General features: G+C 47.8%; 59 protein-coding genes (1 of these 59 running past the window's edge). 54 read left to right on the forward strand and 5 right to left on the reverse strand.

What is annotated here, in order from left to right; all coding sequences use genetic code 11:
* Nucleotides 1–132 precede the first annotated feature (132 nt).
* Nucleotides 133–1,068: a magnesium transporter CorA family protein gene (locus KNP99_RS13905; protein WP_029333146.1), complete on the reverse strand. Its 936-nt coding sequence runs from the start codon at nucleotides 1,066–1,068 to the stop codon at nucleotides 133–135.
* Between the two features lie 121 nt (nucleotides 1,069–1,189).
* Here KNP99_RS13905 and KNP99_RS13910 point away from each other — a divergent pair, with 121 nt between their 5' ends.
* Nucleotides 1,190–1,558 (forward strand): Hpt domain-containing protein, encoded by a 369-nt coding sequence (locus KNP99_RS13910; RefSeq protein ID WP_088836675.1) that lies wholly within the window; start codon nucleotides 1,190–1,192, stop codon nucleotides 1,556–1,558.
* Between the two features lie 115 nt (nucleotides 1,559–1,673).
* On the opposite strand, the gene KNP99_RS13915 is transcribed toward KNP99_RS13910, so the two are convergent.
* Nucleotides 1,674–2,552, reverse strand: a complete 879-nt coding sequence (locus KNP99_RS13915; RefSeq protein ID WP_088836676.1) for a chemotaxis protein CheV — start codon at nucleotides 2,550–2,552, stop codon at nucleotides 1,674–1,676.
* Nucleotides 2,553–2,769: 217 nt separating this feature from the next.
* Here KNP99_RS13915 and KNP99_RS13920 point away from each other — a divergent pair, with 217 nt between their 5' ends.
* The 11 genes from KNP99_RS13920 to KNP99_RS13970 all read left to right on the forward strand — a co-directional run bounded on the left by KNP99_RS13920 (nucleotide 2,770) and on the right by KNP99_RS13970 (nucleotide 12,180).
* Complete coding sequence (locus KNP99_RS13920; RefSeq protein ID WP_215193323.1) at nucleotides 2,770–4,212, forward strand: NADP-dependent glyceraldehyde-3-phosphate dehydrogenase; 1,443 nt, start codon at nucleotides 2,770–2,772, stop codon at nucleotides 4,210–4,212.
* A 180-nt stretch (nucleotides 4,213–4,392) separates the two neighbouring features.
* Nucleotides 4,393–5,367 carry an MBL fold metallo-hydrolase gene (locus KNP99_RS13925; RefSeq protein WP_215193324.1) on the forward strand — a complete coding sequence of 325 codons (975 nt, stop codon included), beginning with the start codon at nucleotides 4,393–4,395 and terminating at the stop codon, nucleotides 5,365–5,367.
* The gene (locus KNP99_RS13930) at nucleotides 5,364–6,122 is read left to right on the forward strand and encodes an SDR family NAD(P)-dependent oxidoreductase (RefSeq protein ID WP_215193325.1); all 759 of its coding nucleotides are present in this window, start codon (nucleotides 5,364–5,366) and stop codon (nucleotides 6,120–6,122) included. The genes KNP99_RS13925 and KNP99_RS13930 overlap by 4 nt, the downstream gene beginning before the upstream one ends.
* Nucleotides 6,123–6,137: 15 nt before the next feature.
* On the forward strand, nucleotides 6,138–7,334 hold the full coding sequence (locus KNP99_RS13935; RefSeq protein ID WP_214893122.1) for an ABC transporter substrate-binding protein: 1,197 nt from the start codon (nucleotides 6,138–6,140) through the stop codon (nucleotides 7,332–7,334).
* Nucleotides 7,321–8,085 carry an ABC transporter permease gene (locus tag KNP99_RS13940; RefSeq protein ID WP_215193326.1) on the forward strand — a complete coding sequence of 255 codons (765 nt, stop codon included), beginning with the start codon at nucleotides 7,321–7,323 and terminating at the stop codon, nucleotides 8,083–8,085. Before KNP99_RS13935 ends, KNP99_RS13940 begins: the two co-directional genes overlap by 14 nt.
* Nucleotides 8,082–8,816 carry an ABC transporter permease subunit gene (locus KNP99_RS13945; RefSeq protein ID WP_029333661.1) on the forward strand — a complete coding sequence of 245 codons (735 nt, stop codon included), beginning with the start codon at nucleotides 8,082–8,084 and terminating at the stop codon, nucleotides 8,814–8,816. Before KNP99_RS13940 ends, KNP99_RS13945 begins: the two co-directional genes overlap by 4 nt.
* Nucleotides 8,800–9,687 (forward strand): ABC transporter ATP-binding protein, encoded by an 888-nt coding sequence (locus tag KNP99_RS13950; protein WP_215193327.1) that lies wholly within the window; start codon nucleotides 8,800–8,802, stop codon nucleotides 9,685–9,687. Before KNP99_RS13945 ends, KNP99_RS13950 begins: the two co-directional genes overlap by 17 nt.
* Before the next feature lies 1 nt (nucleotide 9,688).
* A complete protein-coding gene (locus KNP99_RS13955) occupies nucleotides 9,689–10,270 on the forward strand; it encodes a CDP-alcohol phosphatidyltransferase family protein (protein WP_029333155.1) in 582 nt (193 codons plus the stop codon).
* Nucleotides 10,267–10,851, forward strand: coding sequence for an NUDIX hydrolase (locus KNP99_RS13960; protein ID WP_215193328.1), 585 nt, complete (start codon nucleotides 10,267–10,269; stop codon nucleotides 10,849–10,851). Before KNP99_RS13955 ends, KNP99_RS13960 begins: the two co-directional genes overlap by 4 nt.
* A 127-nt stretch (nucleotides 10,852–10,978) precedes the next feature.
* The gene (locus tag KNP99_RS13965) at nucleotides 10,979–11,515 is read left to right on the forward strand and encodes a PadR family transcriptional regulator (RefSeq protein ID WP_088836684.1); all 537 of its coding nucleotides are present in this window, start codon (nucleotides 10,979–10,981) and stop codon (nucleotides 11,513–11,515) included.
* Nucleotides 11,516–11,541: 26 nt separating this feature from the next.
* Entirely contained in the window at nucleotides 11,542–12,180 is a 639-nt protein-coding gene (locus tag KNP99_RS13970; RefSeq protein ID WP_215193329.1) for a hypothetical protein, read from the forward strand.
* A 441-nt stretch (nucleotides 12,181–12,621) separates the two neighbouring features.
* Here the strand turns inward: KNP99_RS13970 and KNP99_RS13975 are convergent, their stop codons facing one another.
* Complete coding sequence (locus KNP99_RS13975; protein ID WP_029333159.1) at nucleotides 12,622–13,278, reverse strand: type 1 glutamine amidotransferase domain-containing protein; 657 nt, start codon at nucleotides 13,276–13,278, stop codon at nucleotides 12,622–12,624.
* A 68-nt stretch (nucleotides 13,279–13,346) separates the two neighbouring features.
* A complete protein-coding gene (locus KNP99_RS13980; RefSeq protein ID WP_215193330.1) occupies nucleotides 13,347–14,201 on the reverse strand; it encodes an aldo/keto reductase in 855 nt (284 codons plus the stop codon).
* A gap of 197 nt (nucleotides 14,202–14,398) precedes the next feature.
* Here KNP99_RS13980 and KNP99_RS13985 point away from each other — a divergent pair, with 197 nt between their 5' ends.
* From KNP99_RS13985 to KNP99_RS14030, 10 genes are all read left to right on the forward strand, one after another.
* Complete coding sequence (locus tag KNP99_RS13985; RefSeq protein ID WP_088836687.1) at nucleotides 14,399–14,929, forward strand: NUDIX domain-containing protein; 531 nt, start codon at nucleotides 14,399–14,401, stop codon at nucleotides 14,927–14,929.
* A 102-nt stretch (nucleotides 14,930–15,031) separates the two neighbouring features.
* The gene (gene fur / locus KNP99_RS13990) at nucleotides 15,032–15,514 is read left to right on the forward strand and encodes a ferric iron uptake transcriptional regulator (RefSeq protein ID WP_215193331.1); all 483 of its coding nucleotides are present in this window, start codon (nucleotides 15,032–15,034) and stop codon (nucleotides 15,512–15,514) included.
* Between the two features lie 124 nt (nucleotides 15,515–15,638).
* A complete protein-coding gene (xerD, locus tag KNP99_RS13995; protein WP_215193332.1) occupies nucleotides 15,639–16,523 on the forward strand; it encodes a site-specific tyrosine recombinase XerD in 885 nt (294 codons plus the stop codon).
* A gap of 116 nt (nucleotides 16,524–16,639) precedes the next feature.
* Nucleotides 16,640–17,812: a phosphopentomutase gene (gene deoB / locus KNP99_RS14000; protein ID WP_088836690.1), complete on the forward strand. Its 1,173-nt coding sequence runs from the start codon at nucleotides 16,640–16,642 to the stop codon at nucleotides 17,810–17,812.
* 20 nt (nucleotides 17,813–17,832) lie between these two features.
* Nucleotides 17,833–18,645 (forward strand): purine-nucleoside phosphorylase, encoded by an 813-nt coding sequence (locus KNP99_RS14005; RefSeq protein WP_029333165.1) that lies wholly within the window; start codon nucleotides 17,833–17,835, stop codon nucleotides 18,643–18,645.
* Between the two features lie 26 nt (nucleotides 18,646–18,671).
* Nucleotides 18,672–19,973 (forward strand): pyrimidine-nucleoside phosphorylase, encoded by a 1,302-nt coding sequence (locus tag KNP99_RS14010; protein ID WP_088836691.1) that lies wholly within the window; start codon nucleotides 18,672–18,674, stop codon nucleotides 19,971–19,973.
* Between the two features lie 96 nt (nucleotides 19,974–20,069).
* Nucleotides 20,070–21,074, forward strand: a complete 1,005-nt coding sequence (locus tag KNP99_RS14015; RefSeq protein ID WP_214771635.1) for a S66 family peptidase — start codon at nucleotides 20,070–20,072, stop codon at nucleotides 21,072–21,074.
* A gap of 106 nt (nucleotides 21,075–21,180) precedes the next feature.
* The gene (locus tag KNP99_RS14020; RefSeq protein WP_088836693.1) at nucleotides 21,181–21,618 is read left to right on the forward strand and encodes a peptidylprolyl isomerase; all 438 of its coding nucleotides are present in this window, start codon (nucleotides 21,181–21,183) and stop codon (nucleotides 21,616–21,618) included.
* Nucleotides 21,619–21,715: 97 nt separating this feature from the next.
* The gene (locus KNP99_RS14025; RefSeq protein WP_214845770.1) at nucleotides 21,716–22,246 is read left to right on the forward strand and encodes a type 1 glutamine amidotransferase domain-containing protein; all 531 of its coding nucleotides are present in this window, start codon (nucleotides 21,716–21,718) and stop codon (nucleotides 22,244–22,246) included.
* Between the two features lie 151 nt (nucleotides 22,247–22,397).
* A complete protein-coding gene (locus KNP99_RS14030; protein WP_088836695.1) occupies nucleotides 22,398–22,745 on the forward strand; it encodes a GNAT family N-acetyltransferase in 348 nt (115 codons plus the stop codon).
* 20 nt (nucleotides 22,746–22,765) lie between these two features.
* Here KNP99_RS14030 and KNP99_RS14035 read toward each other — a convergent pair whose 3' ends face one another.
* A complete protein-coding gene (locus KNP99_RS14035) occupies nucleotides 22,766–23,239 on the reverse strand; it encodes a DUF309 domain-containing protein (RefSeq protein WP_029333171.1) in 474 nt (157 codons plus the stop codon).
* A 94-nt stretch (nucleotides 23,240–23,333) separates the two neighbouring features.
* Between KNP99_RS14035 and KNP99_RS14040 the strand changes: the two genes are divergently transcribed.
* The 32 genes from KNP99_RS14040 to mutL all read left to right on the forward strand — a co-directional run.
* Entirely contained in the window at nucleotides 23,334–24,089 is a 756-nt protein-coding gene (locus KNP99_RS14040; protein ID WP_215193333.1) for a segregation/condensation protein A, read from the forward strand.
* Nucleotides 24,079–24,651 (forward strand): SMC-Scp complex subunit ScpB, encoded by a 573-nt coding sequence (gene scpB / locus KNP99_RS14045; RefSeq protein WP_029333173.1) that lies wholly within the window; start codon nucleotides 24,079–24,081, stop codon nucleotides 24,649–24,651. The genes KNP99_RS14040 and scpB overlap by 11 nt, the downstream gene beginning before the upstream one ends.
* Nucleotides 24,651–25,412 carry a pseudouridine synthase gene (locus tag KNP99_RS14050; protein ID WP_014969990.1) on the forward strand — a complete coding sequence of 254 codons (762 nt, stop codon included), beginning with the start codon at nucleotides 24,651–24,653 and terminating at the stop codon, nucleotides 25,410–25,412. Before scpB ends, KNP99_RS14050 begins: the two co-directional genes overlap by 1 nt.
* 126 nt (nucleotides 25,413–25,538) lie before the next feature.
* Nucleotides 25,539–26,129 (forward strand): redoxin domain-containing protein, encoded by a 591-nt coding sequence (locus KNP99_RS14055; RefSeq protein ID WP_029333174.1) that lies wholly within the window; start codon nucleotides 25,539–25,541, stop codon nucleotides 26,127–26,129.
* A gap of 21 nt (nucleotides 26,130–26,150) precedes the next feature.
* Nucleotides 26,151–27,689, forward strand: a complete 1,539-nt coding sequence (resB, locus tag KNP99_RS14060) for a cytochrome c biogenesis protein ResB (protein ID WP_251131920.1) — start codon at nucleotides 26,151–26,153, stop codon at nucleotides 27,687–27,689.
* Nucleotides 27,686–28,852, forward strand: a complete 1,167-nt coding sequence (ccsB, locus tag KNP99_RS14065) for a c-type cytochrome biogenesis protein CcsB (RefSeq protein ID WP_285800502.1) — start codon at nucleotides 27,686–27,688, stop codon at nucleotides 28,850–28,852. Before resB ends, ccsB begins: the two co-directional genes overlap by 4 nt.
* 221 nt (nucleotides 28,853–29,073) lie before the next feature.
* The gene (locus KNP99_RS14070) at nucleotides 29,074–29,790 is read left to right on the forward strand and encodes a response regulator transcription factor (RefSeq protein ID WP_088836699.1); all 717 of its coding nucleotides are present in this window, start codon (nucleotides 29,074–29,076) and stop codon (nucleotides 29,788–29,790) included.
* A gap of 2 nt (nucleotides 29,791–29,792) precedes the next feature.
* Nucleotides 29,793–31,520: a sensor histidine kinase gene (locus KNP99_RS14075; RefSeq protein ID WP_088838458.1), complete on the forward strand. Its 1,728-nt coding sequence runs from the start codon at nucleotides 29,793–29,795 to the stop codon at nucleotides 31,518–31,520.
* Nucleotides 31,521–31,551: 31 nt separating this feature from the next.
* On the forward strand, nucleotides 31,552–32,100 hold the full coding sequence (locus KNP99_RS14080; protein WP_088836700.1) for a cob(I)yrinic acid a,c-diamide adenosyltransferase: 549 nt from the start codon (nucleotides 31,552–31,554) through the stop codon (nucleotides 32,098–32,100).
* Entirely contained in the window at nucleotides 32,101–33,354 is a 1,254-nt protein-coding gene (yfmF, locus tag KNP99_RS14085) for an EF-P 5-aminopentanol modification-associated protein YfmF (RefSeq protein WP_088836701.1), read from the forward strand.
* A complete protein-coding gene (yfmH, locus tag KNP99_RS14090) occupies nucleotides 33,354–34,622 on the forward strand; it encodes an EF-P 5-aminopentanol modification-associated protein YfmH (RefSeq protein ID WP_214807702.1) in 1,269 nt (422 codons plus the stop codon). The genes yfmF and yfmH overlap by 1 nt, the downstream gene beginning before the upstream one ends.
* Nucleotides 34,623–34,625: 3 nt before the next feature.
* Nucleotides 34,626–35,330 (forward strand): elongation factor P 5-aminopentanone reductase, encoded by a 705-nt coding sequence (gene ymfI / locus KNP99_RS14095; protein WP_088836703.1) that lies wholly within the window; start codon nucleotides 34,626–34,628, stop codon nucleotides 35,328–35,330.
* A 93-nt stretch (nucleotides 35,331–35,423) separates the two neighbouring features.
* Complete coding sequence (locus KNP99_RS14100; RefSeq protein WP_088836704.1) at nucleotides 35,424–36,203, forward strand: DUF3388 domain-containing protein; 780 nt, start codon at nucleotides 35,424–35,426, stop codon at nucleotides 36,201–36,203.
* Between the two features lie 31 nt (nucleotides 36,204–36,234).
* Nucleotides 36,235–37,131, forward strand: coding sequence for a helix-turn-helix domain-containing protein (locus KNP99_RS14105; protein WP_215193334.1), 897 nt, complete (start codon nucleotides 36,235–36,237; stop codon nucleotides 37,129–37,131).
* A 46-nt stretch (nucleotides 37,132–37,177) separates the two neighbouring features.
* Entirely contained in the window at nucleotides 37,178–37,756 is a 579-nt protein-coding gene (gene pgsA / locus KNP99_RS14110) for a CDP-diacylglycerol--glycerol-3-phosphate 3-phosphatidyltransferase (protein WP_088836705.1), read from the forward strand.
* Between the two features lie 70 nt (nucleotides 37,757–37,826).
* Nucleotides 37,827–39,068, forward strand: a complete 1,242-nt coding sequence (locus KNP99_RS14115; protein ID WP_215193335.1) for a competence/damage-inducible protein A — start codon at nucleotides 37,827–37,829, stop codon at nucleotides 39,066–39,068.
* Between the two features lie 103 nt (nucleotides 39,069–39,171).
* Nucleotides 39,172–40,212 carry a recombinase RecA gene (recA, locus tag KNP99_RS14120; protein ID WP_029333186.1) on the forward strand — a complete coding sequence of 347 codons (1,041 nt, stop codon included), beginning with the start codon at nucleotides 39,172–39,174 and terminating at the stop codon, nucleotides 40,210–40,212.
* 269 nt (nucleotides 40,213–40,481) lie between these two features.
* Nucleotides 40,482–42,044, forward strand: coding sequence for a ribonuclease Y (gene rny, locus KNP99_RS14125; RefSeq protein ID WP_029333187.1), 1,563 nt, complete (start codon nucleotides 40,482–40,484; stop codon nucleotides 42,042–42,044).
* A 49-nt stretch (nucleotides 42,045–42,093) separates the two neighbouring features.
* A complete protein-coding gene (locus tag KNP99_RS14130; RefSeq protein ID WP_088836707.1) occupies nucleotides 42,094–42,888 on the forward strand; it encodes a TIGR00282 family metallophosphoesterase in 795 nt (264 codons plus the stop codon).
* 29 nt (nucleotides 42,889–42,917) lie between these two features.
* Complete coding sequence (locus KNP99_RS14135; RefSeq protein WP_029333189.1) at nucleotides 42,918–43,178, forward strand: stage V sporulation protein S; 261 nt, start codon at nucleotides 42,918–42,920, stop codon at nucleotides 43,176–43,178.
* Nucleotides 43,179–43,379: 201 nt separating this feature from the next.
* A complete protein-coding gene (locus KNP99_RS14140) occupies nucleotides 43,380–45,131 on the forward strand; it encodes a 2-oxoacid:acceptor oxidoreductase subunit alpha (protein WP_088836708.1) in 1,752 nt (583 codons plus the stop codon).
* A complete protein-coding gene (locus tag KNP99_RS14145; protein ID WP_214765299.1) occupies nucleotides 45,118–45,984 on the forward strand; it encodes a 2-oxoacid:ferredoxin oxidoreductase subunit beta in 867 nt (288 codons plus the stop codon). Before KNP99_RS14140 ends, KNP99_RS14145 begins: the two co-directional genes overlap by 14 nt.
* A 97-nt stretch (nucleotides 45,985–46,081) precedes the next feature.
* Complete coding sequence (tdh, locus tag KNP99_RS14150; protein ID WP_214771647.1) at nucleotides 46,082–47,170, forward strand: L-threonine 3-dehydrogenase; 1,089 nt, start codon at nucleotides 46,082–46,084, stop codon at nucleotides 47,168–47,170.
* Nucleotides 47,170–48,342 carry a glycine C-acetyltransferase gene (locus tag KNP99_RS14155; RefSeq protein WP_214765295.1) on the forward strand — a complete coding sequence of 391 codons (1,173 nt, stop codon included), beginning with the start codon at nucleotides 47,170–47,172 and terminating at the stop codon, nucleotides 48,340–48,342. The genes tdh and KNP99_RS14155 overlap by 1 nt, the downstream gene beginning before the upstream one ends.
* 92 nt (nucleotides 48,343–48,434) lie before the next feature.
* Nucleotides 48,435–50,051, forward strand: coding sequence for an alpha/beta hydrolase (locus tag KNP99_RS14160; protein ID WP_214765293.1), 1,617 nt, complete (start codon nucleotides 48,435–48,437; stop codon nucleotides 50,049–50,051).
* Entirely contained in the window at nucleotides 50,048–51,505 is a 1,458-nt protein-coding gene (locus KNP99_RS14165; RefSeq protein WP_215193336.1) for a phytoene desaturase family protein, read from the forward strand. The genes KNP99_RS14160 and KNP99_RS14165 overlap by 4 nt, the downstream gene beginning before the upstream one ends.
* A 124-nt stretch (nucleotides 51,506–51,629) precedes the next feature.
* Nucleotides 51,630–51,917, forward strand: coding sequence for a hypothetical protein (locus tag KNP99_RS14170; RefSeq protein ID WP_029333199.1), 288 nt, complete (start codon nucleotides 51,630–51,632; stop codon nucleotides 51,915–51,917).
* Nucleotides 51,918–52,040: 123 nt separating this feature from the next.
* Nucleotides 52,041–53,312 (forward strand): DUF445 domain-containing protein, encoded by a 1,272-nt coding sequence (locus KNP99_RS14175; RefSeq protein WP_215193337.1) that lies wholly within the window; start codon nucleotides 52,041–52,043, stop codon nucleotides 53,310–53,312.
* Nucleotides 53,313–53,325: 13 nt separating this feature from the next.
* The gene (locus tag KNP99_RS14180; RefSeq protein WP_214765285.1) at nucleotides 53,326–54,147 is read left to right on the forward strand and encodes a DNA-3-methyladenine glycosylase family protein; all 822 of its coding nucleotides are present in this window, start codon (nucleotides 53,326–53,328) and stop codon (nucleotides 54,145–54,147) included.
* Nucleotides 54,148–54,259: 112 nt separating this feature from the next.
* Nucleotides 54,260–54,697 carry a YlbF/YmcA family competence regulator gene (locus tag KNP99_RS14185; protein ID WP_029333202.1) on the forward strand — a complete coding sequence of 146 codons (438 nt, stop codon included), beginning with the start codon at nucleotides 54,260–54,262 and terminating at the stop codon, nucleotides 54,695–54,697.
* A gap of 64 nt (nucleotides 54,698–54,761) precedes the next feature.
* Nucleotides 54,762–57,296 (forward strand): DNA mismatch repair protein MutS, encoded by a 2,535-nt coding sequence (gene mutS / locus KNP99_RS14190; protein ID WP_214771655.1) that lies wholly within the window; start codon nucleotides 54,762–54,764, stop codon nucleotides 57,294–57,296.
* Nucleotides 57,297–57,307: 11 nt separating this feature from the next.
* Nucleotides 57,308–57,671 carry the 5' portion of a DNA mismatch repair endonuclease MutL gene (gene mutL / locus KNP99_RS14195; protein ID WP_215193338.1) on the forward strand. It continues 1,451 nt past the right edge of the window, so the window shows 364 of its 1,815 coding nt (coding positions 1–364); its start codon is at nucleotides 57,308–57,310; its stop codon lies off the right edge, out of view.

The raw sequence follows: 57,671 nt of genomic DNA on the forward strand, positions 1-57,671 counted from the left end.
GACTCCGGCACAATACCGAAGCCATCTCATAGCAGCTTAAACAATAAAGGTGCTTTTATTAAATTGTCCAAACTATAGGGCGCAGTTCACATGCTACGTCTTCAGCATGTAAAAGCGAGTGGTTTTTTTGTGCTAGAAAAAGCGTCTCCGCCACAGAATAAAGGCAGCGAGTCCGGAGAAGAAAATCATCATCCCAAAGACAATCCAAAAGCCGATGACTTCACCTTCCCACGGCACATGGACGTTCATCCCGAACATTCCGGAAATCATTGTCGGGATTGAAATAACAATCGTGATTGAGGCTAAAAACTTCATGACGAAGTTTACATTGTTCGAGATGACGGAACCAAACGTATCCATCGTCGAACTGATGATATCTTTATAGATTTGTGCCATCTCCATTGCCTGGCGGTGCTCGACGAAAACATCTTCTAGTAAATCTTCATCGTCTTCATGTTTCTCGAGACTCGGTGTTTTAATGATGCGATCAAGAACACCATCGTTTGATTTAAGTGACGTCATGAAATAGACGAGGGATTTTTGTAAGTTCATCAGTTGAAAAATTTCTTGATTTCGCATCGAACGTTGAAGTTCATCTTCGAGTTCGTCCATTCGGCGATCGATTTGACGAAGGAAACGAAGGTAAGAAGAGCTGACTTTATAAAGAATTTGAAATACAAAGCGTGAACGATAATTCGTCCGGAATGTCCGTAATTTACCGTTCGAGAACAAGGTCAACACGTCGAGTTGTTGCGAACAGACGGTGATGAAATGCCTCGACGTCACGATGATACCGAGCGGGATCGTGTTGTAGCGTCGTCCCGATGACTCTTCTTCGATGTACGGAACATCGACAATCATCAAGAGCCCTTCATCATCTTTTTCAAAACGAGGTTTTTCCTCAACGTCCAGTGGGTCATAGATAAAATCCTCAGGAATCTTTGTGGCAGCAATGACTTGGTCGGCTTCGTCTTTTGTCGGATTGACAAGATGAATCCAAGAACCTTTCGTGAATTCTTGAATTTCGTTGACTGCCCCGGTCACATCACTTCGATAAATCGTCAACATATGTCTATCCCTCCTGCTCTTCACTTGCTTATTATAGGGACAGAAGATAGGGCGTGTAAATGATTCTCAGATTTTTTTTTACGACATTTAATGTTAAAATGAAACCAGAGGGGGGAACCAGATGCCTTTTTTTAATCAAAAGAAGTTAGAGGAATTACGTTCAATCGCCGGTGGGGACCACGTATTTTTACAAAAGATTGGTGAAACATACATTGCGCAGTTTGATCGTAAATTTCCTGAACTAGAGCAAGCGATCAATAACAATGATCCGGGACAGACAGAAAAAATCGCACATTTACTTAAAGGTGCCTCCTATTCGGTCGCGGCGGACGATTTGGCAGATGAGTTCGAACAACTTGAAAAAGAAGCAGAAACGGGTTCGCTTGAAAATGCGAATCAGGTTTTGCAAAACATTGATCAATCTATGGTGGAGTTCAGAAAAGTCTGGTTGGATGCTTTTATTGGAAAGAATTCGGACTCGATCAAGTAATTGATGAAAAAAGTAAACCGGCGTTCACGATTTCGTGGACGCTTCTTTTTTTTTTGTGAATTGAAAAATCGGAGCCCACTGGAAAGTGAGCTCCGATATAACCGTCAACAACGTCTTACAAGACGTATGAATCGACCGTTTCGATCAAACGACCGATTTCTGGTTTTGTAATTTGTGCATTGACCCCAACAGATTCACCTTTATGGCGAAGATCATCTGAAATCAAGGAAGAGAAGACGATGATTGGCAGTTCGGCATACCGGTCGTCTTCACGAAGGCGTTTCGATAAATGAAGTCCGTCCATTTTCGGCATCTCGATATCTGTGATCAACAAGTCACAATCGCTACCTGCTTCGAAGGCGTCAAATGCATCTTTTCCGTTGATGAACCATTTTAAGCCGTGATATCCTGCTTCTTCAAGCGTCTCAATGATGAGTGTCCGGAGCATTTCTGAATCTTCGGCAATCCAAATCGTTTTGTTCGATCTGTCACGCGGTTGGACGCGACGTCCTTCTTCACGTGCGAAGATGTCTTTACGAGACAGTTCGAGTGCGATTTTTTCATAATCGAGTAAGATGATCATCTTATCGCCTGTCTTGACGACGCCGTTCGTCAATCCTTCGATTCCACGTGCGAGTTCGTTCGGTGTATCAATTTGTTCCCACGAGATACGTCTGATCTCCGTGACAGAATCGACGCGAAGGACACTTTTCTCGCCATTGAACTCACAGATGATCAACCGATCTTCCGTCGCTTCGTCATGGGCTACACCGATGACAGTCGGCAAATCGATGACCGTCATGACTTCACCGCGTAGTTCGATTAATCCTTTGACGGCATCTGGTGTTCCTGGGAGTGGTGTCATCGGTAACGGAACGATGATTTCACGCACTTTCATGACGTTAATCCCAAATGTATAAGGACCACAATGGAAAATGACGATTTCTAATTCATTCGTACCCGCTTCTAACAAAATATCGTGTTGATTGTACACGTGATTTATCCCCTTTCGTTCCTGCACATTCACTTCTGCCTAGTTATCGGCACATTTCGTAAAACATTCCATATCAAATTCAATAAAAAAACTATTGTAATCGCTTTCATAATATGTTAAGCAAAATGTTTGGCATTTGTCTGACCAATTGTTTACAATAGCTATGCAGCCACACACTGAAGTGACAGAGAGAAAAAACATATGGAGGTAGAGTGGAATGAATACAACAAAAACAACGTATACATTTTTATTGGATGGACAATGGTATGAGAGTGAATCAAAAGAGACAATCGAAATCTCTTCACCATATAAAGAAGAACTCGTTGGTCGTGTACAAGCGATGACGAAACCAGAAGTCGACCGTGCGATTGCTTCAGCAAAAGCGGCACAAACGACTTGGGCGAAACAACCAGCAAACAAACGTGCTGAACTATTACATGCATGGGCAACAGAACTTGAAAAACGCGCTGACGAAATCGGCGAAGTCATCATGCGTGAAGTGGGTAAAGGACGTGCAGATGGCGTTAAAGAAGTGAAGCGGACTGCGGAAATCATTCGGTATACAGCAGAAGAAGGTCTTCGTTTTGACGGTCAAATGATGCAAGGCGATTCATTCCCAGGTGGGAGTGCCAAAAAACTTGCAGTCATCAAAAAAGCGCCACTCGGCGTCGTCCTTGCGATTTCACCATTTAACTACCCGGTCAATTTAGCGGCAGCAAAACTTGCACCGGCGTTGATGACAGGAAACGCGGTTGTCTTCAAACCGGCAACACAAGGTTCAATCAGTGGAATCTTGATGATTGAAGCACTCGTCGCAGCAGGTCTTCCGTCAGGTCTCGTTAACGTCGTGACAGGTCGGGGATCAGTCATCGGTGACTATTTAACAGCACATCCAGGAATTGATATGATTACTTTCACGGGTGGTACAGGGACGGGACGTCACTTGTCTCGCCAATCAGCGATGATCCCACTTGTACTTGAACTCGGTGGAAAAGACCCGGCACTCGTCTTAGAAGACGCGGACCTTTCATTAGCAGCGGATCACATCATCAGTGGAGCGTTCTCTTATTCTGGACAACGCTGCACAGCGATCAAACGTGTATTCGTCTTAGATCATCAAGCGGATGCGCTCGTTGACGAATTAACAACACGGATCGCGAAGTTAACGGTCGGTTCACCTGAAGACGACAGTGTCGTAGTTCCATTGATCGATACAAAATCAGCGGATTACGTGGAGGGCTTGATTACGGATGCGAAAGATCAAGGTGCAACAATCGTTACTGGTGGAAACCGGACGAACAACTTGATTGAACCAACACTAATCGACAACGTGACACGTGACATGCGTGTTGCTTGGGAAGAACCGTTCGGACCCGTCTTACCAATCATTCGTGTCAGCTCAGTCGAAGAGATGATTTCGTACTCGAACGAATCGGAATACGGTCTTCAAGCAAGTGTCTTTACGGAAAACATTGATTCAGCTTTTGCTGTAGCGGATGCCCTTGAAACAGGTTCTGTTCAAATTAATGGTCGGACTGAACGTGGCCCAGACCACTTCCCATTCATCGGCGTTAAATCATCTGGACTTGGTGTGCAGGGTGTCGGACGAAGTCTTGCTTCGATGACGCGTGATAAACTGACTGTCCTTAATTTAAAATAAAATTTGCAATAAACGAGCGACCTTTCATTCTGCGAAAGGTCGCTTTTTTTGCATCCAATTCCAGACGGTTTACGTATGCTTTAGTGAAGGGATGCAAGAGAGTGACAGACAAAGTTTGCGGCTCGGGTTCATTTTTCTCTATAATGAAGGAAACTAGTGAGAGAAATGAGGGGATTCCAAGTGAACAGCAAAGATGAAATCTTCACGCTACCGATCCCAACGCCGTTTCCAGTCGGTGATATCAATTGTTACGTCCTCAAAACGGACAATGAAAATATTTTGATTGATTGTGGACCGGATACGGCAGAAGCTTGGCACGCCATGCAAGAGGGTTTGCAGAAAATCGGCTTGTCTGTCGAAGAACTCGACAAAGTAATCGTGACGCATCACCACGCCGATCATGCCGGAATGGCTTATCGTTTTTCTGAAAAAGGAATTGCGATTTACGGGCACGCACGACTTCGTCCCTATTTAGAACAGGATACGGACTTCTTGAATAGTGGCGATGCCTTTTTGCAACGCTTAGCGATGTCGTTCGGGGTGCCAAAAGAAATACGAGCGTTGCTACCGAGTTATCTGTCGGCCCTTAAATGGCTCGGAAAAGGACAACTCGACTATGTCCTAAAAGAAGGAGATTCCATCACGGCGGCAGGTACATACCGCGTGATTGAGTTGCCGGGACACGCAAGCGACCAGATCGGGATTCTCGGTCAAGACGGAACATTGTTCGCAGCCGACCATTTACTGGCACGGATTGAGCCGAACCCGTTACTTGAACAGCCGCAAGCAGGAGATGCGTCCGATATAAAACGCCCTGTCCTTGCATATATGCGCTCGCTCGAAAAGCTTCAAGGTGAACGGATCACGATCGCCTACACCGGTCATGGCGAAACAATCCGTGACGTTCCATCCTTGATTGAAGAACGGTTGCTCCAACGTAAGGTCCGCGGTGAGCAACTTTTGAAACATCTGACAGGAGAGCAGACATTATTTGACTTAGCGCAGTTGACGTACGGCAATCGTCTAAAAAAATCGTTTCCGCTCGTCATGAGTGAGATGAAAGCACGACTCGATTATTTAGTCGCAAGCGGTCAAATTACAGTCGAAAAACGAGACGCGGTTCTTTATTATTCGAAGGCGGGAGTTAGCGGATGAATCTAATGAATAAAACGGTTGTCTTGACGGGAGCATCGAGCGGACTCGGTGAAGCGTTAGCGCGCGTGTTGAACCGGCAAGGAGCGAATTTGATTTTGATTGCCCGCCGTGCCGATCGGCTCGAACGCTTAGCAAGAGAGTTGCATGCTGACTATATCGTCTATGACTTAGAACATTCACCGGAGCATTTAGCCGAACGAATCCAGGTCGACTATGGCATGATTGATGTATTGATCAATAATGCCGGATTCGGAGAATTCAGTTTCTTGCAGGATACCTCGATTGAGACGATTGAATCGATGCACCGGATCAATGTCCTGACGCCCGTTCGGTTGACAAAAGCGTGTCTATCTTTCCTGCGTCCGAATGGAATGATTGTCAATGTCGCGAGTCAGGCAGGAAAGCTGCCGACTCCGAAATCGACCATCTACTGCATGACAAAAGCAAGCCTGCTTCAGTTCTCGAATGCATTGCGACTTGAATTACGACCAAAAGGAATTCATGTGATGACGGTTAATCCGGGACCGATCGCGACTGAATTTTTCATTCGCGCCGATCTGAGTCGCAAATATGAAAAGAATGTCGCCTCGATTTTGTTATCGAAAGAGTCGCTTGCAAAAACGGTGGTCCGAGCGATCGAGCGTCAAAAACGAGAGGTCAATGCACCGTGGTGGATGGAACTTTCAGCGAAAGCATATGCCGTTTGTCCCCGATTGATTGAATGGCTCGGTAAGTCCGGATTTGACAAAAAATGATGGGGTGGAATGAAAATGTTAAAAAAAGTAATCGGTATCGCTGTCGGTGGGTTGTTGCTTGCCGGGTGTGGCGCAACTTCTGACTTGCCGGCAAAGGACGAAGTGCTAGGTTCATCCTATAAAATGATTGAACAGGAAGCAGAGAAAACGACGGTCCGGATGTACATGTGGGGTGGAGATGACGGAATCAATGCCTATATCGACGAGTACGTCGCACCCAAGTTGAAAAAAGAGCATCAAATCACATTGAAGCGAGTGCCGATAGAAACAGCGGACATCATTCAGAAATTGCGTGCTGAAAAAACAGCCGGTAAGGACACAGGCGTGATTGATGTCGTCTGGATTAACGGCGATAATTTCCGAAATGCGAAAAAAGACGGCCTGTTATATGGTGACATCGCGCGCGTCTTACCGAACATCAAGCAAGTCGATGCCGCGGCGCAAGCTTCAGATAGTGGGACGAAGACGGAAGGGCTCGAAGCGGCCTGGGGAAAAGTCCAGTTTGCGTTCCATTATGATCAAGCCAGTGTTGCCAAACCACCGATGGACTTAAACGAGTTAAAAGACTGGGTCAAAGCAAACCCAGGAAAATTCACTTATCCGGAAGTGACGGATTTCACGGGAAATGCGTTTGTCCGTCACGTCATGTACGGGGTTGAATCAAATGAAACGTTGAAGAACCCGAAAAGCGACTTTAAAAAGACATGGGCTTATTTAAACGATTTAAAGCCGTACCTTTGGAAAGAAGGGAAAACCTATCCGAAGACGCTCGCTCAGCTCGATCAATTGTATGCGAAGGGGGATGTCGCGTTCACGATGGGCTTCAATGAACGCCGGGCCGAACAGGAAGTAGCGTCCGGGACCTTCCCTGAAGAAACGCGTCCGCTCATCTTAGAAGAAGGTTCGATTGCGTCGACCCACTTCCTATCGGTTCCGTTTAACGCACCAAATCCAAAAGGGGCGCTCGTTGCAATCAACGAATTGTTATCAGCAGATGCGCAGTTGAAGAAATATGACGCGACCTACTGGGGGGACGGGACGAGTCTTGATTTAAGTACGTTGACGTCAACAGAACAACAAGCGTTTAAGGATGTCCCGGCAGCAAAATCGACACCGACACCAGATGCATTTGAAGGAAAAGTCCGAGCGGAGCTCGACCCGGAATTCTTCGAGGTCATTCGAAAGGATTGGCCGGAACGTGTGGCGCGGTAATCCTTACCCCGCCGTCTTCTTGATTGCTGGAATGGTTCTTTATGGACTGTTCATCAGTGTATCAATGACGACAGTCGCCGATTATCGTGCATTGTTAAGCGATACTGTGTTTCTTGAAAGCATTGCGTTAAGTCTGTACGTTGCACTGAGTAGCACGTTACTTTCGTTAGGGGTCGGTTTCGGCTTAGCTCAATTTTTCTCAAGGCGAGGGGGGATAGCGGAACAAATCCTCGCACTTCCGCTGTTTATCCCGCATCTTGGTGCAGCATATCTTGCGATTCTCTACTTCAGTAATGTACCGATGATTGGTCCGCATGAGACGAATCATTTCAGTATCATCTTGACTTACGTATATAAAGAAACACCGTTCATCTTTTTTTATCTCATTCCTGTTTTTCGACGGCTTGATCACCGGTATGAGGAATTGGGGCAACTGCTTGGATTATCTAGGATTCGCCGATTTTGGCATGGAAAAGGTGTTTTTATTTTGTTTCCGGCACTTGAAGCTAGCTTCATCGTTTTTGCATTTGTTCTATTTGCCTACGAAGTGCCGGCATTGCTTGGTGTGACGTATCCGAAAATGATTGGTGTATATGTATTTGATTTATATACGCAAGGAGACCTGTCGCAACAACCAACGGCTTTTGCCATCAGTGTCGTCTTGACGACGTTGCTCTTCATGATGTTAGCCGTCTTCACGTGGTGGATTCGACCGATCACAGAGCGAATCAGTAAGGGGCGGATTGAATGAAGCAACGAATCGTTACGCTATTGATCGCTTGTCTCGTCGTTGCACCGCTGCTGGGAATCATTCCGAAATCATTTTCTCTAAATCCGCGAATCGTCGAGACGTTGACGACGACGCTCTTCATGATTGCAGCAGTGACGTTTTTGAACCACGTAATTGGTTATGCGGCAGGGAAAGCCATTGCCTTTCAGACGGGACGAATCATTCAACTGGCTGAGTTGTTGATTAGTCTGCCACTGTTTTTACCTGTATTATTGCTCTCATTCGGTCTTTATTTGACGTGGATCCGTTTAGGTTTGGCTGATCAATTCCTTGGCGTGTTACTCGTCCTTTTGTTACCGACACTTCCGTACACGGTCCGCCTTTATACGAACGGATTTCAGGCGCTCGGTGAACAACTACTCGAACAGACGGTCCTTGTTGAGGCAAACCGCTTGAAGCGATTTTTCTTTTTAGTCGGACCGTTGCTTCGTCCGACATTACAATCGGTGACATTGCTCGTCACCGTCATCACACTTAGTCAGTATGCACTCGTCGTGCTCATCGGCGGTGGCGTCGTTCGGATGCTCGCACTTGAAGTCTTCCCCCTTTACTCTGGGAATGCGGTTGATGCGGCTAAAGAAGCGACGATTTGGTTGATCGGGTTACCATTTTTGATTTATCTAGGGCAAATGTTGTTCTTTACCTTATGGATAGAAGGGGTTCGGAGGTTATTAGATGGACGTAAAAATTAATAAAGTGATGAAGCGTTTCGGTAAAACGACCGTCTTGCAAGACATCGATCTAACCATCGCCTCGGGACAATGCGTTGCGCTTGTCGGACCGAGTGGAAGCGGGAAGACGACGTTACTGCGCTTGATTGCCGGATTAGAAAAGGTCTCAGGTGGAACGATTCACTTCGGAGAGCGTGACGTTACGAAAACAGTCCCGAGTAAACGCGGAGTGACGATGCTGTTTCAACGACCACTACTGTTTCCCCATCTCACGATCGGGCAGAACATCCGCCTTGGCATGCGAGGGGATACCCGACAAGTCTCGGAGTGGCTCGACCGCGTCGGGTTACCGGGACGTGAAGCGGACTTTGTCCATCAACTGTCGGGAGGCGAGCAACAACGTGCGAGCTTAGCACGTGCCCTTGCGAGTCAACCGAACTTTTTATTATTAGACGAGCCGTTTTCAAGCCTCGATTTGCCGCGGAGGCGTGAATTACGGACGTTGATTCGTCGCCTGACGGAGCAACAAGGCGTGACGACGTTGCTTGTCACACATGATCGCGAAGAAGCGATGGCAATGGCGGACTATGTGTATGTCATGCAGGCAGGACGCATTATCGAGCAAGGGCGACCTGTTGCTTTAAGCGAGACGAGTCCGTTTTTTGGAGATGGTCTTGCCTTAGACGGGACATGGTATCCGCTGTCTGCGATCGAGTTGGTCTTAAGACCGACGAATCAAACGAATGAACGTGTTACGATTACGAAAGAATTAATCCAATATGGTGTTCGGTTCTATGAAGTCGAACGGGCAACCGGCGAGCGACTCGTCATTCAGACAAGAAGAGCGTTCGACGAAGCGACGACTGTTTATGTCGTCAGAAAGGAGGACTAATATGTTAGATACACGAGCACGAAAGATGGTGCAACCTGTGTTCGACCAAGCGGCGACCGGTTTGAAAAAGCTTGGTCTGTCGGCGAATCAAGTCACAATCATTTCCGGCATCATCGGAGGGGCAACGGGATTCTTCGTCTACAATGACATGATGGGAATTGCGATTCTCTTATTGTGGATTTCTGGAATGCTTGATGTCGTCGATGGGACGATGGCACGTCGCGAAAAACCGACAGCGATTGGAACGATCCTTGATCTTGTACTAGATCGAATCGTCGAGTTGTCCGTGCTGATCGGGATTGCGCTTCGTTTTCCGGAAACACAAATCGTCATGCTCTTTTTAATTGCGTCCTTTGTCATCGGTATGACGATGTTTCTCGCGATTGGGGCAGTCAGTGAAAATTATGGCATCAAGTCCTTCCAATACCAGCCGGGTCTCGTTGAACGGACAGAGGGGTTCTTGTTTTTAACGGCAATGCTGTTATTCCCAAGTGCAATCATCTGGATTGCGATCGTCTTCTTGATTGCAGAGCTGTATACGGTAGGCGAGCGCTTCTATCAAGCCTCTAAGGTGCTGGGATGAGTGAACAGGAGTTAATCATGGTCACGGATCAGGCCGGGCATCCATTATTCACGGCGTCACGAAACCGGGTACATGCTGAAGGGTTATGGCATGAGACGTTCCACTGCTTCGTCGTGAATCGAGAGCAACGAATCGTTCTTCTTCAAGAACGGGCAACTGGAAAAAAGGATTTTCCAAATTGTCTCGACATTACAGCGGCAGGACATTTACTTGCCGGTGAAACCGTTGCTGATGGTGTTCGTGAACTCGAAGAAGAGCTCGGACTCGTCCGGACGATGGATCAGTTGGAGCACGTTGGTATTTTTCTAGAAGAACTGACGTTGCCGGGATTCATTGATCGCGAGCGGACTCAGGTCTTTTTGACGGAATCGAACCAAGCCATTTTTGACTATCATTTACAAGCGACTGAAGTCAAACGGCTGGTCGCTTTTTCATTCGACGCATTTGCTACGTTAGGTGACGAAACGACAACGGAAGTCGTCAGCATCGAGGGTGAACGTTTCGGGCGGAACCGCTTCGTCCCGCACCCGCCGGAGTACTGGGCGATGGTCGAACGAAGCATTGAACAATCTAGCATGTGACAGGAGGAACTGTAGATGAGACAGCGATCTACAGTTTTTTCTTGCTTAAAAAAGTACAAAGTGGCGTAATGCGACGTAATTTGAGATAATTAACAATATATATTATTGATGAAAGAAGGTGCAGCCAGTGGGATTACGATTCGCACTGCTCGGACTGCTAACCCAGGGAGAAGCGACAGGCTATGATTTAAGTACGACGTTCAAAAAACAGATGACGCATTTTTGGACAGCACACCATACGCAAATTTATCGAGAATTATTAAAAATGGAAGAAGCATCACTCGTGACGAGTGTTCATATCGTCCAGGAGGATCTTCCAGATAAAAAAGTCTATTCGATTACAGATAAAGGCCAAACAGAGCTCGTCGCCTGGCTGCGGGCACCGAGTGAATTTAAGCCAAAAATGAAAGATGAGAACTTAATGCGCGTGTCGTTGTTACACCTCTTGCCGCTCGAGGAAGCGATTGCTTACCTTGAAGAATCAAAACGGCATCATCAATTTGCGGTCGACATGATGCAAGTGTGGCGAAAAGATCATTTAGAGAACGGGGCGACACTCGGGGAGACATTGACGAGTGAATACGGTCTACGGATGATGCTGAATTACCTCGATTGGTGTGACTGGGCAATCGAAGAAATCAAAAGAAGTCAAACGAGTGTTTGATTGTGATGGGATAGGGAGTAGAGAACGTGAGTGTATTTAAAGATTATCAAGACTGGCTGGACGAAGAGACGGATGACATCATCAAACGACATGCAACATATGCCGCCGCTGAATTGAAATTAGGTGGAGAAGTCGGAGACTACTATGTTGATGCGGGGCTAATCGATCAATTCGTCATGCGACATGTCTCGTGGTTGTCGATCAGTGAAATCGAAGACATTCTGACAGAGTCTGAAAACAGCGACCGTGTGGAACTTCTCGAACCAACAGATCACGAAGAAGATATGCAACGTCAGCAAGCAGAACACGTGTTACGAATGGATGTAAAAGAAATGTTGGCGTCAAAAACACGCCCCTTCGTCGACGAACGATTACAGGCGCTCACTCAACAGATTCGTCCGCTTCAAGACCGTCAGGCAGAAGCGCAGGCGGCATTCGATGAAATCGAACGGACGATTGAGACAGGAACAGCACCAAAAATCATTCCGAAGCGTTGGTATCGACGGGAACGTGTGGTTGAACAGTCGTTTACCGATGAAGAGCGTACGAACCTTGAGGAGCAGCTTGAAGCACGACAGCAGCAGCTCGTTATTGAAGACCGCACGGTTGCGGCAGCCGAACGTGAAATACTGATGCTTCAGCGGGCGCTTAACGAAGGGAAATGACCCGAAGTGAAAACAGCACCTCCACCTTTGTTCAGGGGGGGTGCTGTTTTGCATGTAGACAACGTCACGTAGGGGGATAAAAGCGTCTCCCTAGCACGCAAAGACGCATTTTTTTCCGTAGAAGTCGACGAAAAGGGACGTCTTTCAGGTGGACCGTCTTGAATCGTTTCCAAAACGACAGAGTATCTTCACTGATCTTAAAGAAAGCTAAAAAAATCTCGCTTTCTAATCTAATCGCTTCCTAGTGTAAAGCAAACAGGAGCGACCCTGCAGCTTTGCTGTAGCGGCGCGATGTTTGCCACAGGAAGACGATTAGAAAGGAAAGAGAGAGCAAAAAAGATGGGAAATCACATTCAAGTGATCTTCCATCTAAGTTTGTCTACACGCGAAAAAAGCACTTCCACTGATGTTCAGTGGAAGTGCTTAGCATCAACTAAAATTTTAGACAGTCGCGAGTTTAGCGACGATCAATTTAGCGACAGCTTCACTTGAAGCTGGGTTTTGACCTGTGATGACGTTGCCATCGATGACTGCGAATTCTTTACCTGCGTCTGAAGTCAAGAACGTTGCACCTTCATTACGCAACGTTGTTTCGAGTAAGAATGGAACTTTCTCTTCAAGACCTGTTGATTTTTCTTCTTCATCTGTAAAGCCGTTGATTTGACGACCTTCGACGAATGGTTTGCCATCAATCATGACGTGAGCGAAAGCGGCAGGTCCGTGACAAACAGATGCGACGATTCCGTCTTTCTTGACCATTGCTTCGATTGCACCGGCAACTTGTGGATTGTTCGGGAAGTCAACGACCGCACCGTGTCCACCCGGGAAATAAACAGCGTCAAACGATGAAGGATCGACTGTTGAGAGTGAAGCTGTATCTTTTAGTGCTTTACGTGCGTCTTGGAACTTCGGCAGAATTTCTTTGACGAGTGATGCTTTATCGATTGGGACGTCGCCACCTTTAACAGAAACAACAGTGACGTCATGTCCTGCTTCGTTGAATAAGTTGAACGGTGCGGCAAACTCTTCGAACCAAAGTCCTGTTGCGTGTCCGTTCATGTCATCCGCGCTTGTTGAAACGATTAGAATACGTGCCATAATAAAATTCCTCCTCTAGGGTTAACGTTACAAATAAGAGGATTCCCCGGCTTGCTAAAACTCAAACCTTATTGATGTGCTGTATAAGGATGGACCGGCAATGTTTTTAGGACGTGATTGATTTGTTCAAGCGTGACGGGTTCCCGCATCGCCTTGAGATTGGCCTGTAATTGCGACACGCTCGACGCACCAGGCAGTACGATTGCGGCTTGTTGATCGATTGCTTGGAGAGCGAGCGCGGGTAGTGGGTAGTCTTGCAAGAAATTCAATGTTTCTTCGAGTTGTTCTTTATTAAATTGCTCGAACTGGTCAACGGATTGGAGGCGCGACGTACTCTCGGTCGTCAATAATCCTTTTGCGAGCGGACCACGAGCGACGACCTTGACATTTTTTTCATTGAGTAAAGGCAAGAGTGCTTCGATGCGCCGATCGAGTAACGAGTAAGGTGTCATCAAATAATCGAGATCACTATGCTCGAGCCAATACTTAATGACGTTCGGCCGTAAAGAAGAAAGACCATTGGCCTTAATCTTACCGTCTGCTTTTAAATCCTTCACGGCTTGAATCGATGCATCGAGGTCGTCTTCCATCGTTCCGCCGTGGACATAATAGAGATCGAGATAAGGTGTTTCGAGTCGGTTCAGACTTTCAAGACATGCTTGTTTTAAGTACTCGTAACTCGGATCCCACGTCCAACCCGTTCCCGTTGCATTCATTCGGTTCCCGCCTTTAGAGGCGAGGAAAATCCGGCTGCGGTCTTCTTGCGAAAATGTCTGTCCAATCAACGATTCGACGGCTCCGTTCGCGTAGACGTCCGCTGTGTCAAAATGAATGACCCCTTCGTCGAGCGCTGTACGGAGGATTTCTGTTGCTTCTTCTTGTCCGCGTTTTAATATTGTCATTGTGCCTAATCCGAGTCCCATGACTAATCCCTCATTTCTTTCGATATGTGCTACTACAGAACAGTTTATCATATTTATTTCTCCGTCCCCCTGTTGAGGAACTGTTTCATATTTTGAGTTTGAAAAAACAAACTTGCATCAGGAATCAGATAACAGGCATACTGAATAAGAAGAATAAATTACGGCGCGGATAGTTATAGAAGGAAGAGGTGTTCGGAATGGAAGAAAAAACAATCGAACGAGAAGTCATTTATGAAGGAAAAGTCTTTAATGTCGAAAAGCATGTCGTCAGCTTACCAAACGGTAATACATCAGTGCGCGAGCTCGTTTATCATAACGGAGCCGTCGCAATCATCGCCTTTGATGAAAAAGGTGATTTGATTGTCGTCGAGCAGTACCGCAAAGCATTCGAACAGCTATCGATTGAAATTCCTGCGGGAAAACTTGAGGCGGGTGAGAATCCAATTGATTGTGCCGGAAGAGAATTGAAAGAAGAAACAGGTTACGCGGCAGAAGAATTGAAACATGTCTTCGATTTTTACGGGGCACCGGGATTTTGCAGCGAACGCGTACATATATATGAAGCAATCGGTTTGACGGCTGGTGAACGTCAGCTGGATGCAGATGAATTCCTTGAAAACCAGACATTGTCACTTGACCGGGCCTTAGAACTGATTGCAAATGGCACGATTGTCGATGCAAAAACAATCATGGCGATTCAACATTGGCACATCCGTACATTAAAATGATTCTAATTTGGTTGATTTTCAGTTGATAATCATTTTAATTTGAAAATTGATTGAGAATCAGCTATGATAAAAGCATCAGTTTCGACCTAAGGGGGCGCTATGATGGAAAGTCGTGTTGAACGCATTAAAAAACAGCTGAGCGGTAAAGGATATAAGCTGACTCCCCAACGTGAAGCGACTGTGCGTATCCTGCTAGAACATGAGTCGGATCACCTCAGTGCTGAAAATGTCTTTTTATTAGTGAAAGAAAAAAACTCTGATATTGGACTCGCGACCGTGTACCGGACGCTCGAATTATTGACGGAGCTTGAAGTCGTCGATAAGGTCAACTTCGGAGATGGCGTATCTCGATTCGATTTACGACAAGAAGGGGCGAGTCACTCGCATCACCACCTTGTATGTATCGAATGTGGTTCCGTCGAAGAAATTTTAGATGATATGTTAGAAGATGTCGAAAAAGAAATCGTCTCGCGGTTTCACTTTAAAATTAAAGATCATCGCTTGACCTTCCACGGAGTTTGCCATGTTTGTCAGGAGCGTCATGCACGTGAAGCGCTTGAACAAACGCAAACACAAACTGTCTAACCGTCCTTCCACACACAGGGCGGTTTTTTCTTTTTGAAAATATAGGTCAGACCTCTTCACAACGGTTTACACCTTTGATATGATGGGAAAGTAAGCGATTTCTTAAGCCAAGAGGATGAATTCAGTGAGACAACAACTGGAAGCATTTATCAACTATCTCGTCATCGAACGGCAAATGTCAGGAAATACGGCAGCAGCCTATCGAAATGATTTAAACCAGTATCTTCATTCGCTCGAACAAGCAGGGGTGACTTCGCTTGAATTCGTGACACGACATCATATCGTGCTCCATATCGAGAGCTTGTTGAACGCTCAAAAGTCACGGTCGACGGTCAGACGGGCGACGAGTTCGATCCGTTCGTTCCATCAATATTTGGTCGAAGAGCGTCAAGTGGAGAGTGATCCGTCACGTCATTTGGATTTACCGAAACCAGAAAAAAAGCTCCCGGTCGTCTGGAGTCAAACGGACGTCGTTAAGTTGCTTGATTCCGTGGTCGGAAACGATCCGCTCGTCAGACGGGATGCGGCGATGCTTGAACTGTTATACGGTACCGGTATGCGGGTCAGTGAACTGCTACAGTTGACGTTAAACGATCTACAGCTCGAACTCGGTTACTTATCGTGTCTTGGGAAAGGGAACAAAACGCGAATCATTCCAATCAGTACGACAGCGATTGATAGCGTCACGACCTATCTCGAACTAGCACGAAACAGTTTAGGGGGCCTGCAAACGGATTATGTCTTCTTGAATAGTCGGGGAAGCCGGTTATCGCGACAAGGTTTTTGGAAGATGATTAAACGACGTGCAAGAGAAGCGGGTATTGAAAAAGAGATTACGCCACATGTGCTCCGTCATTCATTCGCTACTCATCTACTTGAAAATGGTGCAGATTTACGGGTTGTCCAAGAGATGCTCGGTCATGCCGACTTGTCGACGACGCAAATGTACACGCATGTCAACAAAGGTCGGTTACATGAAGTCTATAAGAATCATCATCCACGTGCATGATGTTCCTTATAAAACAAAGGTCTGACTTCAGACAAATGAAGCGTTTTGTCTAGTCGGTTTGTGGGAAAATCATTAGGGCAGTCGTTCATTACAGTACGTATTAGGAGGAAATACAAATGGCACAACAATTCAAACGTGTATTTTTAGTCGTCATGGATTCTGTTGGTATCGGTGAAGCACCCGATGCGGAACAATTTGGAGATTTAGGAGCACATACGCTTGGTCACATCGGAGAGCATATGAATGGCTTGAATATCCCGAACCTGGAAAAGCTTGGTCTCGCGCATATTGAAGCCGTTCAAGGTGTTTCGGCTGATGCCGCACCAATCGCATCATACGGTAAAATGGAAGAAGTATCGGCGGGGAAAGATACGATGACGGGACACTGGGAGATCATGGGTCTTCGCATCGATACACCATTCCGTGTCTTTGAAAAATTCCCGGCTGACTTGATTGACCGTCTTGAAGCATTCTCTGGTCGGAAAATCATCGGTAACAAACCAGCTTCTGGTACGGAAATCTTAGATGAGCTTGGTCAAGAACACGTCGAAACGGGCGCATTGATCGTCTATACATCTGCTGACTCTGTCTTACAGATTGCAGCTCACGAAGAAGTCGTCCCACTCGAAGAACTTTACCGAATTTGTGAATATGCACGTGATATCACGCGCGACGATCCATACATGCTCGGTCGCATCATCGCACGTCCATTCCTTGGGGAGCAAGGCGCATGGGTTCGGACATCGAACCGTCACGACTATGCCTTAAAACCGTTTGACCGGACTGTCATGAATGAGCTTGAGACAGCTGGATTCGATGTCATTTCGCTCGGTAAAATCGCTGACATCTTTGACGGTGAAGGTGTGACGGATGCAATTCGTACGAAATCGAACATGGACGGAATGGACCAACTCGTTGGTCAACTCGAACGTGACTTCACAGGGCTTTGCTTCTTGAACCTTGTTGACTTCGATGCCTTGTTCGGACATCGTCGTGACCCGCAAGGTTACGGGGATGCACTTGAAGAATTTGATGCACGTCTCCCGGAAGTATTCGAGCGGATGCAAGAAGATGATCTCTTAATCATTACAGCTGACCACGGAAACGATCCGATTCACGCTGGAACAGATCACACGCGTGAGTACGTCCCGCTTCTTGCGTACCAAAAATCTGGTGTCGCAAACGATTTAGGAACGCGTGCAACATTTGCTGATCTTGGAGCGACGGTTGCTGCAAACTTCGGTGTTAAAATGCCGGCACACGGAAAAAGCTTTTTAACAGAACTTTAATTTCAAAGGAGCGATTTTGGATGACAGTCAACTGGAATGAAACACGTTCATATTTAGAAAGTAAAATGCAGGCAAAGCCGGAAATCGGTTTGATTCTCGGATCAGGTCTCGGCGTACTGGCTGATGAAATTGAAAATCCAATCGCGATTCCGTATGGCGATATTCCGAACTTCCCTGTTTCGACAGTGGAAGGACATGCGGGACAACTCGTCTTCGGGACGCTCGAAGGCAAACAAGTCGTCGCGATGCAAGGACGATTCCACTTCTATGAAGGCTACTCGATGGAAATGGTCACATTCCCAGTTCGTGTCATGAAAGCAATCGGCGTCGAAACATTAATCGTGACGAATGCAGCGGGTGCTTGTAACGAAGCATTTGAACCGGGAGATCTCATGTTGATCACAGATCACATCAATTTCTTCGGAACGAATCCGTTGATCGGTAAGAACGTCGATGAGATGGGACCACGTTTCCCGGACATGTCGAAGCCGTATGATAAAGAATTACTGGAACTTGCCCAAGCGACGGCAGATGAGCTCGGAATCAATGTTCGTCAAGGCGTTTACTTCGGCAACACCGGTCCGACATATGAAACGCCGGCTGAAGTCAAAATGGCACGGATGCTTGGTGGAGATGTCGTCGGCATGTCGACGGTTCCTGAAGTCATCGTCGCACGTCACTCAGACATGCGCGTACTCGGAATCTCATGTGTATCAAACATGGCAGCAGGTATCTTAGATCAGCCGCTCCATCACGATGAAGTCATCGAAACGACGGAACGGGTCCGGGCACACTTCCTGTCGCTCGTTCGTGGTTCGATCAAAAAAATGTAACAACACCTTAGAGGAGGAAATAGATTATGCGTATGGTAGATTTGATTGCAACGAAACGAGACGGCGGCGAGTTACCAACAGCCGATATTAAAGCAATGGTCGAAGGATTCACGAACGGGGACGTTCCGGATTATCAAATGTCAGCCATGTCGATGGCCATTTTTTATCAAGGGATGTCAGATCGTGAAATCGCAGATTTGACGATGGCGATGGTCGAATCAGGTGACGTCATCGACTTATCACGGATTCACGGCAAAAAAGTCGACAAACACTCAACAGGCGGCGTCGGCGATAAAATCAGTCTGATTGTTGCACCACTCGTCGCGTCAATCGGAATTCCGGTTGCGAAGATGAGCGGACGCGGTCTTGGTCATACAGGTGGAACAATCGATAAATTGGAAGCCTTCCCTGGTTTCGATGTTGAATTATCGGAAGAAGCCTTCGTCAGCCAAGTCAACGACATCAAGATGGCAATCATCGGTCAGACCGGGAACTTAACACCTGCTGACAAAAAACTTTACGCATTACGTGACGTGACAGCAACAGTCAATTCGATTCCGTTGATTGCAAGTTCAATCATGTCGAAAAAAATTGCGGCCGGCGCTGATAGCATCGTTCTTGATGTTAAAACGGGTTCAGGTGCTTTCATGAAGTCGTTTGAGGACGCGAAAGCACTTGCGACAGAGATGGTTTCAATCGGGAAAAGTGTCAACCGGAAAACGATTGCCGTCATCACGGACATGGATCAGCCACTCGGAAACGAAATCGGGAACGCAAACGAAGTCAAAGAAGCAATCGAAGTCTTACAAGGTAAAGATGTGCGTGACTTGAAAGTCATCGCCTTGACGATTGCCTCACATATGGCAGTCCTTGGTGAGTTCTACCCGACGTTCGACGAAGCGTATGCCGATCTCGAGACACGCCTCGCGAACGGTGCAGCACTCGACGTCTTTAAAAAGTTCATCGCAGCGCAAGGTGGCGACGCGTCACTCGTTGACGATATGTCAAAAGCACTTGAAACGAAATACCAAAAAGACTTCGTGGCATCAAAAGCAGGTTATGTCTCTGAAATCATCGCCGATGAAGTTGGTGTCGCAGCGATGATTCTTGGAGCGGGCCGAGCGACGAAAACAGACGTCATCGATCATGCAGCAAGCGTCACGTTATTGAAAAAAGTCGGCGATCGTGTTGAAGTCGGCGATGTCATCGCGACACTTCGTTCGAATAAAGAAACGCTTGATCAAGCAATTGAGAAAATGGATCATGCGTATCATATCAGTGAAACGAAACCGGAAGAACGTCCGCTCGTTCACGCTGTCATCGATTAAATCATGTAAAGTAGCAAGTTGGGTCTTCTTCCCAATTTGCTACTTTTTTTGTTATGATGAAAGTCAGGTTTTTCCAAAAAAGAAGGAGGAAAAAAGATGAAACCAGCTCGATTAAAAGAAGGCGATACAATCGCGATCGTGTCACCCGCATCAGCGATTGCAGCCTACGTGCCGCGCCGATTGCAACGCGGCATTGAAACATTGGAACGGATGGGCTTTCAGGTCCTTGTGATGCCGAATGCGACGGCAGTCCATAGTCATACGGCAGGAACGATTGGCGAACGGGTGCAAGACTTACATATGGCGTTTCGCGATCCGGAAGTCAAAGCGATCATCGCGACGATTGGCGGCTTCAACTCGCATCAGCTGTTAGATGAGCTCGATTATGACTTGATTCGGGACAACCCGAAAATTTTACTCGGCTATAGTGACATCACGGCACTGCATGCTGCGATTTATGCAAAAACAGGTTTGACGACGTTTTTAGGGCCGGCGATTTTGCCGCAGTTCGGTCTACTGGACGGTCTTGACGACTATACTGAACAGTCGTTCAAGCGAACGTTGATGCAGACGGAACCGATTGGGAAAATCGTCGCCTCATCCGAGTGGACGGATGAAGTACTCCGCTGGGACGTACATGACGACCGTCCGAAAAAACGACAACCGAATGCGGGGATGTTGATTGGTCGTACAGGCGAGGGGACAGGACCGATTCTTGCCGGAAACTGTGGAACACTCTTGTTACTTGCAGGTACATCGTATATGCCGTCTTTCGAAGATGTTGTCTTGATGCTCGAAGATGACGGAAGCGAAACACCGGAAACGATCGACCGTTATTTTACACAGTTGCGGCATCTTGGTGTGTATGACGAAATTTCAGCACTCGTTATCGGCCGGTTCGAGAGTCAGGTCGATTTTGATCCGGACTTTACATTGAAAGACATCATTTTACGGGCAACACGCGGCTACGACTTCCCGATTGTCCTCGACGCTGACTTCGGTCATACGGATCCGGTTCTGACATTGCCACTCGGTGTAACAGCTTCCGTTCGTGTCGGTGATGAAATTGAAATTGAAATAGTAGATTCTGCCGTCAACTGAGTAAAAAACCTGCGTTTTCCGAAAAAATTTGGTACACTGTTCCATGGAGTCACAAGTTGCTTGTGACGAACACCATTAGCTGAAAAGCGCGAAAGGTTGGTATACAATGCAAAAAACTGGATATATCTTATTAGAAGACGGAAATAAAATTGATTTTGAACTCTTTAACGACGATGCACCGATCACAACAGAAAACTTCGAGAGCCTTGCGAACTCGAACTTCTACGATGGATTGAACTTCCACCGTGTCATCCCGGGCTTCGTCTCACAAGGCGGCTGCCCAATCGGGAACGGTACAGGCGGTTCTGGGAAAACAATCCCATGTGAAACGTCAACTTCGTACCCGCACAAACATAAAGCAGGTTCACTCTCGATGGCGCACGCTGGTCGCGACACAGGTTCGAGTCAGTTCTTCGTCGTTCACGAGCCGCAACCGCACCTTGACGGTGTGCATACAGTCTTCGGACAAGTCACTTCAGGACTTGAGCATGCTCAAAAAATGAAGCAAGGCGCAGGCATTAAAGAAATTCGCGTAGAAGCATAAGTGTCTGACTCCTCTTCACCTAGAAGGGGAGTTTTTGTTTTTTAGACTAAGGGAACAGGTAGTAAGGCACAAATAGAATTTCAGGAGGCGTTTCATGATGCGTTTACAAGGTAAAAAAGTCATTCAACTCGTCAGTAATGATTTTGAGGATTTAGAGTTATGGTACCCGGTCCACCGGTTACGTGAAGAAGGGGCAATGGTCGACATCGTCGGTGAGAAAGCAAATGAAAAGTATGTCGGGAAATACGGTGTTCCAATCGTCTCCGACATCGCGTTTGCTGACATTAATCCAGCAGACTACGACGCGATTCTCGTTCCGGGTGGTTGGTCACCGGATTTATTACGGCGGTTTGATTCGGTCTTGAAAATGGTCCGGCACTTCGACGAACAAAAACAGCCGATCGGTCAAATCTGTCATGCGGGATGGGTTTTAATTTCAGCAGATGTACTCAAAGGTGTCAACGTCACGAGTACACCGGGGATTAAAGACGACATGACGAATGCGGGCGCAGTGTGGCACGATGAGCCGGTCGTCGTCGACGGACACATCGTCTCAAGTCGGAGACCGCCCGATCTACCTGACTATATGCGTGAATTCATCGCCGTGTTAGAAAAGTCGAAGTCATAATTCGGAAAAGGTGGGGTGAAGTGATTCACTCCTTCTTTTTGTACTTCTCGACAAAAAAATGAAGTAATTCTAGCCGATAAGGTGTAGAATAAATGAGTCTCAGTCGTTCATGGTCCTGAGAGTTGTTGAAATTAGGAAGGTGTAGAATCAGATGCTAGTAAAATATAAGAAGCTGAATGAACGGACCGCGATGGGGTTAATCGCCTTTTCGTGTGAAGTGAAGGATCCGAAGTATTTGCTTGAAACGGTTCAAGCCTATGAACAAGAAGAAGATCGTCAATTGTATCTTTACAAACAGGATGAAGACTTCGTAGGAGTGATCGGTTTTCAATTAGTGGATGGCCACGCTGAATTGAGCCACATCGCATTGTCTCCATCGTTCCGCGGGGAGCGGATGTCGTACACATTACTCGACGCTGCGGCGAAGATGATGCGTCTCGATATCATCGGCTCGACTGAAGAAACAAGTCGTCTTGTTGAAAAGTGGAAAAATCAATGAAAAAAACCGGTCCGTTTATTTCAGGGCCGGTTTTTCCATTTCCCGCGATTTTTAAGTGCGGCTTGCCTTGCGTCGATGACGTCTTGCCGGTTTCGTAACCGGTGTTTGTCGATTAAAAAGGTTCGATCAAGCGGTTCGAGTGATTGGGTCTTCATTCGTTGTTCGAGTCTTTCATCTACTGGTAAGTGGATTCTCCGGTATTCCGGCTCCATAAAAGCGGACTTTAACGTAAGCAGTTGCGTGGCATCGATGCCGAGTTGGGTAATTGACGCTGCATGCCGTTCGATTTTTTGAAAGGCTTTCGGATAGGTCCGCATCGCGCCGGTCACATTACCGCGCCGGTGATGATACCGGGCGACGGCTAATTGAATCAAAGCGACGAGTGATTCGTCCGTCCGATTGCCGGCTTGCCACAGTTCTTCTAATACTTCATGGCATTCGAAGTAATCTTCTTGTATATTGAATTCGAAAGTAAATTGTTCGATCGGGTGCATGAGAGCACCTCCTTTCCTTTTAATATAGCATAGTCGAACAGTAACGATGTATGGTATACTAAGGCGCAAAAAACGTTGATGGGCAGGGAGAATCATGGAATCATATAGTGTGAAGATGGATGCGTTTGAAGGCCCTTTGGATTTACTGTTACACTTGATTGGGAAACTAGAAATCGACATTTACGATATTTCCGTCTCAATCGTGACGGATCAATATGTGTCCTATATTCGAGCTATGCAGCATCTTGAACTCGATGTTGCTAGTGAATATCTTGTCATGGCTGCGACGCTCTTGCAACTGAAAAGTAAACAGCTGTTACCGATTGAACAATCGGAGTTCGAGGAGGTTCCTGATTTTGATGAGGAGCCGACGCGAGAAGGTTTGATTCAACAATTGATTGAGTACAAAGCGTATAAGGAAGCAGCGGTTGTGTTGAAGGAAAAGGAAGAAGCACGACTCGAGCTTTTTTCAAAACAACCGGAAGACCTGTTGCGTTATCTGGATACAGAAACAAATGACTATAACGGAACGTTATCATTTAGTGATTTGTTGCGTGCCTATGAAAAAATGCGACAACGTGTTGCCTGGAAAGTGAAACGGTCGAAGACGGTCAAACGTGAGGAACGGACACTGGAGCAACAGATGGTTCATGTATCAGAATATGTACTGTCGCGAGAACGGACGACCTTTTTTGGCTTCTTTACGGAACAACCGACAGTCGAAGAACTCGTCGTCAGTTTTCTTGCTGTCCTTGAACTCGTCAAACAACGGGTCATTGCTTGCGAGCAGATGAACGACGATATTTTATTACGGACCTTGGCGAAGGAGGAGAATCCGATTGGCGTATGATCGAATCATTGAAAGTCTATTGTTTGTCGTCGGAGATGATGGCATCGATCCACGTGGCCTGAGCCAAGTGCTTGAAATCAGTGAAGCAGCAGCGCGCGAACAACTGCATGCGGTCCAGCAATTGTTTGAGTCGGAAGGACGTGTCCTTCAAATTGTTGAGTCCGGTGGCGTCTTTAAGATGGTGACACGAAAAGAGATGTCACCGTACGTTCAAGCCTACGCGGGATCACTCGCGGAAGACAGTTTGTCTCGTGCTGCAATGGAGACGCTCGTCATCATCGCCTACAAGCAGCCTGTCACGCGTGCAGACATCGAAGTCATTCGCGGCGTCAAGACAGAGCGTGTCATTCATACGCTCAGTGCAAAAGGATTAATTGAAGAAGCTGGGCGTGCGAAAGGCGTCGGGCGAGCTAAATTGTATAAAACGACCGATCATTTCTTGGACCATTTTGGTCTCAATAGTATCGAGGAGTTACCTCCGCTCGAATTCGAAGAAACGTTCGAAGCGGATGGCGATCTATTTTTCAGGAATGAACCGTCACTAGAGGAGAGAATAAATTAATGGAACGTCTACAAAAAATTATCGCACAAGCTGGTGTCGCATCACGACGCAAAGCAGAAGAATTAATTACAGAAGGTCGCGTTAAGGTCAACGGAAAAGTCATCACAGAGCTTGGAACGAAAGTCGGCGGACGTGCTGAAGTCGAAGTCGACGGCGTCAAGCTCGAACGGGAAGAGCATGTCTACTATATGCTGTATAAGCCGACAGGTGTCGTCTCGACGGTTGAAGATGATAAGGGACGTAAAACGGTTGTTGATCTTGTGCCGCCGGGCCATCGTGTTTTCCCGGTCGGTCGTCTTGACTACAATACGAGCGGCTTACTTTTATTGACGAATGACGGTGAATTTTCAAACCTCTTACTGCACCCGAAATACAAAGTACCGAAGCGTTACATCGTTAAAATTAAAGGCGTGCCGGATTATTACCACGTCAAAGGTCTGGAAAAGGGTGTCGTCTTACCAGACGGATTCAAGACAGGCAAAGCACGCGTCGAAATGCGTGATGTCGACAAGAAAAAGAATACGGCAATCCTCGAGATGGTCATCTACGAAGGACATAACCGTCAAGTCCGTCAGATGGTCGAAACACTCGGCGCAGAAGTCATCAAGTTGAAGCGGGAGCAGTTCGGATTCTTGACGTTAGCTGGACTCACTTCAGGGGACTGGCGTGAACTTTCAAAAAAAGAAGTCAATCAATTGCGTGAGCTAGCGGATCCCGTCGCGCCACCTACGAAAAGACGTAAGAACACAAAAAAACGTTAATTTGTAAAGCGGAAAGCTCATCCTATAGGTTGAGTTTTCTTTTTTTGTGACAAAACAATTAACGTATTTCACATTGTCTCAACATTTAAGCGATTTCAAGTACAATATGGGTGGAGGCGGTATAACATGAAAAAAACGAAGCAAAACCCGGAAGAGCGGCTCGAAGCCGCGAAACAAAAAAAGAAGAAACGCTCATTCTGGCGACTGATGATCATGACGATCGTCTTGTTTGCTGGTGCGGTCGTCATCATGCAGTTCGTCGATCAAGCGACACGCGATAAAAATGGTCGTGTCATGGCGGGAGACGATGCACCTGGCTTTACGCTCGTCGACTTGTATGGTGAGAAACAACACTCGATGGATGAGTATGCTGGAAAAGGACTCTTGCTTAATTTTTGGGGCACGTTTTGTGAACCGTGTAAAAAAGAGATGCCATTGATTAACGACAACTACAGCATGATGCAAGATGAAAATGTCAATTTTGTAGCCGTCAATGTCGGCGAAACACCGGTTCGCGTCTCGAGCTTCATCAAGGAAATTGGTGGAACGGACTATCCGATTTTGATGGATACGAACAGTTCCGTCGAGAAAGCGTACGGCATTTATAACTTACCGGTCACATTCATCATTAATAAAGAAGGCGAAGTCGTCGAAAAGTATGAGGGTGAAATTGATCAGGCAAAGTTGGAAGAAATGATTAAAAAAGCAAACGAGTAACGCATCGAGGGGGAATTGATGATGCAGGAATATAAGCAACTGGACATGCGTTATGAAGAAGCAGAGCTTCGTTCAAAACGAAAAAAACAGTCGTGGATTGACCGAACATGGACATTCTTCTCTTCCGTTAAAGTCGGACTGTGGTTGATTGGCTTAATCATTCTCGCAAGTGGTGTCGGGACGATTTTCCCGCAGGAAATGTATATCCCGCAAGCGACACCGCCAGAAGAATTTTATGGGAAGGAATACGGTACGGCAGGCGATATCTACTATGCATTAGGATTTCATAATCTCTTTGAATCGTGGTGGTACATCGGACTGATCACCTTATTACTTTTATCTATCATCATCGTATCGATCGACCGCTTCTTCCCGCTCTATCGAGCGTTGAAGAAACAACCGGTCATCCAGTCTGACCGTTTTATGGGCGGTCAGCGATTTGGCGCTGAGACGGCTGGAACGGTAAAACAAATTGACGCGATTGAGCCGTTGTTAAAAAAGAAAGGCTATAAAATCCGTCGACAGGACGGCGCTTTATTAGCAGAAAAACAACGGTTTGGACGTTGGGGTCCATACATCAATCACATCGGACTCGTCTTATTCTTTGGTGGCGCGATGTTACGGATTGTACCAGGGATGCATGAAGATGAGTTGCTGTGGCTTCGTGAAGGTGAAACGTTGCCGATCGAAGCGACGGACAACGAGTATTACCTTGAAAACAATGCCTTCAATATCGAATTTTATGACCCGGAAAAGGTCGACGCGAAATTCAGTGAAGCGTTGAAACGAGCGGGTGGTAGTGTTCCGAAAAACTACGATACGAAAATGACGTTGTATAAAAAGACGGGCATGACGGATGATTTTAAACCGGAACTTGAAAAAGTGAAATCTGGTGAAACGGCCGTTAACAAACCGTTTGAATTCGAAAACTACCAAGTCTTCCAAGAACAATATGCGGCAGATCCTGAATTCAAAACGATGTCGTTTAATATCGAAAATCAAAAAACCGGAAAAGTTGTCGATACGATTGAAGTCGATTTACGCAACCCGGACTCGACGTATGAATTGAAGGATGGGTACGAAGTCGAGTTAAAAGACTTTTTACCGGACTTCGTCGTCAAAGACGGAAAACCGACGACAAATTCTTCACGGCCGGTCAATCCGGCATTCGTCTTTAACATCAAGTCACCGGAGCACCCGGAAGGCGAACGGAGTCTGATCGGGATTAAGCTCAATGTCGGCGGGGACGAAAATCAATACAAGATGGGCTTTGCCGGGACTGAACTGTCGAACATCTCGGGAGTGCGGATTAAAAAAGATTTGACGCTGCCGTTCCTGTTCGTCGGTGGAGTAATCTTTATGGCGGGTCTGCTCATCGGCATGTACTGGCCGCATCGTCGCCTTTGGATTAGAGAAACAAACGGTCGGATTAACATTGCCGGCTTTACGAACAAGAATGCGTTAGGGCTTCAAAAAGAAGCCAATCTCGCCTTGACAGAAGTAGGTCTTCCTCAACTAGAAGACCGGCAGAAGTTGCGGGAAGAGGGGGAATCAGAATGAATTTGCTTAACTTGAGTGGGAATTTACTGCTGACATCGTTTATCTTGTATCTCATCAGTACCGGATTTTTTGCGGTTGCGACGAGTGGGAAAAAGGGACCGAGCCGGTCAGGTAAGATTGCCTTTACGCTCGCGATTATTGGATTTACGACACAACTTGGTTATTTCTTTACACGCTGGGCAGGAGCGGGGCACGTTCCTGTGTCGAACTTATATGAATATACGACATTCTTCGGGATGATGATGGTTCTTGGTTTCCTGATCGTCTACGGGATTTACCGGAACAACGTTTTAGGATTAGTCGCGATGCCGGTCGCTTTGCTCGTCATCGCCTATGCATCGATGTTCCCGGATGAGGTCCAACCACTCATTCCGGCACTTCAAAGTGTCTGGTTGAAAATTCACGTCACGACAGCTGCACTTGGTGAAGGAATCCTCGCGGTCAGCTTCGCGACAGGATTACTTTACCTGATTCACGCAACAGATTTCAGAAAAGAATCAAAAACACGGACGTGGCTTGAAGTCGTCATGTTTTCGTTAACATGCGTGGTCGGTTATATTCTTGTCGGATTGTTATTTAACGCACTTTCGACGAATGCGACGATTGAATATGTTGCGAAAAACGGCGCGACGATGCAACACGACTATACGATGCCCGTGTTGACTGGTCCGGAAGGCGGAAAAGTCATTTCGGGATCGGGCGCAGTCGTCGAACTGCCGAACTTCTTGAACGCGAACAAAGTCAATACAGTTCTTTGGTCACTGATCGGTGGTCTCGTCTTGTACGTACTCCTTCGATTTGTCATCTTACGGAAGCGTCTTGCGGAAAGCTTAAAACCGATCGCCCGTAAAATCGACTTAGAAACAGCAGATGAAATCAGCTATCGTGCAATTGCGATCGGCTTACCGGTCTTCATCCTGGGCGGTTTGATTTTTGCGATGATTTGGGCCCAGATGGCATGGAGCCGCTATTGGGGCTGGGACCCGAAAGAGGTTTGGGCATTGATTACGGCGTTATTTTACGTCTTCTACCTGCACATGCGCATTCAGCGTGGCTGGATCGGTAAAAAATCAGCCTGGTTGTGTGTCGGTGGGTTTGGGGTCATCATGTTCAACCTGGTGTTCGTCAACCTCGTTGTCGCAGGTCTTCATTCTTACGCCTGACTAAAAAATGAAACAGGGAGTCACCGATCGATGAATGACATCGATCAGTGACTCCCTTTCTTCGTCCAAGCATCAAATATTTGATTTTAAAGGAAACATGAAATGAATCAATCACCCTTTTCTGTCTAACCGGTTAGGGAAGTTTTTTCTTTTTGTTTCATAGTATACTAAAAGAGTAGTAGGATAGAGAAGAGAGACTAGATTATGGGAGGAATCAACCGATGTCAGAAGAAGCTCGTATTTTAGTCGTCGATGATGAAGAACGGATTCGACGCTTATTAAAGATGTACCTCGAACGGGAGAACTTTACGATTGAGGAAGCAGACAACGGCGAGATGGCGCTCGAAATGGCGCTTGAAACGGAATATGATGTCATTCTACTTGATTTGATGATGCCAAAGCTCGATGGTATGCAGGTCTGTGAAGAGTTGCGCAAAACAAAAGCGACGCCGATTGTCATGTTGACGGCAAAAGGGGAAGAAACGAATCGTGTTCATGGTTTTGAAATGGGAGCGGACGATTATATCGTTAAACCGTTCAGTCCACGCGAAGTCGTGCTTCGGGTCAAGGCCATTCTGCGACGTGCCAGTGCAACGAAGTTCTTGCATACGGATGCAAAAACGAAAGATGTTATCGTCTTCCCGCATCTGACGATTGATAATGATGCGCACCGCGTGACGGTCGAAGGGCAAGAAGTCAACTTGACGCCAAAAGAATACGAATTGCTCTACTTCCTCGCGAAGCAGACGGATAAAGTCTTTTCACGGGAACAGTTATTAAAAGAGGTCTGGAATTATGAATTCTTTGGTGATTTGCGGACGGTCGACACACACGTTAAGCGATTGCGGGAAAAACTAAACCGCTTGTCACCGAGCGCGGCTCAGATGATCACGACAGTCTGGGGTGTCGGTTACAAATTCGAGAATAGTCCTGCTTGACGATGAAGTGGTTACAGAGTGTCGTCATCAAATTATGGGGAACGATTTTACTGCTCGTTTCTGTCGTTTTAATTGCTTTGACGATTTTGTTGCTCGAATTTTTTAACTCGTTTCACATTGAACAAGAACGAGGACATCTCGCGAAGCTAGGTCAACAAGTCGAGACCGTTTTCCAAGCGCACGATGGGCTAGAGGAAGGGTCGGCGACCGCCGTCGAAATTACGGATATTTACGGGGCGACGTTGATTGCGACAACGAAGGACGAAACGATTCAAACGAATATTTCAGAGGAAAAGGCACGACGTATGATTAAGGAGCTCGAGCGTCAGAACTGGAAAGCAGTTGACGGTGAAGAGGGCGAGACGGCGATTGGGAACTATGAAGTATTCAATGGCAAGGCAGCACTCGCCTATCGTGCCCCGCTCGTCACATCAAGTGAGGCGGGAACGACGTATTTGATTGAAGAACTGACGAACATCGAACAGGCGAATGAAGGCGCGAGGCAGATCATTCAACTCTGTGTCCTGCTTGCGATCATCGGGACAACCGTATTCGCCTTCTTCCTCTCGACGCGCATTACGGCGCCGCTGCGGACGATTCGTCAAGCTGTCGTCGAAGCCGGGGAAGGAAAGTTCGACCAAAGTCTGACGCAACGTTCACGCGATGAAATCGGGGACTTGGCGTTGGCATTCAATGAAATGAGCAGCCAATTGAATCAATATGTTACGGATCTCGATAAAGAACGACATCTGTTGTCATCCATTTTACGCTGTATGGCAGATGGCGTCTTGACGTTCTCTGATTCCGGGGAGTTGCTCGCGACAAATCCGCCGGCAGAAGATTTTTTGGCAGGGGCACCGGTTCCGGAAGAACTGATTGATTTGTTCAAGACCGTCATGCGGACAGAGACAGAAATGACTGTTTCCTTTGAACGGGAAGGTCGTTATTACATTATTATCGTCAGTCCGTTACTTGAGCACGAAGAGCAGATTGGTGCTGTTGCCGTTTTACGGGACATGACAGAAGCGCAGCAGCTCGAGAAGATGCGCGCCGACTTCGTTGCGAACGTCAGTCATGAATTGCGGACACCGCTCGTCATGCTCCAAGGGTACTCGGAAGCGATCGTCGACGGGATGACGGAAAGCGATGAAGCGACAAAAGAATTTGCTTCAATCATTTATGATGAGTCGCAACGTCTATCGCGTCTCGTCAATGATTTACTCGATCTTGCCCGAATGGAGGCAGGTCATCAAGAGTTACGGATTGAACCGATGGAAGCAGTCCCGTTTGCAAAACGGATGATTAAAAAATTCAAGCAAATGGGACGCGACAAACGTGTATCGTTTGACGTCGTCGGACCGAACGTCGAGTTCGAGGCGGATCCCGATCAAATGGAGCAAGTGTTGACGAACTTACTCGGCAATGCGCTTCGTTACACCGAGGATGGTCAAATCGAGATTAACATTACGGAAGATAGGGAAAACATATTCCTATCCGTAATTGATTCCGGTACAGGAATTCCGGAAGAAGATGTCCCGTTCGTTTTTGATCGTTTCTATAAGGCGGACAAAGCAAGGACGCGTGGCAAGACGGGGACAGGGATCGGTCTCGCGATTGTCGTGAACGTCGTCCGATCGCATGAAGGGGAGGTCGAAGTCGAGAGCCAGCTCGGCGAAGGCTCGACATTCCGAATTCGATTACCGAAAAAACAAAGGAAGCGAACTCTCTGATTCGCTTCCTTTCGCTATAGGAGTGAGAAAAATGAAGATTTATACAAAAACCGGGGATTCAGGGGAAACATCGCTCGTCGGTGGCCGCGTTAAAAAAAATGATGTGCAAATCGATTTGATGGGTGAACTGGATGAACTGAACAGCTTCGTCGGCCTCGCACGGACAAAAGCAACTTCGATTGAAGTAAAAGAACAATTGATTGTCATTCAACATGCCTTGTTTGATTGTGGGAGCGACTTAATGTACGTCGAACAAAAAGAATCCCGCTTGAGTCAAACTGCGACAGAAAATCTCGAGAGTTGGATTGATAGTTTAACGGAATTATCTCCCCCGCTCGATAAGTTTATCTTGCCAGGCGGAACGGAAGCGGCGGCAAGCCTACATGTTGCGCGAACGATTTGTCGACGGATTGAACGTTCGATGGTCGATGTCGCTCAAGCCCGTCACCTCTTGCCATTCATCAACCGACTGAGTGACTTTTTCTTTGCCGCAGCGCGTTATGAGAATGCAGTCAATCAAACAGCAGATATTGAATACCTTCGCAGTGCACATGTGTTTAAACGAAAGGATGGAGAGTAAATGAGTCAGTCATTCGAAACGTGGAAAAAAGAGGGGACGACGTACCATCTCGTCCCGACCGATAAATTCAAGACAACGACCGTACTCGTCACATTTTCTGCACCACTTGAAGAAAAAACGCTGACGAGCCGGGCGATCTTACCGTACATCATGGAAAAATCGACAGCGGCCTATCCATCGATGAAGGCGCTACGTGAACCACTCGAAACCTTATATGATGCGGGACTTTATGCAGATGCTTCGAAATTCGGCGAAGAGCATGTTATTTCATTCCAGCTCGACGTCGTCCGAGGTGATCTCGTACGGCATGAGACGTTGCTTGAAGAGGCGCTTGATTTGCTCGAACAAATGATTTTCTATCCTGATTTAACCGAAGGCGGCTTCCGTGAACAGTTCGTCAAACAGGAAAAACGTCTCCATGCGTTACGGATCAGCTCACTTTATGATGATAAAATGCGTTTTGCCCAGCAGCGTCTTCTTGAGTTAATGGCCCCTGGAGAAGCCGTTTCACTGTCGTCACTCGGTACGCTCGAAGGATTAGAGGCAATTACAACATCCTCCTTGCGCGATACATATCGGTCGATGATTGAAAACGACCGGATCGATGTTTTCGTCGTCGGTCATGTGACACGTGACGAAATGGAAGAGGCATTATCCTTCTTGCCTTCGCACAGTGAAAAAACGAGTCATTATATCCCGGCCTTGAAACAAGTCGCCGGTGTGAAGCGTTCATCAGAGACACAACCAATCAAACAAGGAAAGTTACATTTAGGCTACCGTGTTGCAGTCGATCCGACATCTGCTGATTCGATCCGGATGCAAATCGTCAACGGTCTTTTTGGTGGATTTCCCCATTCGAAATTGTTCATGAATGTCCGGGAAAAAGAAAGTCTCGCGTATTATGCAGCATCGCGTTATGCGGCGTTGAATGGTGCATTATATGTCTACTCCGGTGTCGAAACTCAAAAAGCGGAACGGGCAGAAACAATCATCAAGGAACAGCTTGTCGATTTGAAAGCCGGGAACTTTACGGCTGAAGAGTTGACGCAAACGAAAGCGATGCTCATCAATGCGCGTCGTCAAATTCTCGATCAACCCGGACAATTGATTGGCTGGTTGAACGGATCGAAAATGCGTGGATTGACGCTAGAAGATGAAATTCATATCATCGAGACGGCGACGCGTGAAGATGTCGTCCGTCTAGCCGCTAAAATCGAATTAGAGGCAGTCTATTTATTGCGAGGTGAAGAATAATGGAACAGTTAACGTATCATGATACAGACGAAACGGTATTTTTCGAACAATTAGACAATGGCTTGTCTGTTTATTTACTTCAGAAAAAAGGTTATGAAAAAACGTATGCGACGTTTACGACCCGCTATGGTTCAATCGACAATCGTTTCAAAAAAGGTGAGGACTGGGTGAGCGTACCGGACGGGATTGCCCACTTCCTCGAGCATAAAATGTTTGAGTCGGTGCAAGGGGACGTCTTCCAAGAATTTGGTCGTCTCGGTGCATCCGCGAACGCCTTTACATCATTCTCACGGACAGCGTATTTGTTCTCTGCGACATCGCTGATCGAGCAAAATCTCGAAACATTGATTGATTTCGTTCAAGATCCTTACTTTACACCGGAGAGTGTCGAGAAGGAAAAAGGCATCATTACGCAAGAAATTCAAATGTACCAAGATAATCCCGGATGGCGTCTATTTTTTGGACTCATCGAATCGATGTACGCGAATCACCCGGTTCGGATTGACATCGCAGGTACACCGGAGTCGATTGACAAGATTACAGCCGATGATTTGTATACGTGTTACCGGACGTTCTATCATCCGTCGAACATGGTTTTGTTTGTCGTCGGAAACATCAATCCTGCGGAAACGCTTGAGTTGATCAAACAAAATCAAGCGAAAAAAGATTATACAGACCGTCCGGCAATCGAACGCGATTACGGCGTTGAACCAAAAGAAGTCGCACGTCCGCGATTCGAACTCGAGCTCGACGTCAAGACACCGAAAGTCTTGATTGGATATAAAGATGAATCACTTCGTGGCGAAGAACAAGTCCGCCGAGAAATGACGAGTGAGTTACTCCTACATCTCCTGTTTGATCAAACCTCGTCGACGTATCTCGACTTGTATGAAGAAGGATTGATTGACGATACATTCAGTTTTGATTATTCGAGCGAAGAAGAATTTGCTTTTGCAACATTCGGGATGGAAACGGAAGATCCGGAACGTTTCATCGCAGCGTATGAGGAGCTTCTTACCAAGCGTCCCTCGTTCAGCGAGACGGAAGTCGTCCGGAAGCGGAATATGATGCAAGGGAAATTCTTACGGGCATTGAATTCGCCGGAATTTATCGCCAATCAGTTTTCACGTCATGCTTTAGCGGACACGAACATGTTTGCATTGCCGACACTGATTGCTTCGATTACGAAAGAGGAAATTGAAGCACGTTTTGACGAATTGTTTGCGCTTGAGAACCGAGCGATTTCAATCGTCAAACCATATGTCTAACCGATGCGGATTTTTATTACAGGTGCCAGTGGTGCCATCGGTCTAGCGACAGCGAGACGCCTGGCAGCAGCCGGACATGAACTTGTCTTGCATACACATCAACGCCGAAACGAGCTTGAGCAATTTGTACAGGAGTTGCCTGTGACGACTGAAATCGTCGCAGGCGATTTGTCGAATCGGGAAAAGATTGCCTCTCTTTGTGAGGGTTTGCCACCAGTCGATGGTTTCGTCCATATCGCCGGGACGAGCTTTAGTGGACTGTTAATCGATCAATCGACGAACTCAATTGAATCGATGATGACCTTGCACGTCGAATCGCTCATTCGCATCAGTCAGTTCTTGACACATAAGAAACCATTCTCCGCACCGTTGTCGATCGTTGTCGTCAGCAGTGTCTTAGGCGAGTTCGGCGTAGCCGGAGAAGTCGTTTATTCGAGCTGTAAGGCGGCACAACTTGGTTTCGTAAAAGCCTATAGCAAAGAACTAGGCGCAATGAACGGACGAATCAATGCTGTCACGCCTGGTTGGATTGATACGCCGATGAATGCTGTTTTTTCGAAGGAAGATCGCGAACAAGCCTTAGCGGAGATTCCGGCTGGTCGGTTCGGGACGGAAGAAGAAGTAGCCTCGGCTATCACATTTTTAATGGGGGAAGAGGCTGGATATATCTCGGGAGCCACTTTAAAAATTGATGGCGCGTGGATGTGATCGCTTGAAAATTGAACGAGGAATGCTTTTCATTTTTCAAAAAATCATTTAACATGGGGAATGGATAACCGTATAGACGAGGAGGGCTAGCGAGTGGGTGAATTCGAACAGTGGTACCTTGAGTACGAATTGAATGTCGATCGTCCGGGGGTGCTTGGAGATATTGCCTCACTTATGGGGATGCTGCATATCTCGATTGTCACGATCAATGGTGTAGATCGTGAGCGCCGCGGCATGTTACTTCAAACGAAACAGCCTGATCAAATACCGCGACTCGCAGCCATCTTAAAGACGATGCCGACGATTGAGATCGTCAAACTCCGGAAGCCGAAGTTGCGTGACCGGATTGCGATTCGTCATGGTCGTTATATCGACCATAGTAGTGATGAATTAAAAACATTCCGTTTTGTTCGAGAAGACTTAGGGATTCTCGTCGATTTCATGGCTGAATTATGTAAGCAGGATGGGCATCTGCTGATTGGTGTCCGTGGCATGCCGCGGGTCGGGAAAACAGAATCAATCGTCGCAGCAAGTGTCAGTGCAAATAAGAAATGGTTGTTCTTATCGTCGACTTTAATCAAACAAACGGTCAGAACTTCGTTATTTGACGATGAACGGACGGGCGACTACGTCTACATCATCGATGCCCTTGTGTCCCAACGGCACTTCGATGAGCGTCATTGGCAAATTTTACGTGAAGTCATGCGTTTGCCAGCGACGAAAATCGTCGAACATCCGGATGCGTTCGTTAAGTCGAGTGAATACACATGGGATGATTTCGATTACATCATTGAATTACGCAACACGACCGAAGAAATCATCGTGACCGAACCTCCACGTGCACTTGGCGGAAATGAATGGTTCAATTTTTAAATAAGTAATGAAAATGGAAGGTGTGTTACCGATGACCGAGCTCGGAACCTACTTAAAAGAACAACGTGAGACATTAGGTGTCTCGCTAGAACAAATTCAAAGCACGACTAAAATTCAAAAGCGCTATATCGTCGCGATTGAAGAAGGTGCCTACGATCAATTGCCCGGTGCTTTTTATGCACGTGCTTTCATCAAAACGTATGCCGAAGCACTCGGTCTGGACGTAGACGAAGTGTTTGAGACGTATAAACGAGACTTGCCGGAACCTGAAGCACAACCGGTCGTCGAGTTGTCACGACGCGCAACCTATTCGAAGTCGACGGCTCCGAAAAAGAGTGTTGCCAAACGGTGGATTCCAAACATCATTATCATCCTGTTAATCTTTGCGATTGGTGTCGCACTTTACTATGCGTTGCAAAATTTCCTCGATTCGAGTGATAAAGCCAATACGACAGCACCGAAACAGAGTGATGTGACGATTGATGAAGGAGACGCTCCGAGTCAGGAGACGGATGTTCCGGCAACGGAAGAGCCGGAAGAAGAACCAAAAGAAGAAGTGACAGAAGAACCAAAAGAGGAAGTCAAGAAGCCACTAGTGGCGAAAACGACCTCTGGGCAAGATATCACATATGAAGTACCGGCGGATAAAACGATGGATGTCTCGATCAGCATCAAAAAAGATGCATCGCCGTCACCGTTTGTCGGAGTACGTGATACATCGCTTGAAGGAGAGGCGCTCGCGCCAGACCATATCAATGCGTCCGATCCGAACCCGGTCGTCGTCAAAGATGCGAAAACAGATTTGATTCGGATTCGCATCGGTTCAATTAAAGGCATCGATAAAATCGTCGTCAATGATCAGGAGCTCAAACTTAACCGTTCGCTCCTCGTTCAAAATATTTACTTGAAGAAAGTAGCTACGCCGTAAGACGGCATAGCTACTGATCTTACATAAAAAGGAGGAGGATACCAGAATGAACTTGCCTAATCAATTGACGGTATTACGTGTCTTGTTAATTCCTGTCTTTGTCGCAGTACTCGCCATCGACCCAAACTGGGGTCAATGGGACGTTCTCGGTGCCGAACTTCCGGTTTCTCACTTTGTTGCGGCGATGATTTTTTCAGTTGCTGCCATCACGGACTGGTTGGATGGTTACTTGGCACGTAAAAATAAGTTAGTCACGAATTTCGGAAAGTTTATGGATCCACTCGCTGATAAGATGTTAGTCGCAGCTGCACTCGTTTACCTTGTAGAGCTCGATTTCGTTGCAGCTTGGGTCGTCGTCATCATTCTCTGCCGTGAGTTTGCCGTGACAGGGCTTCGTCTTGTCGCATCAGACGAAGGAATCGTCTTAGCAGCCGGAAACTCAGGCAAGGCGAAGACGTGGGTTCAACTGACGTCAATCATCGCTTTCTTGCTCCACGACATCGGATTCGCATTACTGAATATCCCGTTTGCTGAAATCACGATGTGGCTGGCGTTAATCTTAACGATTTACTCAGGCGTTGAGTATTTCTCGAAAAACATTAAATTAATTACGAAATCGATGTAACTTATCTCAAACAAGGCTGTTCGCTAAATCGGACAGTCTTTTTATATACTTTTGAAAGCGGGGAATAAAGATGAAAGCAGAAATCATAGCAGTCGGAAGTGAACTATTATTAGGGGAAATCGCCAATACGAATGCACAGTACCTCTCGGAATGGCTCGCGAGTTGCGGCATCGATGTCCATTATCATAGTGTCGTCGGCGATAATGAGGCGCGGATGACGGACGTCTTCAAACAGGCGCAAGCACGTGCCGATCTCCTCGTCATCACGGGGGGACTTGGACCGACGGAAGATGATTTGACGAAAGAAGTGCTCGCTAAGCTGCTTGGACGTCGTTTGCAAGTTGACGAAGTCGCGTACAGCCGGATTGAAGGTTTTTTGAAAACACGTGGTCGCATGATGACGGATAATGAAAAAAAACAGGCGCTGGTCATTGAAGGGGCGGATGTCCTTTCGAACGGTGCGGGTCTCGCGCCAGGGATGTCGCTGAAGACGGCTGACCACCAATATATCTTATTACCAGGTGTCCCGCGGGAAATGAAGCAAATCATCGCCGATCATTTTGAACATTTGTTTGGACAGGAGACCATCAAATCGAGAACACTTCGCTTTTTCGGAATCGGGGAATCGGCACTGAACGACCGATTGACCGATTTGATTCGTTCCTCCCAAAATCCATCGATCGCACCGTATGCGGAACTTGCTGAAGTACGGTTACGCTTGACGGCGAAAGCGGCGCAGGAACAAGTTGCCATCGAGATGCTTGACGGACTCGAACGACTTGTCCTTGCGGAAGTCGAGGAATACTTTTATGGCTATGGTGAAACGAGTTTACCGGAAGTCGTCCTACTGACTTGTGAAGAGGCAGGCGTGACGCTTGCGGCAGCGGAGTCTTTAACAGGAGGAGCCTTTGCGAGCGGTTTGACTGACATTGCGGGAGCAAGCAACAGCTTTCGTGGGGGTGCCGTCGTCTATGACGATGCAGCGAAGCGTAACCTGTTAAGCGTTAGCGAAACCTTACTGCGCGAACAAACGGCCGTCAGCGCTGACGTCGCGATTGCGATGGCTGAAGGAGCGAGACGTCTCTATCAATCGAATCTTGCTATTGCGTTGACAGGGGAAGCGGGACCGACGAGTAATAGTGGAAAAGCAGTCGGAACGGTCTATTGCGCCCTAGCAACACCGGACGGAACGGAGGTCGTTGAATTTACCTACCCAGCATTCGACCGTGGTATGATTAGATTACGTTCTGTAAAAGATGCGTACTTCCTTCTGTTGAAATACCTTAAGAAAATTGCCGTTCAACCGAAATAAGAATAATTCCAAGTATGCGAATAAATGTTCGTAAAAAGCTTGTCATTCGGTCTCAAAAGAAGTACAATAATCTCAGTAAGATAAATAGAAGGAGGCCTGCTACGTGAGTGATCGTAAAGCAGCACTTGAAATGGCATTACGCCAGATAGAGAAGCAATTTGGTAAAGGTTCAATCATGAAACTAGGTGAAAATGCAGACCAGAAAGTATCTGTTATTTCTTCTGGATCAATCACATTAGATATAGCTCTCGGTGCAGGTGGATATCCACGTGGACGGGTAATCGAAGTATACGGTCCAGAATCTTCTGGTAAAACGACTGTTGCGCTCCACGCGATTGCAGCAGTACAAAAACAAGGCGGTCAGGCAGCGTTCATCGACGCAGAGCATGCGTTAGATCCAGCCTACGCAAATAAACTTGGTGTCGACATTGATGAGTTATTGTTATCACAACCGGATACAGGGGAACAGGCACTTGAAATCGCTGAAGCCCTCGTCCGTTCAGGTGCAGTAGACGTGCTCGTCGTCGACTCGGTTGCAGCGCTCGTACCAAAAGCTGAAATCGAAGGCGAAATGGGTGATTCCCACGTAGGTCTTCAAGCACGTTTGATGAGTCAGGCATTACGTAAGTTGTCTGGTGCAACAAACAAATCGAAGACGATTGTCATCTTCATCAACCAAATCCGTGAAAAAATCGGTGTCATGTTCGGGAACCCGGAAACGACTCCAGGTGGACGTGCCTTGAAATTCTACTCGTCTGTTCGACTTGAAGTTCGTCGTGCGGAAGCATTGAAGAATGGAACGGATATCGTCGGGAATAAAACAAAAATCAAAGTCGTTAAAAATAAAATTGCACCACCATTCAAACAAGCAGAAGTTGATATCATGTATGGTCTCGGGATTTCTAAAGTCGGTGAGTTAATCGACATCGGGACGGATCTCGATATCGTTCAAAAAAGTGGTGCATGGTACTCTTATAATTCAGAACGTCTCGGTCAAGGACGTGAAAACGCGAAACAATACATGGTCGAGCATCCTGAGGTCGCTGAGGAAGTCGAACGTTTGATTCGTGAACACCACGGTCTTGTTGAACGTGCACTTGATGCGGAAGTAGAAGAAGAAACAGAAGATTTATTCGCAGAATAATATAGAGGCGGTTCCTTCTTGAAGGTGAATCGAACAATCGATAACGTTTACTCGCTGGAGTGAACGTTATCTTTTTTTAGATTTTTCGTTGAAGTTACTTCGATTCAAGGTGTTTTTTGTTGAAAAGAGGAAAACAAAGGAATTCTTTCCCGCCCGTTCGTTGACAATGAACGAGTGCTATCCTTACAATATAGATGTACGTTTTTTAGACAGCTTCGATGAAAAACCGAAATGAACTAAGAAACACCTTGCAAAGGGGAGGTGAACCCATGGATACAATAACTTGGATTATCATACTTCTCCTCACTTTGCTCATCGCATTCATCGTAGGCTACTTCTTGCGGAAATCGATTGCTGAAGCAAAGATTCAAGGCGCGGAAACCGAAGCGACAAAAATCGTCGAACGGGCACAAGTGTCAGCGGAAGCAACGAAAAAAGAAGCATTACTCGAAGCGAAAGACGAAGCCTTTAAACTTCGCAATGAAGTAGAAAAAGAACTTCGTGAACGTCGTCAAGAGCTAACAAAACAAGAAGCCCGCTTGCTCCAAAAAGAAGAGACTCTCGATCGCCGTGTCGACTCAATCGACCGAAAGGAAGATCAAATCAACACACGAGACGCTGAGATCGCGAAGCGGAAGCAACAAGCTGAAGCGTTAGAACGCAAAGTTGAGGATCTGTATGAAGAAGGTCGCCAAGAGCTCGTACGTGTTGCGAATCTTTCGCAAGACGAAGCGCGCGCTATCATCATGGATGAGACAAAACAAGCTGCGCTGCATGATGCGGCAATGCTACAAAAAGAAATCGAACAAAAAGCAAAAGAAGAAGCCGACAAGAAAGCACGTAACATCTTGTCCCTCGCGATTCAACGGTTCGCCGCTGAACATATCGCTGAGACGACGGTATCTGTCGTCAACCTACCGAATGATGAGATGAAGGGTCGAATCATCGGTCGTGAAGGTCGTAACATTCGGACACTTGAAACGTTAACGGGAATCGATTTAATCATCGATGATACACCGGAAGCTGTTATCTTGTCTGGATTTGATCCGATTCGTCGTGAAGTGGCGAAGATGGCGCTTGAAAAGCTTGTCCAAGACGGTCGAATTCATCCGGCACGGATTGAAGAGATGGTCGACAAATCACGTCGCGAAGTCGATGAGCGAATTCGCGAAATCGGAGAAGAAGCGACATATGATGTCGGGATTCATGGAATCCACCCGGATCTCGTCAAGATTCTCGGCCGCTTGAAATACCGGACGAGTTACGGACAAAACGTCTTGTTCCACTCACTTGAAGTCGCGCATCTTGCGGGAATGATGGCAGCGGAACTTGGTGAAGATGTCACGCTTGCGAAACGGGCAGGTCTCCTGCACGATATCGGAAAAGCGATTGACCATGAAGTGGAAGGAAGTCATGTTGAGATTGGTGTCGAGCTCGGTACGAAGTACAAAGAGCATCCGACAGTCATCAATGCGATTGCTTCTCACCATGGTGATACGGAAGCGACTTCGGTCATCTCCGTCCTTGTCGCGGCAGCAGACGCACTGTCAGCAGCACGTCCAGGTGCACGACAAGAAACGCTTGAAAGTTACATTCGACGCCTCGAACGTTTGGAAGAAATTTCAGAATCATTCGATGGTGTTGAAAAATCATTTGCGATTCAAGCCGGTCGTGAAGTTCGGATTATCGTCCGTCCTGACGTCGTCGATGATGTCTTAGCACACAAGATGGCGAGTGATATCCGGAAGAAAATCGAAGAAGAACTCGATTATCCGGGTCATATCAAGGTCACGGTCATTCGGGAAACACGAGCAGTCGAATACGCAAAATAAGCAAAGTGGCGGGCGACCGCCACTTTTTTAATGTATTGGAGGAATTAGCATGAAGATTTTATTTATCGGAGACGTCGTTGGCGCACCAGGTCGACACATCTTACAACAATTTACGGCACGTCTGAAGTCGAAATACAATCCAACCGTCATGCTCGTCAACGGTGAAAATGCAGCACACGGTCGTGGCATCACGAAATCAATTTATCACCAATTACTCGAACTTGGTTTCCACGGCGTCACGATGGGAAATCATACGTTTGACAATCGGGACATTTTCGACTGGATTGATGACGCTGACCGGATTGTCCGTCCAGCAAACTATCCGGAAGGAACACCAGGTCGTGGCATGATGGTCTTAAAGGTCGGGAATAAAAAAATTGCCGTCATCAACGTCCAAGGAACGGTCTTCTTGCCAGCACTCGGAGATCCCTTCCGGACTGTTGACGCGTTGATTGCGGAAGTCGAAGGGGAAGTCGATGCGATTTTCGTTGACGTCCATGCGGAAGCAACGAGTGAAAAAATCGCGATGGGTTATCACCTCGACGGACGTGTTCAAGCCGTCGTCGGAACCCACACGCACGTCCAAACTGCCGACGAACGTGTGCTTGACGGTGGAACAGCTTACATCACGGATGTCGGCATGACAGGTCCACTGGACGGTGTCCTCGGGATGCGTAAAGATGATGTCTTACGAAAATTTAAGACACAGCTTCCAACTCGGTTTGAAGTTGCGGAAGGACGGGAACAATTAAATGGAGTCTTGATTCATATCGATGATGCGACGAAAAAAGCAACGAAGATTGAACGGATTCATTTGACGGATCAATCGATATTCTTTGATTAAGTGTCATTTTTGATTGGGAGGTACATTGCATGGACGCCCTGAAAGTATCAGCTAAATCGAATCCGAACGCCGTCGCAGGAGCGATTGCGGGCGTGCTTCGAGAGAAAGGTTCTGTCGAGATTCAGGCTATCGGTGCGGGTGCACTCAATCAATCCATTAAGGCGGTCGCGATTGCGCGAGGATTCGTTGCGCCAGCTGGCATGGATTTAATCTGTATCCCAGCCTTTACCGACATCATGATTGATGGCGAAGAACGGACTGCAATTAAACTCATCGTTGAACCACGCTAAGATCGTTCGGACATAGGTCCTAAATACACGTGATCATCTACTCGGCTAGAGTAGATGGTCTTTTTGTCGTGACGAAAATCAAAAAAACGAACGGATTTCCGGGGGAGGATTGTACAAGTATCTGTAAATCGGTATCATGAGGGAGGATAGTAAAGTAAGACGCTTCCATCATTTCAGGGGACAGAGAAGGAGCGAACGTCGATGTACAATCAATTATCATGGAAAGTAGGCGGACAGCAGGGAGAGGGAATCGAATCGACAGGTGAGATTTTTGCGATTGCCCTCAACCGTCTTGGTTATTATTTATATGGATATCGTCACTTTTCTTCACGCATCAAAGGTGGACATACAAACAATAAGATTCGTGTGGCGACACATGAAGTTCGGACCGTCGCGGACGATCTCGATATTTTAGTGGCATTTGATCAAGAGACGATCGATGTCAATTTCCACGAGTTACGCCAGGGGGCAATCATCATTGCCGACGCAAAGTTCAAGCCGACGAATCCGGATGCTTCGCGTGCCGATCTCTATCCGATTGCGTTTACGGAAATTGCAGCGGGTCTTGGAACCGCACTGATGAAAAACATGGTCGCGATCGGTGCTTCAAGTGCGATTCTCGGAATTGATCCAGAACGGTTTGAAGCCGTCGTCGAACAAATTTTTGGTCGCAAAGGTCCGGAGATGGTCGCAAAGAACTTATCGGCGATTCGGGAAGGAGCAGCTGCTTTTGAAGAGATGGCACTCGATGCCGAGCGGTTCATCCTGGAACCGGCCGACGGGAAGCAACGCATGTTCATGATTGGCAACGATGCGATTGCCCTCGGTGCCGTGACAGGGGGAGCCCGCTTGATGGCCGCTTACCCGATTACACCATCGTCAGAAATCATGGAGTACTTAATCAAGAAATTACCACAGTTCGGGGGAACGGTCGTTCAGACAGAGGATGAACTGGCAGCTGTCACGATGGCGATCGGCGCGAACTATGCCGGTGTCCGTGCCTTGACGGCGTCAGCTGGACCAGGACTGTCGTTGATGGCGGAAGCCATCGGGTTATCCGGGATGACGGAAACACCACTCGTCATCATCGATACACAACGGGGAGGACCGTCAACGGGACTCCCGACGAAACAAGAACAATCGGACTTGATGGCGATGATTTACAGTACGCATGGCGAGATTCCGAAAGTCGTCCTTGCACCGTCGACGGTCGAAGAAGCGTTTTATGATGCGGCGGAAGCCTTTAATATTGCGGAAGAGTACCAATGTCCGGTCATCCTTTTGACCGACTTGATGTTATCGCTCGGAAAACAATCGGTCGAACCGCTCGACTTAGAACGTGTCGAAATCCGACGCGGAAAATTACTGCAAGGCGACTTACCGGAACTTGCCGGGAAAGACTACTTCAAACGGTATGAAGTGACGGAAGACGGGATCAGTCCGCGTGTCGTCCCGGGAATGAAACACGGGATTCATCATGTGACGGGCGTCGAACATAACGAAGAAGGACGTCCCTCGGAAGCAACGAAGAACCGGGTCGATCAAATGACGAAACGTTTACGCAAACTCAATCAATTCCGTCTAGCAGACGCTGTCCTTGTGACGGAACAGCATCAGACACCAGACATCCTGTTCGTCGGCTTCAATTCGACGCGCGGGACGATTGAAGAAGTGATGCCACGTCTAGAGCATGCAGGGATGAAAGTCGATCACTTGCATATTCGTCAAATGCACCCGTTCCCGAGTGAACTCGTCCGGCCACATCTTGAGCGGGCGAAAAAAGTCGTCGTCGTCGAATACAATGCGACCGGTCAACTCGCGAAACTGATTCAGATGAACTGTGGGTTCGCAGACAAGATTGAACATATCTTGAAATTCAACGGTGATCCGTTCTATCCGGCAGAAGTCGTAGAACAGGTAGTAGCAGGAGGCGTTTTTAATGGCAACCTTTAAAGATTTTCGAAATGATGTCAAACCGAACTGGTGTCCGGGATGTGGTGACTTCTCAATTCAAGCAGCGATTCAACGTGCCGTCGCGAACGTCGGTCTTGAGCCGGAAGAACTGGCTTTGATTTCTGGAATCGGCTGTTCCGGCCGCATTTCTGGTTATATCAACACCTATGGGTTTCATGGTGTCCACGGTCGTTCGCTCCCGATTGCCCAAGGCGTCAAGATGGCGAACCGGGAATTGACAGTCATCGCGTCCGGCGGGGACGGGGACGGTTTTGCAATCGGAATGGGGCATACGGTTCATGCGTTCAAACGAAATGTCGACATGACGTACATTGTCATGGACAATCAAATCTACGGCTTGACGAAGGGGCAAACATCACCGACGTCAGCTCCCGGATTCAAAACGAAGTCAACACCGAAAGGCTCGATTGAGAAGAGCATTTCACCGGTCGAGCTTGCTTTGACGGCGGGTGCGACGTTCGTCGCCCAAAGTTTCTCGAACGACTTGAAAGGATTGACACGGCTGATTGAACAAGCGACGGAACATAAAGGGTTCGCCTTCATTAATGTCTTCAGTCCCTGTGTGACGTTTAACAAGGTCAACACGTACGATTGGTTTAAACAAAATTTGACGAAACTGGACGAGATTGAGGGGTACGATGCAACAAATCTCGATACAGCGAAACGCGTCGTCCATGAGCACGACGGACTCGTCATGGGTCTGATTTATCAAGATGAGTCACGGCTCGACTATCAGTCACAAATCGATGGGTATGATGAGACGGGACTGACGTTTGCCGATCTTGAAATGAATGAAAAAACATTTAACCAACTCGCTGCGGAATTCATGTAAAATAGAGTCGAATGATGGTTTGGTTTTTGGGGATGCTAAACATTTGGTCATTACCGATTAGAGAAACAGGTAAGACCCATGAAGGAGTCGGGGAAATATGACAAAGTTAGTGACGATGGAAGAACAGACGACGCAAACAAAAACGATGCGGGCACTCGTCAAAGAAGAGCGTGGTTTTGGAGCGGTCTTGAAAGAAGTCGAGGTTCCTGTCCCAGGACGCGGTGAAGTATTGATTCGCGTTGAAGCGACTTCGATTTGCGGGACAGACGTCCACATTTACGAATGGGATGCCTGGGCCGCGTCTCGTGTCAATCCGCCATACGTGTTCGGACATGAGTTTTCGGGAGAAGTCGTCGAACTCGGCGAAGGGACAAAACGTCTGAAGCTTGGGGATCATGTTTCAGCTGAGACACACATCGTCTGTCATCAATGTAAACAGTGTTTACGGGGACAGTATCATATTTGTAAAAATACGAAAATCATCGGTGTCGATACGCAAGGCTGTTTTGCCGAGTACGTCGTCATGCCGGAAGAAAACCTCTGGGTCAATCCGGAAGAAATGCCGGCAAGCATCGCGTCGATTCAAGAACCGATGGGAAATGCCGTCCACACGGTACTTGCAAGCGACGTCAGTGCCAAGACGGTCGCCATCGTCGGCTGTGGTCCAATCGGTTTGATGGCCGTTTCGGTCGCGAAAGCGGCAGGGGCAGCGGAAGTCGTCGCGATTGATGTCAATCCGTATCGGTTAGAGCTTGCGAAGACGATGGGCGCAGATGTCGTTCTTGATTCACGCCATGATGATGTCATCGAACGGATCATGATGATGACGGACGGCGACGGAATCGATGTCGTCTGCGAGATGAGTGGTCATCCGGTCGCGATCAGTCAAGCCTTTGAAATGGTGACGGCAGGCGGAGATGTCAACATCTTAAGTCTGCCCGTCAAACCGGTTGAAATCGACTTGACGAACCATGTCGTCTTTAAAGGGGTCCGCGTCCAAGGAATCACGGGGCGGAAGATGTACGAGACATGGAGCCAAGTATCAGCCTTTCTTTCGAGCGGCAAGGTCGATGTCAAACCGTTAATCACACATACATTACCGCTCGAACGATTCGAAGAAGGCTTCGAATTGATGCGCCAAGGGAAATGTGGAAAAGTTGTACTACAACCAAGGGGGACGAATTAATGGGTTTCGAACACTTACGAACAGAATTAGAGGAAATGAAAGCGGCGGGGACATTCCGCAAGCTCGTACCACTCGAAAGTGCACAACACAATCGTGTGACGATTGATGGAAAAGAACTGATTCAACTATCTTCAAACAATTATCTCGGACTCGCAGCGCACCCGCGACTCGCAAAACGGGCAGCGGATGCAGCGCTTGAATTCGGTGCCGGGACAGGATCGGTCCGGACGATCGCGGGAACACTCGAAATGCATGAAGCGTTCGAGCGGGAACTTGCAACATTCAAACATACGGAAGCAGCACTTGTATTCCAGTCGGGATTCGCAACGAACCTCGGTGTCTTGTCGGCACTGCTCGGACCAGAGGATGTCGTCATTTCCGATGCCCTTAATCATGCTTCGATCATCGATGGGATTCGCTTGACGAAAGCGAAACGCCGCATTTACAAACACGTCGACTTAGCTGATCTTGAAGCAGCGCTCCAAGAGACGCAAGACGCACGGACACGACTCGTCGTCACGGACGGCGTCTTCTCAATGGACGGTAACATCGCACCACTTCCGGAAATCGTCGAACTCGCAGAAAAGTACGATGCGCTTGTCATGGTCGATGACGCGCATGCCTCAGGCGTTTTAGGAAAAAGTGGTCGCGGGACGGTCAACCACTTCGGGCTTGACGGTCGTGTCGCCCTCCAAGTCGGTACCTTGTCGAAAGCAATTGGTGTCCTTGGCGGGTATGTCGCGTGTGAACAGCATGTTAAAGATTACTTAATCCATAAAGGGCGCCCGTTCCTCTTCTCGACGTCACATCCGCCGGCAGTCGTCGAAGCAAACCGGGAAGCACTGCGGGTAATGGAAGAAGAGACGGAACTGTTCGATCGTCTTTGGGAAAATACAGAGTTCTTCAAACAAGGACTACGTGATCTTGGCTTTAACATCGGGACATCGACGACGCCGATCACACCGGTCATCGTCGGGGACGAAGCGCTTTGTCATAAGTTGTCCGATCAACTGCGTGCTCACGGCGTCTTCGCACAAGGAATTGCCTTCCCGACCGTTGCCAAAGGGAAAGCACGTGTCCGGACAATCGTTACGGCAGAGCATACGCGTGACGACTTAGAGCAAGCAATCGAAGCCTTCAAACAAGTCGGACAAGAATTAAACTTGATTTAACAGGATAGAAAAACAGCCGATGATTGATTCGGCTGTTTTTTCGATTGTATGATAGGGAAAAGAGAACTTCAGAAAGGAAGTGCACGTGCTTTATGACGATTCAAAAAAAGCTGTTGCTGGCGTCGCTGTTGATGCTGACGTTTTTGCTCGGTGGCTGCATTCGCATTCAGTATGATGCGACTGTCCATCTGGATCAAAGTGTCACCTTGAAGACGACGTATGCAGCAAAAGAACATCCGGTCGCACGATTGTTGAACTTTAATCCGGACTGGGAGATGTATGCGAAGCAGGCTGAAAAAAACGGCTATGCAGCGTCGACCTTCAAAACGAAGGACGACTATGAAGGACTTCGTATGGAAAAAACCTTCGCGAACCTTGAAGATTTGGCCTCGATTAAAGATGAATGGAAGACAGGTGTCGGGGGAATCTTGATTCCGCCCGATACGACGTATGATGTGGACAAGCATGAAGGCTTTTGGTTTAATACGTACCGTTTAAATACGAACATCGACTTAAGTATCGATCGCTTAAATATCAAGGGCTATCATCCTACAGGTCAAGTTAAAAAGTTAGCCGATCGTTACATCCGCCAAGCGGACATCGAGATTAAACTGCACGTCCCGGAAGTCGTCGCTTTGCAAAATGCGGAGAAAATCGACTGGGCGAACTACAATGACGTCTCGTGGAAATTATACGGGACGAAAGACAATCAATTGCAACTCGTGGCATACGTTCCGAATCCGACGGGCTGGATTATCACGGGGGTCGTCTTATTAATCGGACTCGGTCTCTTGACGTTTTGGATCATCCACCACGTGCGGAAATTACGCCGCAAGCAACTTCAGACAATCAGTATCTCGCTACTCGTTTGTCTGTTACTCGGAGGTGGTGCTTGGTTAATCTTTGCTGACGAGACGGCCAGTGCCCCGCCGCCGACAACGCAAATCGTGACGGAATCGAAGGGGGAGATTGTCCCGACGTTCATGGTGCATGGCTTGTTCGGGACGGAACGGACCTTCTTACCGATGATTGAAAACTTTACGGAAAAAAAGTTAGCGGATGACGGAGGGCGATGTGATGTTGATCGGACCGGGAAGGTAACCTGTAAAGTCAAGGACTCATCGACCGGTTTCCCGCTCGTTCGTATCATTTTCGAAGACGATGAAGCAAGCCTTGCGCAGCAACAGACGTGGCTTGAAGCCGCGATCGCTCAGTATGACAAGCAACAAAAGGCGACGTTTACCGACATCCAACTTGTTGGTCACAGTATGGGTGGAGTCGACGTCGTCGAATATACGTTGAACGAAAATCTTCCGTATACGATTCGAAAAGTCGTCACGCTTGATGCACCGATTGGTGGATCAAATTATGCGACGCTCGGCTTGACGCTTGCTCCGTTCGGGACGAATACGAACAGTCCGGCGATTCAGGATTTAGCAGAGAACTCAAAGGCGATCGAGCGGTTGAAAGCGCGGCTCGAGACATGGCCGCGTGATGTCCTTGTTTACTCCTTCGGTGCTAAAGGAGGCGACTTCAATCTGATTCCGTTAGACAGTTCGTTCACGCTCGAAGATTATACGGACAACATCCAGACGAAGTCATATAAGTATGATCACTTCACGATTCACCGGCGCGAACCGGTCTTCCGCGAAGTACGCGATTTCTTATTTAAAGAAAATCTAGTCTTGGAAGAGGAGGACGATCAATGAAAAGCGTCGCGATTATTGGCGGAGGGATTGCCGGCGTGACAGCGGCGGCACTCCTCGCTCGAGAAGGGCATGACGTGACATTGCTTGAAGGAAGTCGCGAATGGGGGGGCTCCGCAGGCAAATTCACCCGGAAAGACTTGACGTACCCGGTCGGCGCGACACTCGGGATGGGCTTTCAACGAGGCGGCATTCATGACCGGGTTTTGCAACACTTGGGGTTAGATGTCGAAACGGAGTTACTTGATCTTGTAATGACGATTAAAATCGACGGGCACGATGTTGCCTATTACCGTGACCGTGCTCGATTCATCGGGGAACTACAGGATGTATTCCCACAACTGGCGCAGCAAATCGGCGCATTTTTTGAAGAAATCGATAAGATTCAACGTCATGTCGCTCCGTTGATGGAGTCACTTCCGGCACTACCTGTACGAACTTTGTACGATGCACAGTTGATAATAAAAGAAGCGCAATCGAGCCTGCCTTTACTTCCGTACGTCACACAGACCGTCGGACAAGTGTTACGGCGCCATGGGTTGGAAAGATCGGTTTTCGCTCGGCTGGTGGACGGGATTTTATTAGACAGTATGCAGACCGGTCAGGAAGCGTCCGCGTTACTCGGTGCCGTTGCCTTATCGATTTATCACGACGGTGCGTACTATGTGCCGGGCGGTCTTTATCGAGTCGCAGAAATCCTGAAAGAATCGGCAGAACATGACGGCGCGACGATGTTACTTGGTCGTAAAATCACGTCGGTCATGCAAACGGCAGATGGTTTTTTACTAGAAGATCGTCGCGGTCGTCTATTGCTAGCGGATGTCGTCATCGGTGCGCTCCCACTCGAAGCGATGCAGCGTCTCGTCAGTCCACCTCTTTTACGGACGCTTAAACGGACGTACGCAAGACAAAGGAAACTGGCGCAATGGGCCACATTCACGTATTATGCTGCCTTTCCGGAAAAATTGGTTACATCCGATAGTGCCTTTCGACAAATTCACGATGAACGGTTACCATCGGGTCATGCCTTTTTGTCATTATCACGTTCGGGTGATGTAAAACGGGCTCCGGAGGGCGTACGGACATTGACGATGTCCTGTCACGTCCCGATTGGTTACTTTGATGCTACGGACAACGTACATTACGGGCATCAGATCGAAAGAATGCAGGATGTATTTGAAACGATTGTCGAACAGGAGTTTCCCGGCTTTCGCGAGCAGGCAATCGAACGTCATCCTGGTGGACCGGGCGCCTGGGTGCGTTACACGTCACGACCGGACGGTGGCGTTGGCGGTTATCCGCAATTGCGTTCAACGAGTTTGTTCCGCGCGGCATCATTTCGGACCGGTGTCCCGAATCTCTACGTCATTGGCGATACCGTCTTTCCAGGGGCAGGGACAATCGGTGCGTCGACGTCAGCGATTCATGTCGCCCGACAGTTAGGTGTCAAGATTTGAATGACTTTGTGAAACGATGAAAGAAGCGGCCGAATGGTCGCTTTTTTGTCAGAACAGGATTATGATGGGGGAGAGACGGGAAGTAAGTAGTCATGACCATAAAAAGAGAGAAGGAGTGAATCGCGTGAATCCCTTTGAGGAAAAATGTCAACTCTTCATCCAGGAGCGTCGTCCGGAAGTCGGGCCGATCGTTTTTGCAACGGCACGAACGTTCATCAATGCCCGAGGACTGAGTGTCTATGAACGAATTTATCAAGGCAAGGAAGAGGTTCGGTTAGCATTTGTCGAACAAACGAACGGACAACAGCTTGTTTCTTTAATGGAGAACACATTCGGAAACGGATTAGTCTATTTCGTATCAACGGCAACGGCGACGTGGGACGGCAAAAAATTCGGAGAATACACGTTTTAATTACATAATGAGTCCCAGTCAGGTGAGGCTGGGGCTCTTTCTTGTCGAAACTTATCAGAATGGGGTAACGTATAATCAACTATACGCTCAATCAATCCCTTTCTACGAAAAGGAGGAAGTGTTTTGCAACACGAGGTGAACACACCAAAATCTTCGACACGACGCCTCGCGACCGTCTCGTTGATTTTTATGGCAGTCGGTTTTGTCGCGTCGCTACCGTTTAAAGAAAATGCTTGGATTTTTTGGCTTCAAAGTGGTTTTGAGGCCGGTCTCGTCGGTGGAATCGCCGATTGGTTCGCGATTACAGCCCTGTTCCGTCATCCGCTCGGTTTAAAGATTCCACATACGAACTTGCTGCCGAAAAATCGGGAACGGGTCATCGAATCGATTGTCCAGATGCTCGAAAAAGATTTATTGAACAAAGAAAGCATCGTCGAAAAGCTGCGCCACATGACGCTTGCAGATCGCTTCATCAAATTATTACGTTCACTTGTGTTAGTCCCAGCGTTTCGATCGACCGTGACGGAACTATTGATCGGGATTTTACGAAAGCTTCCACGGGCATCAATCATCAAGGCGGTCGATGAGCGAATCGTTGAAACGATTCGTGCTTACCCGGCGAAGAAATTAGCCGATCGCTTAATCGATTTAAACGATGAGCGCCGACTCGATGAGTTGGCGATTGATCAACTGCTCGGTTACGGACAAAAACTCCTGCAGGACCCCGTCATCCGCGATCAAATCGGACGACTTGCCTATCAGGCAATGATTGATCAAGAAAAAAATACCTTCTTACGGGTGACAGCGAAGACGGTCCAAAAAGTCTATTCGGAGGAACGCCTCAGCCTTGTCATCCAAAGTGTCCTCTTGAGTGTGATTCAAGACATGAAACACGTCCATCATCCAAATCGGTTGGCGATCATCGATCACATCCGTCGGAATTTGGCACAGCTCGCACAAGATGATGTCCGATTAGGGAAAATCGATGCGTGGAAGATGCAAGAAATCGAACGGATTGATTTAGAGCCGATCCTCGATCGTGCCTACACGTCAGGCATCGCAGAGCTAGAGACGTACTTTATATCAGATGCATTTTGGGAACAACGGGCACTGCCTTTAATGAACCAGGCGCTTGATGAGTGGGAACACCATCCGACGTTCAAAGAGGAGAGCGACCGCTGGATGAAAGACCAACTCGTCCAGTTCGTCGACCAAAACCATGCGCGGATCGGCGGACTCGTCCGTGAGAACTTGAACCGGTTCGATACGGAAACGTTGATTCATATGATTGAGGATAAAGTCGGAAACGACTTACAATGGATTCGGGTCAACGGAGCGATTTGTGGATTTTTCATCGGTTTAATTTTAGGTGGAGTCAAACTATTTTTTGCGTAAAAGGAGACTTCTGATGTGGCAACAAGAAGTAACATTGACGACTGATTATGATTTTGAGGGCGTCCGGACCCGCCTGTTGAATGATTCGCTACAGCAACAATCGGCAGATGCCTTACGGATTCCAATTCGTATCGACGAAGTGCCGTGGATTGGTCAAATCCGGGCGGACGATCGTCGAACGATCGTGTTGGCGGGGGATGGACCAAAACAACCGATGGTCGACGCGATGCGCCGGCGGTTTCGTTTAGATGAATCGAACCCGGCCCTTGAATTAAAGCGGACGACGCTGGCGCCGATTGTTGAAACGTTTGGTGCGGAACGGCTTGTGCTCGATGTTGATCCGTTTACAGCATTGATTCGCTCCATCATCCATCAGCAAATCAACCTGTCGTTCGCACGTGTCTTGACAGACCGGGTCTTTCGGACATTCGGGACGACAATCGACGGCGTCGTTTTTCCGCCGACGCAAGCTGAACTTGCGGGTGCTTCGGAAGAACAACTTCGGGCGCTGCAGCTATCGGGTCGTAAAGTCGATTATTTGTTACGGGCGGCGACCGCAAATCTTGACTTTGAACAACTCCGTCAGGCGGAAGATGCGGTCATCGCGGAACAATTGATTGCCTTAAAAGGCGTCGGTCCCTGGACGGTCCAAAATGTGTTGATGTTCGGATACGGACGCAGAGATTTATTTCCGGCGTCCGATATCGGAATCTTGCGGGCATTCGAACGCTTGAATGGCGTTCGTCCGACTGTCAATGAAGCGATTGTTCTCGCCGAACAATTTGCCCCGTACCGCAGTCACGCTGCTTACTTATTGTGGCGTTCGATTGAATAAGGAACTATTCTTGTCACCCTCTAGTGAGAACGGTATAATGAATGCGACAGAACGAGTCATCGTTCGCAGAAACGACGAGTAGCGGTCTGACCGCTCGACATAGAGGGGACGAATGTGTATGTATACAGATGAACAAATCATCGAAAAAGCAAATGAAATCGCGAAAATGATTTCTGAAACGTCAGAAGTCGAACGGTTTAAAGCGGCAGAGGCCAACATCAATGGCAACGAAAAAGTCCAAAAGATGATGAAACAAATCAAGTTCCTCCAAAAAGAGGCAGTCAACTGCCAGCACTACGGAAAAACAGAGGCACTCGCGCGTGTTGAAGCAAAACTGGATAAATTATTTGCTGAGCTCGATGAGATGCCGGTCGTCCAACAGTTCCAAGAGTCGCAAGAAGAAGTCAACGGCTTACTTCAGTACATCACGGTGACAATCTCGAACGGGATTACGGATCAAATCATCGAAGCAACGGATGGCGATGTCTTAGCTGGAAAAACGGGCAGTGGGATGGAAGCTGAAAACAAAAGCGGCGGTTGCGGCTATTAATCAATGAAACGAATGGGGAAGCCGACGGAAATCCGTCGGCTTTTTCTACGAATGAGGTGGAAAGATGGAAGCAGTACACAACACACCAATGATGAAACAATATTTTTCAATTAAGGCGGATTATCCGGATGCCTTTTTATTTTATCGACTCGGTGATTTTTATGAATTGTTTTTTGATGATGCCAAACAAGTGGCCCATGAACTGGAGCTGACGTTGACGGCGAAGAACGGGAAGAATGCTGAACATCCGATTCCGATGTGCGGCGTGCCGCATCATGCGGCGAACGGGTACATCGAACAATTGATTGAACGGGGATATAAAGTCGCTCTGTGTGATCAAGTCGAAGATCCGAAGTTGACGAAAGGACTCGTCAAACGAGAAGTTATTCAAGTCATCACACCGGGTACGTTAATGTCGTCCTTAACTGAAAAGGAAAACCGTTACCTCGTCGCAATCGCTGAACAGGAAGGACGGTTCGGGATTGCCCGCGGGGACGTCTCGACAGGCGAGAGTGCTTTGACGAGTGTTACTTCGCTCGACGCCGTCATCAAGGAACTGAGTATCATCTTGCCCCGGGAAATCGTCGTGACGAATCCGGAGCACACAGCAGCATTACAGTCGTTACGGATCCCGTTGACGGAAAGCACGCGCCGTGAAAGTCATCCACACGGTGACCGGGCGATCGACGCGGCACAAGCGGATGCGTTCGCTGTCCTTTATGCCTACATGCATGATACGCAAAAACGTGCCTTGTCGCACTTGCAACCGGCGCTCGTCTACGAAGCGACGGACTTTATGCAGCTCGAGCCGAATACGGTCAAAAACCTTGAACTCGTCCGCTCTGCACGAACAGGCGACAAAAAGGGTTCGTTGCTTGGATTACTCGACATCACGGGAACAGCGATGGGCGGCCGGATGCTTAAGCGTTGGCTTGAAAAACCGCTCTTGTCGGAACAGACGATTACGGAGCGGCTCGACGCGGTCGAAGAACTGCTTGGACACTACTTTGAGCGGCACCAGTTGAAAGATACGTTAAGAGAAGTCTATGATCTCGAGCGACTCGTCGCAAAAGTCGGCTACGGAACGGCTTCTGCCCGTGATCTCGTCCAACTGAAAACGACGTTACGATTGATTCCACGGATACAGGCAGCGCTCGAAGAACTGCTCAGCCAGCGTCTCGGGCAATTAGCGATTGGACTTGATCCGCATGACGAGCTAACGGCGTTGCTTGATGCGGCATTCGTCGAAGCCCCACCGATTTCAACAAAGGACGGTGGGATGATCCGGACCGGCTTTAACGCTGAGCTCGATGAATTGCTGACGGCTTCAAAAGACGGGAAGACGTGGCTTGCGACACTCGAAGCGAGTGAACGGCAGGCGACGGGCATTAAAACGTTAAAAATCGGCTACAACCGTGTGTTTGGGTATTACATCGAAGTATCACGTGCCAACGCCAAGTTGCTCCCAGAAGGACGGTATGAACGAAAACAGACGCTTGCGAATGCTGAGCGTTACATCACGCCGGAATTGAAAGAAAAAGAAGCCTTGATTCTCGGAGCGGAAGAAAAAAGTATCACGATGGAATATGAACTCTTCTGTGGTGTCCGTGACCAAGTCAAAACACACATTGAGAGCTTGCAACGGGTCAGCCGCCGGATTGCGGAACTCGACGTCCTCGTCGCGCTCGCGGAAATCGCCGAAACACATGATTACGTTCGTCCGGTGACGACGAACGGTCGAAGCGTAGCGATTGAAGACGGCCGTCATCCGGTCATCGAGACGGTCTTACCACGCGGGGAATATGTCGCAAACGGAATCGCATTAGACGAAGCGCGTGAAATGTTATTGATTACGGGACCGAACATGTCCGGTAAATCGACCTATATGCGCCAGTTCGCCTTGATTGCCTTACTCCACCAGATCGGTTCGTTCGTCCCAGCGTCACGGGCAGAACTTCCAGTCTTCGATCAAATCTTCACCCGGATTGGGGCAGCGGATGATTTAGTCAGTGGACAATCGACGTTCATGGTCGAGATGGTCGAGACACAAGAGGCATTGGAACGAGCGACGGATCGGTCACTTATCTTGCTGGATGAAATTGGTCGGGGCACGTCAACGTATGACGGAATGGCTCTCGCCCAAGCGATTGTCGAGCACATTGCCGATTCGGTCGGCGCAAAAACCCTCTTCTCGACCCACTACCATGAGTTGACGGTGCTTGAGGAAACGATTGCGAAGCTTGCGAACGTCCACGTCCGCGCCGTCGAACAAAACGGGCGGGTCGTGTTCTTACATGAAGTCCGGGACGGGAAAGCCGATCAATCCTACGGGATTCATGTCGCCCGTCTCGCAGATTTACCGGAAACCTTGATTTCGCGGGCAGAAGTGCTATTGTCTGAGTTCGAGCAAGCTGATCAAGGCGTCAAACCACCGGCCGACGTCACGCCGCCAGTACTCGAGGCACCAATCGATCAGCTGAGCCTGTTCGCAGAACCGGATCCTGTCAAGGAAACGATTGCGACGCTTGATTTGATTAACATGACACCGCTCGATGCACTCAATACGTTGTATCGGTTGCAAGCAGAAGCCAGAAAGTGAGGAGATAAGGGATGGGCATCATTCGTGAACTATCGGATTCGTTAGCAAACCGAATCGCGGCGGGAGAAGTCGTCGAGCGACCGGCTTCCGTCGTCAAGGAGCTCGTCGAAAATGCACTCGATGCCGGAGCGACACAAGTCGATGTCGAACTTGAAGAAGCAGGGATGAAACGGATGACGATTCGCGATAACGGACACGGATTTTATCCGGACGATGCGGAACTCGCTTTCGTTCGTCACGCGACGAGTAAGATTAAGGATGAACACGATTTGTTCCGGATCAAGACGCTTGGTTTTCGGGGCGAGGCATTGGCCTCGATTGCGTCCGTCAGTAAAGTCACGCTGAAGACGAAACGGGCCGATCAAGAAGGGGTCC

This window comes from Exiguobacterium sp. s95, assembly GCF_018618655.1.
GTDB lineage: Bacteria > Bacillota > Bacilli > Exiguobacteriales > Exiguobacteriaceae > Exiguobacterium_A > Exiguobacterium_A oxidotolerans.

Bases quoted from the DNA above. Each gene is read 5' to 3' on its own strand.
- KNP99_RS13905 (WP_029333146.1), bottom strand. From the start codon at position 1,068: ATGTTGACGATTTATCGAAGTGATGTGACCGGGGCAGTCAACGAAATT.
- KNP99_RS13910 (WP_088836675.1), top strand. From the start codon at position 1,190: ATGCCTTTTTTTAATCAAAAGAAGTTAGAGGAATTACGTTCAATCGCC.
- KNP99_RS13920 (WP_215193323.1), top strand. From the start codon at position 2,770: ATGAATACAACAAAAACAACGTATACATTTTTATTGGATGGACAATGG.
- KNP99_RS13930 (WP_215193325.1), top strand. From the start codon at position 5,364: ATGAATCTAATGAATAAAACGGTTGTCTTGACGGGAGCATCGAGCGGA.
- KNP99_RS13935 (WP_214893122.1), top strand. From the start codon at position 6,138: ATGTTAAAAAAAGTAATCGGTATCGCTGTCGGTGGGTTGTTGCTTGCC.
- KNP99_RS13945 (WP_029333661.1), top strand. From the start codon at position 8,082: ATGAAGCAACGAATCGTTACGCTATTGATCGCTTGTCTCGTCGTTGCA.
- KNP99_RS13950 (WP_215193327.1), top strand. From the start codon at position 8,800: ATGGACGTAAAAATTAATAAAGTGATGAAGCGTTTCGGTAAAACGACC.
- KNP99_RS13955 (WP_029333155.1), top strand. From the start codon at position 9,689: ATGTTAGATACACGAGCACGAAAGATGGTGCAACCTGTGTTCGACCAA.
- KNP99_RS13960 (WP_215193328.1), top strand. From the start codon at position 10,267: ATGAGTGAACAGGAGTTAATCATGGTCACGGATCAGGCCGGGCATCCA.
- KNP99_RS13975 (WP_029333159.1), bottom strand. From the start codon at position 13,278: ATGGCACGTATTCTAATCGTTTCAACAAGCGCGGATGACATGAACGGA.
- KNP99_RS13980 (WP_215193330.1), bottom strand. From the start codon at position 14,201: ATGGGACTCGGATTAGGCACAATGACAATATTAAAACGCGGACAAGAA.
- KNP99_RS13985 (WP_088836687.1), top strand. From the start codon at position 14,399: ATGGAAGAAAAAACAATCGAACGAGAAGTCATTTATGAAGGAAAAGTC.
- fur (WP_215193331.1), top strand. From the start codon at position 15,032: ATGGAAAGTCGTGTTGAACGCATTAAAAAACAGCTGAGCGGTAAAGGA.
- deoB (WP_088836690.1), top strand. From the start codon at position 16,640: ATGGCACAACAATTCAAACGTGTATTTTTAGTCGTCATGGATTCTGTT.
- KNP99_RS14005 (WP_029333165.1), top strand. From the start codon at position 17,833: ATGACAGTCAACTGGAATGAAACACGTTCATATTTAGAAAGTAAAATG.
- KNP99_RS14010 (WP_088836691.1), top strand. From the start codon at position 18,672: ATGCGTATGGTAGATTTGATTGCAACGAAACGAGACGGCGGCGAGTTA.
- KNP99_RS14015 (WP_214771635.1), top strand. From the start codon at position 20,070: ATGAAACCAGCTCGATTAAAAGAAGGCGATACAATCGCGATCGTGTCA.
- KNP99_RS14020 (WP_088836693.1), top strand. From the start codon at position 21,181: ATGCAAAAAACTGGATATATCTTATTAGAAGACGGAAATAAAATTGAT.
- KNP99_RS14025 (WP_214845770.1), top strand. From the start codon at position 21,716: ATGCGTTTACAAGGTAAAAAAGTCATTCAACTCGTCAGTAATGATTTT.
- KNP99_RS14030 (WP_088836695.1), top strand. From the start codon at position 22,398: ATGCTAGTAAAATATAAGAAGCTGAATGAACGGACCGCGATGGGGTTA.
- KNP99_RS14035 (WP_029333171.1), bottom strand. From the start codon at position 23,239: ATGCACCCGATCGAACAATTTACTTTCGAATTCAATATACAAGAAGAT.
- KNP99_RS14040 (WP_215193333.1), top strand. From the start codon at position 23,334: ATGGAATCATATAGTGTGAAGATGGATGCGTTTGAAGGCCCTTTGGAT.
- KNP99_RS14050 (WP_014969990.1), top strand. From the start codon at position 24,651: ATGGAACGTCTACAAAAAATTATCGCACAAGCTGGTGTCGCATCACGA.
- KNP99_RS14055 (WP_029333174.1), top strand. From the start codon at position 25,539: ATGAAAAAAACGAAGCAAAACCCGGAAGAGCGGCTCGAAGCCGCGAAA.
- resB (WP_251131920.1), top strand. From the start codon at position 26,151: ATGCAGGAATATAAGCAACTGGACATGCGTTATGAAGAAGCAGAGCTT.
- ccsB (WP_285800502.1), top strand. From the start codon at position 27,686: ATGAATTTGCTTAACTTGAGTGGGAATTTACTGCTGACATCGTTTATC.
- KNP99_RS14070 (WP_088836699.1), top strand. From the start codon at position 29,074: ATGTCAGAAGAAGCTCGTATTTTAGTCGTCGATGATGAAGAACGGATT.
- KNP99_RS14075 (WP_088838458.1), top strand. From the start codon at position 29,793: ATGAAGTGGTTACAGAGTGTCGTCATCAAATTATGGGGAACGATTTTA.
- KNP99_RS14080 (WP_088836700.1), top strand. From the start codon at position 31,552: ATGAAGATTTATACAAAAACCGGGGATTCAGGGGAAACATCGCTCGTC.
- yfmF (WP_088836701.1), top strand. From the start codon at position 32,101: ATGAGTCAGTCATTCGAAACGTGGAAAAAAGAGGGGACGACGTACCAT.
- yfmH (WP_214807702.1), top strand. From the start codon at position 33,354: ATGGAACAGTTAACGTATCATGATACAGACGAAACGGTATTTTTCGAA.
- ymfI (WP_088836703.1), top strand. From the start codon at position 34,626: ATGCGGATTTTTATTACAGGTGCCAGTGGTGCCATCGGTCTAGCGACA.
- KNP99_RS14105 (WP_215193334.1), top strand. From the start codon at position 36,235: ATGACCGAGCTCGGAACCTACTTAAAAGAACAACGTGAGACATTAGGT.
- pgsA (WP_088836705.1), top strand. From the start codon at position 37,178: ATGAACTTGCCTAATCAATTGACGGTATTACGTGTCTTGTTAATTCCT.
- KNP99_RS14115 (WP_215193335.1), top strand. From the start codon at position 37,827: ATGAAAGCAGAAATCATAGCAGTCGGAAGTGAACTATTATTAGGGGAA.
- rny (WP_029333187.1), top strand. From the start codon at position 40,482: ATGGATACAATAACTTGGATTATCATACTTCTCCTCACTTTGCTCATC.
- KNP99_RS14130 (WP_088836707.1), top strand. From the start codon at position 42,094: ATGAAGATTTTATTTATCGGAGACGTCGTTGGCGCACCAGGTCGACAC.
- KNP99_RS14135 (WP_029333189.1), top strand. From the start codon at position 42,918: ATGGACGCCCTGAAAGTATCAGCTAAATCGAATCCGAACGCCGTCGCA.
- KNP99_RS14140 (WP_088836708.1), top strand. From the start codon at position 43,380: ATGTACAATCAATTATCATGGAAAGTAGGCGGACAGCAGGGAGAGGGA.
- KNP99_RS14145 (WP_214765299.1), top strand. From the start codon at position 45,118: ATGGCAACCTTTAAAGATTTTCGAAATGATGTCAAACCGAACTGGTGT.
- tdh (WP_214771647.1), top strand. From the start codon at position 46,082: ATGACAAAGTTAGTGACGATGGAAGAACAGACGACGCAAACAAAAACG.
- KNP99_RS14155 (WP_214765295.1), top strand. From the start codon at position 47,170: ATGGGTTTCGAACACTTACGAACAGAATTAGAGGAAATGAAAGCGGCG.
- KNP99_RS14160 (WP_214765293.1), top strand. From the start codon at position 48,435: ATGACGATTCAAAAAAAGCTGTTGCTGGCGTCGCTGTTGATGCTGACG.
- KNP99_RS14165 (WP_215193336.1), top strand. From the start codon at position 50,048: ATGAAAAGCGTCGCGATTATTGGCGGAGGGATTGCCGGCGTGACAGCG.
- KNP99_RS14180 (WP_214765285.1), top strand. From the start codon at position 53,326: ATGTGGCAACAAGAAGTAACATTGACGACTGATTATGATTTTGAGGGC.
- KNP99_RS14185 (WP_029333202.1), top strand. From the start codon at position 54,260: ATGTGTATGTATACAGATGAACAAATCATCGAAAAAGCAAATGAAATC.
- mutS (WP_214771655.1), top strand. From the start codon at position 54,762: ATGGAAGCAGTACACAACACACCAATGATGAAACAATATTTTTCAATT.